Annotated in this window: 66 protein-coding genes and 1 pseudogene (1 of these 67 cut by a window edge); 43 read left to right on the forward strand and 24 right to left on the reverse strand. The window is 70.5% G+C overall.

Annotation, left to right across the window (positions count from 1 at the left end; translation table 11 throughout):
* The 5 genes from IEX31_RS11845 to IEX31_RS11865 form a co-directional block, all read left to right on the forward strand.
* Nucleotides 1-546, forward strand: the end of a protein-coding gene (locus IEX31_RS11845; protein ID WP_188743638.1) for a serine hydrolase domain-containing protein. 765 nt of this gene lie to the left of the window's left edge; 546 of the gene's 1,311 nt are visible here — the last part of the coding sequence; the start codon falls outside the window, past its left edge; it ends in the stop codon at nt 544-546.
* Nucleotides 547-581: 35 nt separating this feature from the next.
* The gene (locus tag IEX31_RS11850) at nt 582-1,148 is read left to right on the forward strand and encodes a dihydrofolate reductase family protein (RefSeq protein WP_188743639.1); all 567 of its coding nucleotides are present in this window, start codon (nt 582-584) and stop codon (nt 1,146-1,148) included.
* A complete protein-coding gene (locus IEX31_RS11855; RefSeq protein WP_188743640.1) occupies nt 1,097-1,933 on the forward strand; it encodes a class II glutamine amidotransferase in 837 nt (278 codons plus the stop codon). The genes IEX31_RS11850 and IEX31_RS11855 overlap by 52 nt, the downstream gene beginning before the upstream one ends.
* A gap of 36 nt (nt 1,934-1,969) precedes the next feature.
* A complete protein-coding gene (locus IEX31_RS11860) occupies nt 1,970-3,400 on the forward strand; it encodes a DUF2252 domain-containing protein (RefSeq protein ID WP_188743641.1) in 1,431 nt (476 codons plus the stop codon).
* 335 nt (nt 3,401-3,735) lie between these two features.
* Nucleotides 3,736-5,022 (forward strand): APC family permease, encoded by a 1,287-nt coding sequence (locus tag IEX31_RS11865; RefSeq protein ID WP_229662301.1) that lies wholly within the window; start codon nt 3,736-3,738, stop codon nt 5,020-5,022.
* A 54-nt stretch (nt 5,023-5,076) separates the two neighbouring features.
* On the opposite strand, the gene IEX31_RS11870 is transcribed toward IEX31_RS11865, so the two are convergent.
* The 3 genes from IEX31_RS11870 to gadC are packed head-to-tail and all read right to left on the reverse strand — an operon-like array spanning nt 5,077 to nt 8,353.
* Entirely contained in the window at nt 5,077-6,423 is a 1,347-nt protein-coding gene (locus IEX31_RS11870) for a dipeptidase (RefSeq protein ID WP_188743643.1), read from the reverse strand.
* Nucleotides 6,424-6,425: 2 nt separating this feature from the next.
* Nucleotides 6,426-6,875 carry a hypothetical protein gene (locus IEX31_RS11875; RefSeq protein ID WP_188743644.1) on the reverse strand — a complete coding sequence of 150 codons (450 nt, stop codon included), beginning with the start codon at nt 6,873-6,875 and terminating at the stop codon, nt 6,426-6,428.
* On the reverse strand, nt 6,872-8,353 hold the full coding sequence (gene gadC, locus IEX31_RS11880; RefSeq protein WP_188743645.1) for a glutamate/gamma-aminobutyrate antiporter GadC: 1,482 nt from the start codon (nt 8,351-8,353) through the stop codon (nt 6,872-6,874). Before gadC ends, IEX31_RS11875 begins: the two co-directional genes overlap by 4 nt.
* A 329-nt stretch (nt 8,354-8,682) precedes the next feature.
* On the opposite strand from gadC, the gene IEX31_RS11885 reads away from it, so the two are divergent.
* The 4 genes from IEX31_RS11885 to IEX31_RS11900 are packed head-to-tail and all read left to right on the forward strand — an operon-like array spanning nt 8,683 to nt 10,825.
* Nucleotides 8,683-9,471, forward strand: a complete 789-nt coding sequence (locus IEX31_RS11885; protein WP_188743646.1) for a phosphatase PAP2 family protein — start codon at nt 8,683-8,685, stop codon at nt 9,469-9,471.
* Nucleotides 9,461-10,207 (forward strand): phosphatase PAP2 family protein, encoded by a 747-nt coding sequence (locus tag IEX31_RS11890; protein WP_188743647.1) that lies wholly within the window; start codon nt 9,461-9,463, stop codon nt 10,205-10,207. The genes IEX31_RS11885 and IEX31_RS11890 overlap by 11 nt, the downstream gene beginning before the upstream one ends.
* Nucleotides 10,208-10,225: 18 nt before the next feature.
* Complete coding sequence (locus tag IEX31_RS11895) at nt 10,226-10,429, forward strand: hypothetical protein (RefSeq protein WP_188743648.1); 204 nt, start codon at nt 10,226-10,228, stop codon at nt 10,427-10,429.
* A gap of 51 nt (nt 10,430-10,480) precedes the next feature.
* The gene (locus IEX31_RS11900) at nt 10,481-10,825 is read left to right on the forward strand and encodes a hypothetical protein (protein ID WP_188743649.1); all 345 of its coding nucleotides are present in this window, start codon (nt 10,481-10,483) and stop codon (nt 10,823-10,825) included.
* Here IEX31_RS11900 and IEX31_RS11905 read toward each other — a convergent pair.
* The 3 genes from IEX31_RS11905 to IEX31_RS11915 all read right to left on the reverse strand — a co-directional run bounded on the left by IEX31_RS11905 (nt 10,812) and on the right by IEX31_RS11915 (nt 12,509).
* The gene (locus IEX31_RS11905; RefSeq protein ID WP_188743650.1) at nt 10,812-11,387 is read right to left on the reverse strand and encodes a hypothetical protein; all 576 of its coding nucleotides are present in this window, start codon (nt 11,385-11,387) and stop codon (nt 10,812-10,814) included. The genes IEX31_RS11900 and IEX31_RS11905 overlap by 14 nt on opposite strands.
* Complete coding sequence (locus IEX31_RS11910) at nt 11,384-11,755, reverse strand: rhodanese-like domain-containing protein (RefSeq protein WP_188743651.1); 372 nt, start codon at nt 11,753-11,755, stop codon at nt 11,384-11,386. The genes IEX31_RS11905 and IEX31_RS11910 overlap by 4 nt, the downstream gene beginning before the upstream one ends.
* Before the next feature lie 199 nt (nt 11,756-11,954).
* Nucleotides 11,955-12,509, reverse strand: coding sequence for an SLAC1 family transporter (locus IEX31_RS11915; protein ID WP_188743702.1), 555 nt, complete (start codon nt 12,507-12,509; stop codon nt 11,955-11,957).
* A gap of 538 nt (nt 12,510-13,047) precedes the next feature.
* Here IEX31_RS11915 and IEX31_RS11920 point away from each other — a divergent pair.
* Nucleotides 13,048-13,482, forward strand: coding sequence for an AMIN-like domain-containing (lipo)protein (locus IEX31_RS11920; RefSeq protein WP_188743652.1), 435 nt, complete (start codon nt 13,048-13,050; stop codon nt 13,480-13,482).
* A 99-nt stretch (nt 13,483-13,581) separates the two neighbouring features.
* Complete coding sequence (locus IEX31_RS11925; protein WP_188743653.1) at nt 13,582-14,016, forward strand: NUDIX hydrolase; 435 nt, start codon at nt 13,582-13,584, stop codon at nt 14,014-14,016.
* Nucleotides 14,017-14,050: 34 nt separating this feature from the next.
* Here IEX31_RS11925 and IEX31_RS11930 read toward each other — a convergent pair whose 3' ends face one another.
* Nucleotides 14,051-14,242 (reverse strand): hypothetical protein, encoded by a 192-nt coding sequence (locus tag IEX31_RS11930; RefSeq protein WP_188743654.1) that lies wholly within the window; start codon nt 14,240-14,242, stop codon nt 14,051-14,053.
* A gap of 2 nt (nt 14,243-14,244) precedes the next feature.
* Nucleotides 14,245-14,916, reverse strand: coding sequence for a class I SAM-dependent methyltransferase (locus IEX31_RS11935; RefSeq protein ID WP_188743655.1), 672 nt, complete (start codon nt 14,914-14,916; stop codon nt 14,245-14,247).
* Nucleotides 14,917-15,010: 94 nt separating this feature from the next.
* On the opposite strand from IEX31_RS11935, the gene trxA reads away from it, so the two are divergent.
* The 13 genes from trxA (at nt 15,011) to IEX31_RS11980 (ending at nt 21,700) form a co-directional block, all read left to right on the forward strand.
* Complete coding sequence (trxA, locus tag IEX31_RS11940) at nt 15,011-15,385, forward strand: thioredoxin (protein WP_188743656.1); 375 nt, start codon at nt 15,011-15,013, stop codon at nt 15,383-15,385.
* Nucleotides 15,386-15,493: 108 nt separating this feature from the next.
* Nucleotides 15,494-17,227, forward strand: coding sequence for a SulP family inorganic anion transporter (locus IEX31_RS11945; protein WP_188743657.1), 1,734 nt, complete (start codon nt 15,494-15,496; stop codon nt 17,225-17,227).
* Between the two features lie 66 nt (nt 17,228-17,293).
* Nucleotides 17,294-17,485 (forward strand): hypothetical protein, encoded by a 192-nt coding sequence (locus IEX31_RS11950; protein WP_188743658.1) that lies wholly within the window; start codon nt 17,294-17,296, stop codon nt 17,483-17,485.
* A 52-nt stretch (nt 17,486-17,537) separates the two neighbouring features.
* Nucleotides 17,538-17,666 carry a hypothetical protein gene (locus IEX31_RS19295; RefSeq protein WP_268236984.1) on the forward strand — a complete coding sequence of 43 codons (129 nt, stop codon included), beginning with the start codon at nt 17,538-17,540 and terminating at the stop codon, nt 17,664-17,666.
* A gap of 34 nt (nt 17,667-17,700) precedes the next feature.
* The gene (locus IEX31_RS18925; protein WP_229662303.1) at nt 17,701-18,096 is read left to right on the forward strand and encodes a multicopper oxidase domain-containing protein; all 396 of its coding nucleotides are present in this window, start codon (nt 17,701-17,703) and stop codon (nt 18,094-18,096) included.
* Between the two features lie 97 nt (nt 18,097-18,193).
* Nucleotides 18,194-18,328: a multicopper oxidase domain-containing protein gene (locus tag IEX31_RS18930; RefSeq protein ID WP_229662304.1), complete on the forward strand. Its 135-nt coding sequence runs from the start codon at nt 18,194-18,196 to the stop codon at nt 18,326-18,328.
* A 341-nt stretch (nt 18,329-18,669) separates the two neighbouring features.
* Nucleotides 18,670-18,795 carry a DUF8730 family Cys-rich protein gene (locus tag IEX31_RS19300; protein WP_268236985.1) on the forward strand — a complete coding sequence of 42 codons (126 nt, stop codon included), beginning with the start codon at nt 18,670-18,672 and terminating at the stop codon, nt 18,793-18,795.
* Nucleotides 18,796-18,851: 56 nt separating this feature from the next.
* Nucleotides 18,852-19,007, forward strand: coding sequence for a DUF8730 family Cys-rich protein (locus IEX31_RS19765; protein WP_142138180.1), 156 nt, complete (start codon nt 18,852-18,854; stop codon nt 19,005-19,007).
* 11 nt (nt 19,008-19,018) lie between these two features.
* Entirely contained in the window at nt 19,019-19,609 is a 591-nt protein-coding gene (locus tag IEX31_RS11960) for a DUF4395 domain-containing protein (protein ID WP_188743659.1), read from the forward strand.
* A gap of 39 nt (nt 19,610-19,648) precedes the next feature.
* Nucleotides 19,649-20,266 carry a DUF2202 domain-containing protein gene (locus IEX31_RS11965; protein WP_188743660.1) on the forward strand — a complete coding sequence of 206 codons (618 nt, stop codon included), beginning with the start codon at nt 19,649-19,651 and terminating at the stop codon, nt 20,264-20,266.
* Nucleotides 20,263-20,490, forward strand: a complete 228-nt coding sequence (locus IEX31_RS11970; protein ID WP_188743661.1) for a hypothetical protein — start codon at nt 20,263-20,265, stop codon at nt 20,488-20,490. The genes IEX31_RS11965 and IEX31_RS11970 overlap by 4 nt, the downstream gene beginning before the upstream one ends.
* 4 nt (nt 20,491-20,494) lie before the next feature.
* Nucleotides 20,495-20,980: a hypothetical protein gene (locus tag IEX31_RS11975; protein WP_188743662.1), complete on the forward strand. Its 486-nt coding sequence runs from the start codon at nt 20,495-20,497 to the stop codon at nt 20,978-20,980.
* A gap of 87 nt (nt 20,981-21,067) precedes the next feature.
* On the forward strand, nt 21,068-21,700 hold the full coding sequence (locus IEX31_RS11980; protein ID WP_229662305.1) for a DUF305 domain-containing protein: 633 nt from the start codon (nt 21,068-21,070) through the stop codon (nt 21,698-21,700).
* A 350-nt stretch (nt 21,701-22,050) separates the two neighbouring features.
* Here the strand turns inward: IEX31_RS11980 and IEX31_RS11985 are convergent, their stop codons facing one another.
* Together IEX31_RS11985 and IEX31_RS11990 are read right to left on the reverse strand one after the other, a co-directional pair.
* Nucleotides 22,051-22,404 (reverse strand): hypothetical protein, encoded by a 354-nt coding sequence (locus IEX31_RS11985; RefSeq protein ID WP_229662306.1) that lies wholly within the window; start codon nt 22,402-22,404, stop codon nt 22,051-22,053.
* Nucleotides 22,404-22,700 carry a hypothetical protein gene (locus IEX31_RS11990; RefSeq protein WP_188743663.1) on the reverse strand — a complete coding sequence of 99 codons (297 nt, stop codon included), beginning with the start codon at nt 22,698-22,700 and terminating at the stop codon, nt 22,404-22,406. The genes IEX31_RS11985 and IEX31_RS11990 overlap by 1 nt, the downstream gene beginning before the upstream one ends.
* 90 nt (nt 22,701-22,790) lie before the next feature.
* On the opposite strand from IEX31_RS11990, the pseudogene IEX31_RS11995 reads away from it, so the two are divergent.
* A pseudogene (locus tag IEX31_RS11995) lies at nt 22,791-23,021 on the forward strand (IS701 family transposase); the annotation flags it as partial.
* A gap of 102 nt (nt 23,022-23,123) precedes the next feature.
* On the opposite strand, the gene IEX31_RS12000 reads toward IEX31_RS11995, so the two are convergent.
* Genes IEX31_RS12000 through IEX31_RS12015 form a run of 4 tightly spaced genes read right to left on the reverse strand, consistent with a single transcriptional unit; the run spans nt 23,124 to nt 26,253 of the window.
* Complete coding sequence (locus IEX31_RS12000; protein WP_188743664.1) at nt 23,124-24,641, reverse strand: 2Fe-2S iron-sulfur cluster-binding protein; 1,518 nt, start codon at nt 24,639-24,641, stop codon at nt 23,124-23,126.
* A complete protein-coding gene (locus IEX31_RS12005) occupies nt 24,638-25,603 on the reverse strand; it encodes an FAD:protein FMN transferase (RefSeq protein ID WP_229662307.1) in 966 nt (321 codons plus the stop codon). Before IEX31_RS12005 ends, IEX31_RS12000 begins: the two co-directional genes overlap by 4 nt.
* Nucleotide 25,604: 1 nt before the next feature.
* Nucleotides 25,605-25,943, reverse strand: coding sequence for a hypothetical protein (locus IEX31_RS12010; protein WP_188743665.1), 339 nt, complete (start codon nt 25,941-25,943; stop codon nt 25,605-25,607).
* Entirely contained in the window at nt 25,900-26,253 is a 354-nt protein-coding gene (locus tag IEX31_RS12015; RefSeq protein WP_188743666.1) for a hypothetical protein, read from the reverse strand. Before IEX31_RS12015 ends, IEX31_RS12010 begins: the two co-directional genes overlap by 44 nt.
* Before the next feature lie 111 nt (nt 26,254-26,364).
* Between IEX31_RS12015 and IEX31_RS12020 the strand changes: the two genes are divergently transcribed.
* Together IEX31_RS12020 and IEX31_RS12025 are read left to right on the forward strand one after the other, a co-directional pair.
* Entirely contained in the window at nt 26,365-27,042 is a 678-nt protein-coding gene (locus IEX31_RS12020; protein WP_188743667.1) for a response regulator transcription factor, read from the forward strand.
* A gap of 25 nt (nt 27,043-27,067) precedes the next feature.
* Complete coding sequence (locus IEX31_RS12025) at nt 27,068-28,456, forward strand: sensor histidine kinase (protein ID WP_229662308.1); 1,389 nt, start codon at nt 27,068-27,070, stop codon at nt 28,454-28,456.
* A 3-nt stretch (nt 28,457-28,459) separates the two neighbouring features.
* On the opposite strand, the gene IEX31_RS12030 is transcribed toward IEX31_RS12025, so the two are convergent.
* Together IEX31_RS12030 and IEX31_RS12035 are read right to left on the reverse strand one after the other, a co-directional pair.
* Nucleotides 28,460-28,606 carry a hypothetical protein gene (locus tag IEX31_RS12030; RefSeq protein WP_188743668.1) on the reverse strand — a complete coding sequence of 49 codons (147 nt, stop codon included), beginning with the start codon at nt 28,604-28,606 and terminating at the stop codon, nt 28,460-28,462.
* On the reverse strand, nt 28,603-29,268 hold the full coding sequence (locus IEX31_RS12035; protein WP_229662309.1) for a dienelactone hydrolase family protein: 666 nt from the start codon (nt 29,266-29,268) through the stop codon (nt 28,603-28,605). The genes IEX31_RS12030 and IEX31_RS12035 overlap by 4 nt, the downstream gene beginning before the upstream one ends.
* A 165-nt stretch (nt 29,269-29,433) precedes the next feature.
* Between IEX31_RS12035 and IEX31_RS12040 the strand changes: the two genes are divergently transcribed.
* A complete protein-coding gene (locus tag IEX31_RS12040; protein WP_229662310.1) occupies nt 29,434-30,231 on the forward strand; it encodes an MTAP family purine nucleoside phosphorylase in 798 nt (265 codons plus the stop codon).
* Entirely contained in the window at nt 30,228-31,301 is a 1,074-nt protein-coding gene (locus IEX31_RS12045; protein WP_188743670.1) for an NAD-dependent epimerase/dehydratase family protein, read from the forward strand. Before IEX31_RS12040 ends, IEX31_RS12045 begins: the two co-directional genes overlap by 4 nt.
* Here IEX31_RS12045 and IEX31_RS12050 read toward each other — a convergent pair.
* A complete protein-coding gene (locus tag IEX31_RS12050; protein ID WP_188743671.1) occupies nt 31,291-32,436 on the reverse strand; it encodes a sensor histidine kinase in 1,146 nt (381 codons plus the stop codon). The two genes, IEX31_RS12045 and IEX31_RS12050, sit on opposite strands and share 11 nt — an antisense overlap.
* The gene (locus IEX31_RS12055; protein WP_188743672.1) at nt 32,423-33,166 is read right to left on the reverse strand and encodes a response regulator transcription factor; all 744 of its coding nucleotides are present in this window, start codon (nt 33,164-33,166) and stop codon (nt 32,423-32,425) included. The genes IEX31_RS12050 and IEX31_RS12055 overlap by 14 nt, the downstream gene beginning before the upstream one ends.
* A 112-nt stretch (nt 33,167-33,278) precedes the next feature.
* On the opposite strand from IEX31_RS12055, the gene IEX31_RS12060 reads away from it, so the two are divergent.
* Genes IEX31_RS12060 through IEX31_RS12070 form a run of 3 tightly spaced genes read left to right on the forward strand, consistent with a single transcriptional unit; the run spans nt 33,279 to nt 35,280 of the window.
* Nucleotides 33,279-33,947, forward strand: coding sequence for a glycosyltransferase family 2 protein (locus IEX31_RS12060; protein WP_188743673.1), 669 nt, complete (start codon nt 33,279-33,281; stop codon nt 33,945-33,947).
* The gene (locus IEX31_RS12065; RefSeq protein ID WP_188743674.1) at nt 33,944-34,585 is read left to right on the forward strand and encodes a TIGR04282 family arsenosugar biosynthesis glycosyltransferase; all 642 of its coding nucleotides are present in this window, start codon (nt 33,944-33,946) and stop codon (nt 34,583-34,585) included. Before IEX31_RS12060 ends, IEX31_RS12065 begins: the two co-directional genes overlap by 4 nt.
* Nucleotides 34,582-35,280, forward strand: a complete 699-nt coding sequence (locus tag IEX31_RS12070) for a class I SAM-dependent methyltransferase (RefSeq protein ID WP_229662311.1) — start codon at nt 34,582-34,584, stop codon at nt 35,278-35,280. Before IEX31_RS12065 ends, IEX31_RS12070 begins: the two co-directional genes overlap by 4 nt.
* Here the strand turns inward: IEX31_RS12070 and IEX31_RS12075 are convergent.
* From IEX31_RS12075 to IEX31_RS12085, 3 genes are all read right to left on the reverse strand, one after another.
* Nucleotides 35,250-35,705 (reverse strand): hypothetical protein, encoded by a 456-nt coding sequence (locus tag IEX31_RS12075; protein ID WP_188743675.1) that lies wholly within the window; start codon nt 35,703-35,705, stop codon nt 35,250-35,252. The two genes, IEX31_RS12070 and IEX31_RS12075, sit on opposite strands and share 31 nt — an antisense overlap.
* A complete protein-coding gene (locus IEX31_RS12080; protein WP_188743676.1) occupies nt 35,702-36,886 on the reverse strand; it encodes a molybdopterin-dependent oxidoreductase in 1,185 nt (394 codons plus the stop codon). The genes IEX31_RS12075 and IEX31_RS12080 overlap by 4 nt, the downstream gene beginning before the upstream one ends.
* 240 nt (nt 36,887-37,126) lie before the next feature.
* Complete coding sequence (locus IEX31_RS12085; protein WP_229662312.1) at nt 37,127-38,104, reverse strand: calcium/sodium antiporter; 978 nt, start codon at nt 38,102-38,104, stop codon at nt 37,127-37,129.
* A 100-nt stretch (nt 38,105-38,204) separates the two neighbouring features.
* Here IEX31_RS12085 and IEX31_RS12090 point away from each other — a divergent pair, with 100 nt between their 5' ends.
* From IEX31_RS12090 to IEX31_RS12105, 5 genes are all read left to right on the forward strand, one after another.
* Complete coding sequence (locus IEX31_RS12090; RefSeq protein WP_188743678.1) at nt 38,205-38,858, forward strand: RNA polymerase sigma factor; 654 nt, start codon at nt 38,205-38,207, stop codon at nt 38,856-38,858.
* A gap of 1 nt (nt 38,859) precedes the next feature.
* Nucleotides 38,860-39,600 (forward strand): hypothetical protein, encoded by a 741-nt coding sequence (locus IEX31_RS12095; protein WP_188743679.1) that lies wholly within the window; start codon nt 38,860-38,862, stop codon nt 39,598-39,600.
* Nucleotides 39,601-39,736: 136 nt separating this feature from the next.
* On the forward strand, nt 39,737-40,027 hold the full coding sequence (locus IEX31_RS18935; RefSeq protein ID WP_229662313.1) for a hypothetical protein: 291 nt from the start codon (nt 39,737-39,739) through the stop codon (nt 40,025-40,027).
* Nucleotides 40,024-42,600 carry a cation-translocating P-type ATPase gene (locus tag IEX31_RS12100; protein WP_229662314.1) on the forward strand — a complete coding sequence of 859 codons (2,577 nt, stop codon included), beginning with the start codon at nt 40,024-40,026 and terminating at the stop codon, nt 42,598-42,600. The genes IEX31_RS18935 and IEX31_RS12100 overlap by 4 nt, the downstream gene beginning before the upstream one ends.
* 50 nt (nt 42,601-42,650) lie before the next feature.
* The gene (locus IEX31_RS12105) at nt 42,651-44,324 is read left to right on the forward strand and encodes an ABC1 kinase family protein (protein WP_188743681.1); all 1,674 of its coding nucleotides are present in this window, start codon (nt 42,651-42,653) and stop codon (nt 44,322-44,324) included.
* A 3-nt stretch (nt 44,325-44,327) separates the two neighbouring features.
* Here the strand turns inward: IEX31_RS12105 and IEX31_RS12110 are convergent, their stop codons facing one another.
* Complete coding sequence (locus IEX31_RS12110; protein ID WP_229662315.1) at nt 44,328-45,059, reverse strand: LOG family protein; 732 nt, start codon at nt 45,057-45,059, stop codon at nt 44,328-44,330.
* A gap of 95 nt (nt 45,060-45,154) precedes the next feature.
* Between IEX31_RS12110 and IEX31_RS12115 the strand changes: the two genes are divergently transcribed.
* The 6 genes from IEX31_RS12115 (at nt 45,155) to IEX31_RS12140 (ending at nt 51,376) form a co-directional block, all read left to right on the forward strand.
* On the forward strand, nt 45,155-46,162 hold the full coding sequence (locus tag IEX31_RS12115; RefSeq protein ID WP_188743682.1) for a heparan-alpha-glucosaminide N-acetyltransferase domain-containing protein: 1,008 nt from the start codon (nt 45,155-45,157) through the stop codon (nt 46,160-46,162).
* 179 nt (nt 46,163-46,341) lie between these two features.
* Nucleotides 46,342-46,734, forward strand: a complete 393-nt coding sequence (locus IEX31_RS12120; RefSeq protein WP_188743683.1) for a group I truncated hemoglobin — start codon at nt 46,342-46,344, stop codon at nt 46,732-46,734.
* Nucleotides 46,735-46,795: 61 nt separating this feature from the next.
* Nucleotides 46,796-47,947: a globin domain-containing protein gene (locus tag IEX31_RS12125; RefSeq protein WP_229662321.1), complete on the forward strand. Its 1,152-nt coding sequence runs from the start codon at nt 46,796-46,798 to the stop codon at nt 47,945-47,947.
* A gap of 35 nt (nt 47,948-47,982) precedes the next feature.
* On the forward strand, nt 47,983-48,729 hold the full coding sequence (locus IEX31_RS12130; protein WP_188743685.1) for a hypothetical protein: 747 nt from the start codon (nt 47,983-47,985) through the stop codon (nt 48,727-48,729).
* A 292-nt stretch (nt 48,730-49,021) separates the two neighbouring features.
* Entirely contained in the window at nt 49,022-49,678 is a 657-nt protein-coding gene (locus IEX31_RS12135) for a DUF305 domain-containing protein (protein ID WP_188743686.1), read from the forward strand.
* A gap of 843 nt (nt 49,679-50,521) precedes the next feature.
* Nucleotides 50,522-51,376: a mycofactocin-coupled SDR family oxidoreductase gene (locus IEX31_RS12140; RefSeq protein ID WP_188743687.1), complete on the forward strand. Its 855-nt coding sequence runs from the start codon at nt 50,522-50,524 to the stop codon at nt 51,374-51,376.
* A 61-nt stretch (nt 51,377-51,437) separates the two neighbouring features.
* On the opposite strand, the gene IEX31_RS12145 is transcribed toward IEX31_RS12140, so the two are convergent.
* Together IEX31_RS12145 and IEX31_RS12150 are read right to left on the reverse strand one after the other, a co-directional pair.
* On the reverse strand, nt 51,438-52,289 hold the full coding sequence (locus tag IEX31_RS12145) for a DODA-type extradiol aromatic ring-opening family dioxygenase (protein ID WP_188743688.1): 852 nt from the start codon (nt 52,287-52,289) through the stop codon (nt 51,438-51,440).
* 696 nt (nt 52,290-52,985) lie between these two features.
* On the reverse strand, nt 52,986-53,768 hold the full coding sequence (locus tag IEX31_RS12150) for a hypothetical protein (RefSeq protein ID WP_188743689.1): 783 nt from the start codon (nt 53,766-53,768) through the stop codon (nt 52,986-52,988).
* Nucleotides 53,769-53,778: the final 10 nt, after the last annotated feature.

A 53,778-nucleotide genomic window follows, 5' to 3' on the forward strand; every position in this document is an offset into this window, starting at 1 on the left:
GCCCGCATCGGGCAGGACGGCGCCGTCGACTGCGCCGTGCTCGTCGACGACTCCGCGCAGTCGAGCTCGATGGGCGGAGCCGCCGCCGGCGCCGTGTCGAACCTCGAGGACGCACGCCGCTTCGCACAGGCCTTCGCCACCGGCGCGCTCCTCGACGAATCGACGATGCGCGAGCAGTGGACGACGCTCCCACTCGGCGGGTCGGTGCCCGCGTGGTACGAGGCGGGCATCGGCGGATTCCAGTACGGGCCGTTGCGCGGCGCGGCCGGTGAGAGCCCAGGTGCGCTCACCGCCGCGTTCACCGACCCCGGCAGCGGTCTCACGGTCGTGGTGGCGCTCAACAACTCCACCTCGGGCGCCGACTTCGTGCGGGAGGTGGCATTCGGTGTCGCCTCGATCGCCTCGAAGGCCGAGGCCGCCCCCGAACACGAGCGTCCGATGATCGAACTCCCGTGGTCGATCGACCAGGTTTCTGCGAGGATGCAGGAACTGGCGAAGTGCCCGAGCACGCCGGAGGCGACGCCCGAGCTCGTTCCGTCGGGCTGAGTTGCTTTCCATCAAGACCCGCAGAGGAGGACGACGTGGGCAGGTTGATGTCCAGCGGCCTGACGTCCGTCGACGGGTACATCGCCGATGAGCGCGGCGACTTCGGCTGGGGAGCACCGGATGCCGCGGTGCTCGCGTTCGTGGACCACCTCGGGCGATCGATCCGCACCTACCTCTACGGCCGCCGCATGTTCGAGGTGATGCGCTACTGGGAGCGCGCCCACGAGGAGCCCGACCGCACCGACGTCGAGCGCGACTACACGTCGGCGTGGCAGGCGGCCGACAAGGTCGTGTTCTCGACGACGTTCGATGCGGACGGCACCAAGCGCACCCGGCTCGAGCGGAGCTCGGACGTCGACGCGGTGCGCGACCAAGTGCAGAACTCCACCTGGGACGTGTCGATCTCGGGCCTCGCCGCGCACGCCTTCCGGGCGGGCCCCGTCGACGAGGTGCGCCCGTTCCTGCATCCCGTCGTGGTGGGCGGCGGCACGCGGTGTGGTGTTCTTGCGATATCGGGTCAGGTGATCCGCAGAAGAAGGGGGAAGAGTCCATGTGCAGGTGGCTGGCGTATCTGGGGGAGCCGTTGCGCCCCTCGACCATAGTGCTCGACGCGAACAACTCGATCGTGGCGCAATCGCTCGACTCGTCGCTCGGCGCGGAGACGGTGAACGGCGACGGCTTCGGGTTCGGCTGGTATCCGACCGACGCGCCGGCGGGAACGGAGCCGGCACTCTTCCACAGTACGGAGCCGGCCTGGAACGACCAGAACCTCCGTGAGCTCACGCGGGCGATCCTGTCGCCGCTCTTCTTCACGCACGTGCGCGCCGCCGCCGCGCCGCCGATCCAGCAGACGAACTGTCACCCGTTCCGCTACGAGAACTGGATGTTCATGCACAACGGCGCCATCGGGGGCTGGCACAAGGTCAAGCGCGACCTCACGCTCGCGATCGACCCGTCGCTGTATCCCAACGTCCTGGGCACGACCGACTCGGAGGTGCTCTTCCACCTCGCGCTGACGCTCGGCCTGGCCGACGATCCGGTTGCGGCCGTCGGGCGCGCGATCCGCACCGTCGAGTCCGTCGGGCACGAACACGACGTGCAGTTCCCGTGGCAGGGCACGATCGCGGTGTCCGACGGCCAGCGGGTGTGGGCGTTCCGGTATTCGTCGCAGGGGCGCACGCGTTCGCTCTTCCATTCCGCCGACGTCCCGACGCTGCGGGAGATGTATCCCGATGCCGAGCGACTGCGGCTGTTCGGCGATGAGGCGCATCTGGTGGTCTCCGAGCCGCTCTCCGAGATGCCGGGGGTGTGGGTCGAGGTGCCGGAGTCGACGGCGGCGATCCTCGAACCCGGCGGGTACCGTCACGAGCCCTTCCTGGCGGACTGACGAGGCGTCGGCCGGCCGGCCGGAGAGGACCGCGACATGATCGACGAGCTCGGCACCGCCCCGCCGCCGACGGACTTCGCCGCGCGCGCGGAATGGGGCAGGGCGGCGCGACGCCGTGTTCCCCGGTCGTCCCATGCAGGATGGCACCCGCCGGAAGGCCGTCCGGATCCGGTCGCGCTGCTGGAGGAGCAGTCGCTGGGGCGGGTGCCCGAGCTCGTGCCGATTCGGCACGCCCGGATGCTCGTGTCGCCGTTCACCTTCTACCGGGGTGCGGCCGTGCTCATGGCATCCGACCTCGCGACGACGCCGGACTCCGGCATCACCGTGCAACTCTGCGGCGACGCCCACCTCTCGAACTTCGGGCTCTTCGGCACTCCGGAACGCCGGCTGCTCTTCGACATGAACGACTTCGACGAGACTTTGCCTGGACCCTGGGAGTGGGACCTCAAGCGCCTCGTGGCGAGCTTCGAGGTGGCGGGCCGTCATCGCGGCTTCGACGATGCCGAGCGCGACGCGATCAATCGCACCGTCGTGCGGGGATATCGCGAACGGATGTCGCGCGCCGCCGAGTCCCGGGTGCTCGACGCGTGGTACGACCGGCTCGACGCCGACCAGGTGGCCGCGTGGGTGCGAGTCGAGCGCGACGCGCGCCACGCGGGCGACCGTCAGGTGAAGCGCACCGACGAGATGATCGCGAAGGCTCGGACGCGCGACAGCATGCGTGCCTTCTCGAAGCTGGTGCAGAACGTCGACGGGCGCCTGCAGATCGTCGCCGACCCGCCGCTCGTCGTCCCCCTCGAGGACCTGCGCCCCGCCGGTCGCACGCACGAGGAGGACATCGAGGCGATTCGTCGCATCCTCCGCGACTATCAGGCGACCCTTCCGGGATCGAGGCACCCCATTGCCGAGTTCACCTACATGCACATGGCCCGGAAGGTCGTGGGCGTCGGCAGTGTCGGCACCCGTGCATGGGTCGTGCTGTTGCGCGGCCGCGCCGACGACGACCCGCTGCTGCTCCAGGCGAAGCAGGCCGAGGCATCGGTGCTCGAACGGTACCTGGCGCCGAGCGAGTACGCGCACCACTGCGAGCGGGTCGTGCGCGGGCAGCGACTCATGCAAGGGGCGAGCGACCTGTTCCTCGGCTGGCAGCGGGTGGAGGGGCACGACGGCGTCGCGCGCGACTTCTACCTCCGGCAGATGTACGACTGGAAGGGCGCGCTCGACCCCGAGGGCATGGTGCCCGCGGGCACGAAGCTCTATGCGCAGGTATGCGGTGAGACCCTCGCGCGGGCGCATGGCCGCTCGGGCGACCGAGTGGCGATCGCGGCCTACGTCGGGTCGAGCGACCGGTTGGATCGTGCGCTCGCCGAGTTCGCGTCCGACTATGCCGACCAGAACGAACGCGACTATGCGGCGTTCGCCGAGGCGGTGGCATCCGGTCGACTGCCGGCGTCAGAGCTCGGGTAGCCTCGGCGGGTGCCGGGCGCCTCGAGCACTGCGTCCTCGTACTCGATGCGTGGCCTGCCGGTGCGCGTGCGCCAGTTGACGAGCCGAACCCCCGTCGAGCGGGCGTGATTCGCGGCGAGCTACGCGTGCCAGGCCTCACGGGTCTCGGCGTGCACATGCTCGGCATCCGCTCGCCGCGTCATGCCGTCAGGGTACCGAGGGCCGCCGACGGGCCGAAAGGCCCGACCCCCTCCCCGGCCCGACGCGTAGCCTGACCGCGGGCCTCAGGCCGCAGGTACGCGTCGGCTCCATGAAGCTGGGGGGACAACATGTCGGCAACCGAAGAGAAGAAGCGGATGACAGTCGCCCAGGCGACGTTCATCGGCGTGGGATCGATGGTCGGGGCGGGCATCTTCGCCCTGCTCGGCGCCGCGGGGGCAGTGGCCGGGTCGGCCGTCTGGCTGTCGTTCCTGATCGCCGGCGCCATCGCCGGGCTGCAGGGGTACTCGTTCGCCAAGCTCGGGGCGACGTTCCCGTCAGGTGGCGGGCTGCTCGCCTTCCTCGCCCACGGGTTCGGAGAGGGGCACTTCGCCGGAGTCGTGTCCTGGCTCTTCTACGTCACCGGTGCGATCGTCGCCGCGATGGTCGCCTCGTCGTTCGGCGGATACGCGAGCTCGGTGTTCGCCGGTGACGACCCGTTCTGGGTGACGGCGTTCGCGGTCGCCCTCGTCCTCGTGATGACCGCGCTCAACGCGGTCGGATCGAACGCGGTGGCGCGGGTGCAGTCGGTGATCGTGAGGATCGTGCTCGGCATCCTCACCGTGTTCGCCGTGGTCACCATCGCCAACTGGGACCCGGCGCTCCTCGACCCCGCGGGCTACCCGGGCGTGCGCGAGATCATCGCGAGCGTCGCGCTCACGTTCTTCGCGTTCCTCGGCTTCGGCGTCATCACCTTCACCGCGAAGGACCTGTCGAATCCGAAGCGCCAACTGCCGCGCGCGGTGTACATCGCGCTCGCGATCGCCACCACGATCTACGTCGCCGTCGCGCTGGGCGTCTTCGGCACGCTCTCGGCCGAGCAGGTCGTCGACTATGGCACCACGGCCCTCGCTGAGGCCGCGCGCCCGGTGCTCGGAGACTGGGGTTACGTGCTCATGGTGATCACGGCGCTGTTCTCGACGGCCGGCGCCGTGAACGCGAGCCTCTACCCGTCGGTGGGCATGACGCAGCATCTGGCCAAGGTCGGCCAGTTCCCGCCCGTCTTCGGCCGTTCGCTCGGCCGGGCGCCGGTCGGCCTGCTGGGCATGGCCGCGCTCGCGATCCTCTTCGTGACCCTCTTCGACCTCAACAAGATCGCATCGATCGGCAGCGCCGTGGCACTCCTGGTGTTCTCGGCCGTGACGATCTCGCACTTCCGGCTCTACCGGCAGACCGGAGCGAGCCTCATCGTGCTCATCATCGCGCTCGTGGCCACCCTCGGCACCTTCGTCGTGTTCGTCACGACGACGCTCGTGAACGAGCCGGCCACTGCGGTCGCGCTCGTCGCCATCCTCGTGCTGGCGATCGTGATCGACCTCGTCTGGAAGCGGGTCCGCGCACGCCGCGAGCACGACGCACCCACGGTCACCGATCACGACGGGTGAGCGGATGCCGCGCGCGATCCGCGGGGGGATGCCGCGACATCGCCCGGACCGCCGTCAGTCGCGCGAAGCCGCGTACCCCTGCAGGAACAGCGCCTCGCTGAGGGCGAGCCGTTCGATCTCGGTGGGATCGACGCTCTCGTTCGGCGCGTGGATGAGGGCGAGCGGCTCTTCGACGCCCATCAGGATGATCTCCGCGTCGGGGTAGGTGTCGGTGAAGACGTTGCAGAGCGGGATCGACCCGCCCTGGCCGAGCTTCGTCATCGGCGTGCCGTAGGCCTCCTGCATGGCCGCGGCCATCGCCCGGTAGGCCGGCCCGTCGACCTGCGCCTCGAAGGGCGATCCCTCCGCCTCGAGCTCGACATCGACGTGCACTCCCCACGGCGCGGCGGCGCGCAGGTGCGCGTCGAGTGCGGCGTGGGCCTCGTCCGGTGCCGTGCCGGGAGGGATCCGAAGGTTGAGCCGTGCGGCGGCGTGTGGCACGATCGCGGCCGTCGACCCCACCACGGGCGGACAGTCGATGCCGAGCACCGTGACGGCCGGCCGGGCCCAGAGCATGTCGGAGACGCTGCCGTCGCCGAGCAGCGCGACGCCCTCGAGGAGGCCGGCGTCGGAGCGGAACTGCTCGGGCGGATACGGCGCGCCGTCCCAACGCCGGGAGGCGTCGAGTCCGGTGATCGTCGTATTGCCGGCCGCGTCGCGCATCGACGCGAGGATCGCGATGAGCGCGGCGAGCGCGTCGGGTGCGGGGCCGCCGAACATGCCGGAGTGCACCTCGGAGGCGAGCGCACGCACCGTCACCACCACGTTCACCATGCCGCGCAGGGTCACGGTCGCGGCCGGCTGCCCGACCTCGGCGTTGCCCGTGTCGCACACGAGGATGGCGTCGGCGCGCAGGAGATCGGGGTTCGCGGCCACGAACGCCTCGAGCCCGCCCGTGCCCTGCTCCTCGGAACCCTCGATGACGAGCTTCAGGTGGACCGGCACGTCGTCGCCGAGCGCCCGCAGCGCGAGCAGGTGCATGAGGATGTTGCCCTTGCAGTCGGCGGCGCCGCGACCATACCAGCGGCCATCGACGTCGGTGAGCTCGAATGGCGGCGTGCGCCACGCCGACTCGTCGAGCGGTGGCTGCACGTCGTAATGGGCGTACAGGAGCACGGTCGCCGCATCGGGATCGGATGCGGGCCGCAATCCGACGACGGCCCTGCTGCCATCGGGTGTCGGCTCGAGCCTGGCGTCGGCGAACCCGAGTTCCGCGAACCGGTCGCGCACCCAGAGCGCCGCCTTCTCGCACTCCTCGGGCGGGAACTGGCGGGGGTCGGCGACGGACCTGATGGCCACGAGCTCGGCCAGCTCCTGCCGGGCCGACGACATCAGGTCGCCGACCCGTGAACGCAGGTCCACGATCACCCGCCGCTTCCGTCGACGGTCTCGAGGCCGTCGATGAACTCCTGGAACTCCTCGAGCTCGTCAGGGCAGTAGACCTCGACGATCAGCAGCACACCCTGCACCGAACGGCTCTCGGCGATCACGGGCCGGATGCCGGGACCGCCCGCGCCGTTCGAGAGCAGGCTGAGGAGCGCCGCGCGGTTCAGCGCGCCGTTCGGATCGGCGCAGACGATGTCGCCGTCGTCGCCGAGGACGCGGGAGATCATCTCGACCGAGGGCGTCGTCTCCGCCCCGGCGTCTTCGAGCGCCTGGATCAGCTCCTGGGCCTTCTCCTCGGCTTGGGCGGTCTGCCTGGCGGACCGGAACATGATGAGGGCGATCACGGCGAGGATCACCAGTACGACGACCACCACGATGTAGAGGACCGAGCGTTCGCGCCTCGTCGACGTCTCCGTCTGCGTGCTCATGATTCCTTCACCTCCGACTGCTCAGCAAGACCGGGCTCCTGCGGGAGCTTCCATGACGGCTTGCGGAACCTGTAGAACAACCACGGCACGAGCAGGCCGAGCCCGAGCGCTCCGCCCGCGACGATCACGAAATAGATCCACGGGTTGCCGCCGCCGAACTGCGACGGCGGGATGAACCCGACGAGCAGTGCCGCGAGCGAGGCGGCGAATCCGACTCCGCACAGGCCGATGAGCATCGGGGCCCGATAGCCACGCGGGTGATCGGGGTGACTGCGGCGCAGCCGTATGGCGGCGACGAACATGAGCAGGTACATGATCAGGTACACCTGCGTCGTGATCACCGAGAAGATCCAGTACGCGCTCGAGACATCCGGGATCAGGGCGTAGCCGAGTGCGATCACCGTGGTGACGAGGCCCTGCGTGACGAGCAGGTTCTGCTGCACGCCGTGCTTGTTCAGCCGCTGCAGGAAGGGAGGCAGATAGCCCTCCTCCCGTGAGATCAGCAGCAGACCCTTCGACGGCCCGGCGAGCCAGGTCAACATGCCGCCGAGGGAGGCCGCCACCAGGGCGATGCCGATGATCGGGGTGAGCCACTGCCAGTCGAAGACCGCGAGCACTGCGTCGAACGCCTGCATGACGCCGGCGGTGAGCGAGAGCTCCTCGGCCGGGACGACCCAGCTGATGGCCAGTGCCGGGAGGATGAAGATCAGGAGCACGAGCCCCATCGCGAGGAACATCGACTTCGGGTATTCCTTGCCCGGATTGCGCAGGGACGACACGTGTACCGCGTTCATCTCCATGCCGCTGTACGACAGGAAGTTGTTCACGATGAGCACGAGGCTCGCAAGACCCGCCCACTGCGGCAGCAGGTTCTCCGCGGTCATCGGCGCGGCCGACGGGTTGCCCTGGCCGAGGAACGCGGCGCCAAGCAGGATCAGCAGCGCGCCCGGGATGAGCGTGCCGATGATCAGGCCGCCGCTGGCGAGGCCGGCGACGCCCTTCGTGCCGCGCGACGAGATGAACACGCCCGACCAGTAGCAGACCATGATCACGAGTGCCGTCCAGACGCCGTTGCTGGCGAGGTCGGGATTGATCACGTAGGCGAGGGTGGCTGCCACGAACCCCAGCAGGCTCGGATAGTAGAAGATCGTCATCGCGAACTGGCACCATACGGCGAGGAAGCCCATCGGCTTCGAGATACCGGTCGACACCCACTTGTAGATGCCGCCCTCCCAGCCCGAGGCGAGCTCCGCCGAGACGAGCGACGTCGGCAGCAGGAACACGACGGCCGGCACGAGATAGAGGAAGATCGCCGCGAGGCCGTAGATGGCCATGGTCGGCGCCGGTCGCAGGCTCGCGACGGAGGCGGTGGTCATGAGGGCAAGCGCCACCCAGGAGATGTTGACGAGCGCGGGCGCCTTCGCGCGGGACATCCCCGCAGCCTTGGGCAGGTCGGCCGACGCGTCTGCGGCGCTCATGAGAGACGCACCCGATCGCCGTCGGGCGGCGTCGCGTCGCGTGCGCATATGGACATCGACGTCAGTGCCATGATTATCCCCTCAGAACAGCCTCACAAACTGGACGAGTGGAAGATAGCGCTCGCGGACCGGCGAGCTTCGGGACTAAAGACCATCGGCGTTCGAGCGTCGTCGAGCGGCCGCGATCGGCGGGATCCTCGCGCGCTCCGCGCCGCCTGCACCGACCGCGCACTCGACCGCAACCCCCTCCGGACGAGGGGGTCCGCGTGTCATCATGGGCCATCCCCGGCGGACCATCCTGGCCGTCCGCCGGAGGAGGAGGGTGCACGGTGACCGAGACGGCGAAATGGGCGGGGTGCGTGCGCCGGTTCCACGAGCAGTTCATCGTCGAGGAGCGCGTGGTCGTCGGCTCCGGCAAGCGGAACCTCTACCTCATCGCGGGCGTGCTGATCACGATCGGCTTCACGGGCTTCTTCGTCGTGCTCGACTCGATCCTCGAGGCCGACGACCTGTCGTTCATCGACGCTCCCGTCGAGGCGTGGCTCGAGTCGGGCCGCGACGAGCGGATCACGACGTTCATGATCGTGCTCGCGATCGTGTTCGGCCCCATCGTGATGCCCATCGCCATCCTCGTGACCACGGTCGCCTGGGGCATCTTCGCGAAGCACGCGTGGCGGCCTATCCTGCTCGCCGGCGGCATGATCCTCGGCGTCATCGTGGTGCAGGCGCTCGCGCCCATCATCGCGCGCGACCGCCCGCCAGCCGAGGAGATGATGATCGGCTACGACCCGTCGTCGTCGTTCCCCTCCGGCCACGTCATGGGCGTCGCCGACTTCCTGTTCATCGGCACGTACCTCGTGTTCTCCCGCCACCGCCGTCCGGTGATCACGGTGCTCGCATTCCTCGCCGCAGCCGTGATCGTGCTGGTCACCGCCGCCTGCCGCATCTACCTCGGGTACCACTACGCGACCGACGCGGTCGGGTCGATCTTCCTCTCGCTCGTCGTGCTCGGCATCGTGATCGCCGTCGACACCTGGCGCACGGTCCGGGTGGGTTCGTCCGAGCAGGCCCACGAGTCCGACGCCCGTCCCGAGGCGTGGGGGCGCGATGAGCACTGAGGAGTCGCAGCCCCGCCAGGACCCGCGCGTGGAGCACGCCGCGGACCATGTGCCCGCGCCGGTGCGGGTCAGCCGCCGACCGTGGGCGTGGACGGGCGTGATCGCGCTCGCCGTGGTCGTCGCGGTCGGCGTGGTGATCGTCATCAACAGGGCGCGCGAGCCGTTCGAGTTCGAATCGGCGCTGATGAGCGCGGTCGCCGACAGCCGCACCCCGGTCGTCACCTCCGCGGCGCTCGCCCTCAACTGGCTCGGCAGCGGCCTCGTCTCGAGCGTCATCGTGCCCGCGATCATCGTGGTCGGGCTGCTGCTCTGGCGCCGGCCGTGGGCGGCGGGCTTCTTCGTCGCCGCGATCGCGGCGAGCGGGCTCGTCACGCGGGTCCTCAAGGTGCTCGTCGGCCGGGTGCGTCCCGAGGACATCCTCGTCAGCCCCGACTTCGGCTCGTTCCCGTCGGGCCACGCGTCGAATGCGGCGGTGATCGCGACGGCGCTCGGCCTGATCCTCCTCCGCACCTGGGTGTGGGTCGCCGGCGCGGCGTACACGCTCCTGATGATGGCGAGCCGCATGTACCTCGGCGCGCACTGGGTCTCCGACGTCGTCGGCGGCATGCTCGTCGGCGCGGGCGCCGCGCTGATCGTGTGGGCACCGTTCGCCGAGAAGCTCTATCGCGAGAACCGCCTCCCGCATCCGCCGATCTGGCAGGAGATCGAGCACAACCCGCGAGCGCACGACTCCTGACGCCCCGAACCGGGGTGGGTGAGCCACGCAGATCGCGGTCGTAATCTGGCCAGGTCGCACATTGTCGCCGAGAGCACCGGGTACACGGGTGGCCTGCTGCCCTTCGCGGTGGTCCCCGGCAGCCGACTCGTGGCGCTGCCCGGCCGCGACCACATCCTGCAGCCCGACGATCCGGCGGTCGCCATGTTCGTCGAGGAGGTCGAGCGCTTCCTGGTCGAGTGAGGGCGTGATGGAATGGGCGGGCGGGGAACGGCGCGCAGGCGGGGGTGATCGATGGGCGATCCGGTGGTCGACCGGGCGACGGTGAAGCGCCGTCGCCTCGAGGCGGCCGAGGAGTTGTCGATGCTCCTCGGCGACACGACGGCCTGCGCCATCGCCAAGGATGGCCGTTCCTACCCTGCGGGCAAGTTCCACGAGGGCCGCATCGCCGCCCTGGGCGATCTCATGCGTCGGATCGACGCCGATTCGACGGCGGAGCGGATCGCGGATGCCGCGGTCGAGCTGCGTGCGGAATGGGAGCACCGTGTCGTGCCGGGCGGCGGCGAGAGCCGCGACTGGGAGAGCTACCGGGCCGGCGGCGTGCAGGCGCTGGGGGAGTTCGCGCTCAGAGGTGCGTGAGGTCGTCGCCGGGCGTCGTCGTCGTGGCCGCCGCTGCGCTACGACGCGCCGGGAACAGCGGTCGGCACGTGGTGCAGGTGAGGCCCTCGATGGATTCGCCGCCCGCCTCGAGGCGACGGCGCTCGGCGATCATGCGCCGCTCGCGGGACATCCGATCGATGAGACCGTGGACGAGCAGAGCGAGCGCGGCGAGGGCGAACGCGGGTCGCACGAGCGGATCGATCATGGGCACGGCGCTGACCTGCTCGGTCGCGAGCGAGAGCCCGACGAAGCCGAGGACGGGCCAGCGCAGGTCGCAGACGACGGGCTCGGCACCCGCCGGAGCGCCGCGGAAGGTGGCGACGACGAGCCCGAACAGCAGCGCGCCCGCCGCGATGACGGGCCACGCCCACCACGGTGCGGACGACGCCGATGTGACGAGGCCCCCGGTCGTGACGAGCAGTGCGGCTGCGCCGGCCGCCGCGCCGGCCACGATCCAGCCGCGCGACCGGGGCCAGGAACGTAGCTCGGCGAGCGAGTGGGTCGCCCGTTCGGCGAGGCGCGCCGCTGACGGACGAGTCACTTCGTGATCGCGAGCCCGGTGGCGTTCGAGGCGGCGTCGACCCCGCCGGCGTTCACGAGCGACGTGAAGCCGAGTGCCTCCATGCGGTCGATCGCCGCGGCGGAGCGGTTGCCCGAGCGGCAGTAGACGACGTACTCGCCGTCGGCCGGCAGCTCGGAGACGAGCGCGTCGAACTCGGGCGACTGCACGTCGACGTTGATCGCGCCCTCGAGGTGCCCCTCGGCGTACTCGGCGGGCGTGCGCACGTCGATGACGACGGTGTCGGATGCCACCTCGATGGGCTCTGCGGTCGGTGCGCAGGCGGCGACGCCGAGGACCACGGCGGTCGCGACGGCGAGGGGGGCGAGCAGGCGGGAGAGGAGCTTCATGGCGGGAGGTTCCTTGGGTCGGTGGTCGATGGCGACCCTGTCATGATACCAGAAATACCCCCGGGGTATTGACCGGACGAGATCACGGCGGTGGGGGGCTGGTCCTGGCGACGGCGGCTCGGACTCCGGTGCGCCGCCGCCGAGCTCGCGCCGCCGAGCTCGGGTCGCCGCGAGCCTCGGGACGTACCCCGGGGCACCGCTACCGCCCGAAGACCGCGCCCGAGCGCATCCGCACGAGCGTGGCCTCGAGATGATCCCGAGCGCGCCCGTGCCGATCGGCGCGAGCCAGATCCACCACGTCGGCGCGGCATGCGGCGGCGGGGGGCGAGGCGATGAGCAGGCGGCCGCCGATGATGGCGGTGAGGAGCAGGAACAGCCCGAAGCCGATGCCCCAGGTGGCCACCGCGGCGAACGCGAGCGAGGCCGAATCGATCGGCCCGCCGAGCACCTCGGTGCGCGTCAGGATGCTCGGCACAAGCACGAGCGGCACGACGGGCACGAACCAGTTGCCCGAGACCGCCTGCAGCGGCACGTCGGTCGAGCCGATCACGCGCGTGTAGAAGGCGACGCCCACGATGAGGATGCCCGCGAGGCCCGGCACGAGGAACACGAGCGCGACCCAGAGCGCTGTCATGTCGTCGACGAGTTCGATCACGCCGGCCTGCAGCACGGCGAGTGCGGCGATGAACAGTGACGCGGGCGATGAAGACGACGGATGTCGCGGCGGCGATGACGAGGGCGACGCCGCTGGCAGTCATCGGGGAGACGAGATGTTCGGCACAGCCACGACTGGGTCGCGCGAGCCGCTCGTGCCACCGCTCGTGGTGCTGAAAGGCCGTCACCGGAAACGGCTTCGCCTCACGTCCGTGCCGACCGTGCCGGTTCCGACCAGGGTATCAACGGATGCCCCAGCCGACTCGCTCGGTCCGATGCCTACCGGACGTCGGTGCGGTCTGCGCTCGACGCCGCGAACGTCTCGGCGCTGGTGTCCTCCGAACGGAGGGCTATGTTGAACTCGGGACGAAGGGAACACCCCGACGGTCCGCTCAGCCGGAGGAGGAACGACCATGAGAACCGCATCTCGGCACATCCGCACCCGCTCTCTCGGCAGGGTCGCTGCCACGGCCGCGCTCGTCGCCGCAGCCGCCATGTCGCTGTCGGCGTGCACGCTCGCGGGGCCCGAACCGACACCCACCTCAACGGCGCCTCCCGAGTCGCCGCCCCCTGGGACGCCATCCCCGAGAACCACCCCGCCGCAGTCGGAACCTGCGGAGTGTCCCGACCCCGGTGATGTGGGCGCGGTCGAAGACGGCTTCCCCGAGCGCCTGTCGAGCCTCGTCGGCATCGACATCCGCACTGGCAGCCATGCGCCCTGCTTCGAGCGCGTCGTGATCGAGTTCGCGGGGTCCGGCGCCCTGCCCGGGTATCGCGTGGAGTACCGGCAGGACCCGATCATTGATTCGCCCAGGGGCGAGCCGGTCGACGTGGCGGGCGATGCGACGCTCGTGGTGTCGGCCGGCGCGTGGATGCCGAACCCCGACGGCGACGGCTACGACGGCCCTCGCGAGATCGTGCCGGTCAACGTGGAGACGATCCTCGAGCTGGAGCAGATCGAGAATTTCGAAGGGATGACGATGTGGGCGATAGGGCTCGATCGGGAGCGGCGGTTCACCGTCGAGACGCTCGAGAACCCGTCGCGCCTCGTCGTCGATATCGCGCTCGACTGATGTGCGGCGGGTGACCGATGACCTCCGGATCGGGATTCTGACCCGGTTCGGCGACGGCGCGCTCGCCGCGGACGCGCGCTGCTTGGATCGGATCGTTCGGTGAGCGGGAGCACGTCGGCGCAGCAGGGTGGGTCGCGGGGTGCGCGCCGCGTCGCGGCCGTGAGCGCAGTCGTGACGGATGCCGCGGGCCGGTACCTCCTCGTGCAGCGCTCGGTCTCCCCCGAGGCGGGCCGGTGGACCCTCCCCGGCGGGCGAGCGGAACCGGGAGAACCGCTGCCGGATGCCGCCGCACGCGAAGTCCTCGAGGAGACCGGGCTCCGCGTTCGCGTCGGCGGGGAGCTCGGCACGCTCGAGCGTGCGGCTCCCGACGGCGGCGTGTTCGAGATCCACTGTTTCGCCGCCGAGTACCGGGGCGGCGCGCCGATCGCGAGCAGCGACGCCGCCGCCGTGCGCTGGGCCGCGGCCGATGAGCTCCCCGCCCTCGAGCTCACGCGCGGCCTGCGCGAGCTCCTCGTGCGATGGCGGCTGGGCTGAGCGGGCGCGCGCCGGGCGATGCCCGCGGGCGCGCTCAGTCGTGCTTGCGGGCGAGCCGGAAGGTCCTCCACGAGAGTGCGACGAACCGCACGAACTGGATGATCGGATGGCTTCGCCGATGGCGCTCGCGCTCGCTGGGAAGCGGCGCCGCCTGGATGCGCTCGTCGATGATGGCCATGGTCTCTCCTCCGGCGACGCCGACGCCGAGGATGACGATGCGAGCCATGATCAGCGCGCCTCCTTCGGCGTGGGGGTTCGGACACCCGGAACCTGGCGGATCGCAACGAGTACCGTGTCGATCGCCTCGGTGGCGTGATCGGCCGGATGCTCCGGATCAGCGACGGTGTCACGTCGGAAGCGCTCCGCCGCGACGACGTGAAGGCCCTCGACCGCCCCGCCGAGCAACTCCGGGGTGTGCAGTACCGCGGGATTCCTCGGGCCGGGAGCGCCTGCGGCGAGGTTCTCGACGTCGTGGCTGATCACGAGGAGCGTGCCGCCGGGCGCGAGCCACGCCGAGGCTCGAGCCAGCACCGACCGCATCGTCGGTGCCGGCAGCTGGAGGTAGGTGATGGTGATGAGGTCGTACTCGCCGTCGGGACGCCAGGCCGCGACATCCGCGTGCACCCATTCGACGCCCTCCGGCGCGTGCGAACGCGCGAGCTCGAGGGCCTCGGCGGAGAAGTCGACGGCCGTCACCGACCAGCCGCGGCGCGACAGCCAGGCGGCGTTGCGCCCGTCGCCGCACGCGAGGTCGAGTGCGCGACCCGGGGTGAGTGCGTCGGCGACGCGGCGAAGTTCCCCGTGGGGCTCGGCCGCCCACTCGCGTCGACCCGCCTCGGCGGCGTTCCGGTAGCGCGAATCCCATGCGGCGGCATCCGTGATCGGAGTCGTGGGCACCATCGGCGCTCCTGTCTGGGAATAGATACCCCTAGGGTATTGTCTATACTACTACGCGGGTCGAACGCCGACCCACCGAACCACCAAGAGGAATCCAATGGCTACCACCAACCTGACGGTCGAGTCCTTCGGCAAGACGATCGCGGGGAACGACATCGTCTTCGTGGACTTCTGGGCCGCATGGTGCGGTCCGTGTCGCATGTTCGCGCCCGTCTTCGAGGCCGCCTCCCAGAAGTACCCCGACATCGTCTTCGGCAAGGTCGACACCGAGGTCGAGCAGCAGCTCGCCGCGGCCGCGAACATCACCTCCATCCCGACGCTCATGGCCTTCCGCGACCAGATCCTCGTCTTCTCGCAGCCCGGCGCGCTCGGCGGGGCGCAGTTCGAGCAGCTCATCACCGCGGTGAAGGGCCTCGACATGGACGAGGTGCGCGAGAGCCTCGACGCCCAGGACGCCGCCGCAACCGCGTAGCACCCCGCCGCCGCGCGGCGGCGGCAGCACTACGCTGCCGGAGCGCAGCCGCCCTCCCGCCTGCGCGGCGGCTCCTCGATCCGCGATGATGGAGCGCGAGGAGTCGAAATGGCCGCGAAGGGGATGGGGCGGTGGCTGCCACCCGGCGTCGACACGGCGCTGCACTACCGTCGTGAGTGGCTCTGGCCCGACCTGCGCGCCGGAGTCGTCGTCACGGCGCTGCTCATCCCCGCCGGCATGGGGTACGCGCAGGTCGCCGGCCTGCCGCCCGAGACCGGCCTCTACGCCACCATCGTGCCGTTGCTGGCGTACGCCGTGTTCGGTCCGAGCCGTATCCTCGTGCTCGGCCCGGACTCGGCACTCGCGCCGATCATCGCGGCGGCGGTCCTCCCGCTCGCGCTCGGCGATGACGATCGCGTCGTCGCGCTCGCCGGACTCCTCGCGATCATGGTGGGCGCCATCCTCCTGCTCGGCGGAATCCTGCGCCTGGGGTTCGTGACCGACCTCATCTCGAAGCCGATCCGGGTGGGCTACCTCAACGCCGTCGCGGTGCTCGTGATCATCTCGCAGGTGCCGAAGCTCCTGGGGTTCTCGATCGAGTCCGCCTCGCCGATCGGCGACGTCGTGTCGATCGTCGAGGGGATCGCGTCGGGCGGCGTGCAGCCGAACGCCCTCGCGTTCGGGCTCGGGTCGCTCGCCGTGATCCTGGTGCTCACCTGGCTGAGGTCGCCGGTGCCCGGGGTGCTCGTCGCCGTCGTGGGGGCGAGCGCGCTCACGGCGATCCTCGGCCCCTCCGGCGTGCTGCCCGTGGTCGGCGCCCTGCCGCAGGGGCTTCCGGCACCGGCGCTCGGCGGTCTCGAGTGGGCGGATGTCGCGGCGCTCGCCCTGCCCGCGGCCGGCATCGCCCTCGTCGCCTTCACCGACACCGCCGTGCTCTCGCGCACGTTCGCGGCACGACGCGGCGAGACCGTGAGCGGCAGCGCCGAGATGGCGGCGATCGGCGTGGCGAACGTCGCGGGCGGCCTGTTCGGCGGGTTCCCCATCTCGGCGTCGTCGTCGCGCACACCCGTGGCCGAGCAGGCCGGCTCCCGCTCGCAGCTGACCGGGGTCGTCGGGGCGCTGCTCATCATCGCGTTCATGCTGCTGGTGCCGGGCCTCACCGAGTTCCTGCCCGCTGCGACCCTCGCGGCCGTGGTGATCGCCGCCGCCTCGCGGCTCATCGATGTGCGCGGCGTCGCCCGGCTCGTACGCATGGACAGGGCCGACGCCCTGCTGTCGGCGTCGGCGTTCCTCGGCGTGCTGGTGTTCGGCGTGCTCGAGGGGATCGCCGTGACCATCGCGCTGTCGCTGCTCGCCTTCGTGAACCAGTCGTGGCGGCCCTACCGCGCCGAGCTCGGTCGGGTGACCGGTCTACGCGGTTACCATGACCTCTCCCGGTATCCCGAAGGCGAACGCATCCCCGGCGTCCTGATCCTGCGGTTCGACGCTCCGCTGTTCTTCGCCAACGGCGGCATCTTCGAGGACTTCGTGCGCTCGAGGGTCCGCGCAGCCGGCCCCGGCATCCACACCGTGGTCCTCGCCGCGGAGCCGATCACCGACATCGACACCACCGCCATCGATGAACTCGTGGAACTCGACGACTACCTGCGCTCGCACGACATCACGCTCGTGCTCGCCGAGATGAAGGACCCCGTGGTCGACCTGCTCCGGGCATACGGGCTGTCGGACCGGTTCCCGCCCGAGCGGATCGCCCCCACCGTCGGTGCTGCGGTCGACGAGGTCACGGGAACGCTCCGCGGCGATCTGGGCGGCACCGAGTGGGACCCCGACGCGAAGGGGTAGCAGGGGGCCGAAGGTCCCGGCCACGTGCCATCAGCGGCCGTAACTTTGCCGTCGGGAGGTGCCGACATGGCCGACAGGAACTCGAATGCGGGATGCTTCGCGGGCGGCGGGGCGATCTATGGCCTCGGCATCATCGGTGCCTGGGTGTTCTTCTTCCAGCGGGCGGACGCCTTCTGGGAATTCATCTGGGCGTTCTTCCAGGGCATGTTCTGGCCGGCGTTCATGGTCTACGAGGTGTTCCGGACGCTCGCCGGCTGACGGGTGATCCGTGGAACCCCTCACTCGTCGGAACGCCATCATCCTGGGCGGCGTGAGCGCGGCAGCCCTCATCGGAGGCGGCGCGCTCCTGTGGAGCGAGGCGCAGCGGGCGGAGCCGGAGCCGTCGGTGACGCCCGCCCCGGAGCCGGCGGCGTCGCCCACCGGAACGCCGCCCCCCTGAGGACGCCGACACCGGCACGCTCGCCGAGCCCGAGGTGCTCGAGAGTTCCGGTGGACGCCTCGACCTGACCCTCACCGCGGCCCTGACCGACGTCGCGGTCGCCGGCCGGCAGGTGCGAGCGCTGACCTTCAATGGAACGCTCCCCGGCCCCACCCTCCGGATCCGCCCGAGCGACCGGATCGCGCTCGCGTTCCGCAGCGAACTGAATGCGCCGACGAACCTGCACACGCACGGTCTCGTCGTCTCGCCCGAGGGCAACAGCGACAACGTGTTCGTCTTGATCGAACCCGGCGCAGGGTTCGACTACGCGTACGAGCTCGGCGACGACCATCCGCCCGGGGTGTTCTGGTACCACCCGCACCACCACGGCAATTCCGCCGAGCAGCTCTTCGACGCGACGCTGCTCGCGAGCCCGGGGGAACGGGAATGATGGCGCATCATCAACGCCTGCAGCTCGCGCTACCTGCGGCTGCGCCTCGACGGTCAGCGTCGCCGGGCAGCCCGTCGACCACGTCGACTGGCGCGACGTGGTGCCGGTCCCGGCCCGGAGCCGCACGGTCGTGCGCATCGCGTTCGAGGGGCTCACCGGCAAGACGGTCTACCACTGCCACATCCTCGACCACGAGGACAACGGCATGATGGGGACGATCCGCACGGCCTGACCGTGCTTCCTCGCATACCCTGAGGGTATTTTGACAATACCCCCGGGGTATCCGTACGATGGTCGCATGACCCAGCAGCGCTACCTCATCATCGGCGGAGTCGCCGGTGGGATGTCCGCCGCCACTCGCTTGCGCCGGCTCGACGAGGCCACTGCGAGGTCGGCCGGCGCGGTCACACCGCAGCGCGGCTGCTCGCCCAGCTCGGTCGTGACGCCGTCAACCTCGACGGCGGCCACCGGACCTGGAACGCCGGCATCCAGGCGTGTTCCGCGGTCCCCGAACTCATCGCCTGATCGTACCCACCACCACACCCAACCCAACACACCTGAGGAGAACCAACCATGTGCAGCCCCGTCTCGTGCACCTGCGGAAAGACCACCTGGGCCGGTTGCGGCCAGCACGTCGACTCCGTGAAGCAGTACGTCCCCGCCGACGAGTGGTGCGACGGCAACCACGACGAGCGCTGAGCGTCGTCGACATCCTGACCCCCCGACCCTGAACCCAGACCCGAGGAGAACCAACCATGTGCAGTGCCGTCACCTGTCGGAAGTGCGGAAAGACGACGTGGGCCGGCTGCGGCCAGCACGTCGACCAGGTCATGCGCGGAGTCCCGCGCAGCCAGCGTTGCGAAGGGCACGCGAAGGAGCCGGGCTTCTTCTCGCGCCTGTTCTCCCGGTGAGGTGAGGACGCATGACGAGGCCGGCGAAGTCCGACGCTGACGTTCCCATCCCCGTCCCCGTCCCCGTCCCCGTCATCGGCGAGTTCGTCGACGGCATCGACATCCCGGTCGTGAACGAACGTGCCGTACGTGCGTCGGCAGGGCTGCTCTTCCTCTTCGGGATCGTCGCCGTCATGACGGCGGCGCTGACCGGCGAGTCGCAGCTCCTCCGGGCGTTCGGCATGACGTTCCTGCTCGACATGTCGATGCGGCTGTTCGTCGGCACCCGGTACACGCCGAGCCTGGTCATCGGGTCGCTCATCGTGCGACGCCAGCGCCCCGAATGGGTCGGCGCGCAGCAGAAGAAGCTCGCATGGATCATCGGCCTCGTGCTGGGATTCGTCTCCTGCACCGCCATGGGCTTCCTCGGCGTCAGCACCGAGATCCAGCTCGCGCTCTGCAGCATCTGCCTGGGCCTGCTCTTCATCGAGAGCGCGTTCGGCATCTGCGTCGGCTGCGAGTTGCAGCGCCTGTTCAGCAGGGAGAAGCCGCAGTTCTGCGCGGGCGATGCCTGCACCTACGTGCCGCCCAAGCGCGGCGAGCGCCATTCGGTGCTGCAATGACCGGCGACTTCCGCCGGTGAGGACGAGGAAGGCACGGCCATGAAGAAGCAGACCATCATCACGACGAGCATCGTCGCGGGCGCCGTGGTGCTCGCGGGCGTCGGTGTCGCCAGCACCCTCGCGAACGCCCCGAGCGAGGTTCCGGATGCCGCGCCCGCGGCAGTCGCGACGACGCCCGCCGAGGCGCCCCCGACCGCGGACACGCTCGAAACCCCCGAGCCCGAGGCCGCGCCGGCGTACGACACCACGACGGCGCTGCTCTTCCTCATCGAGGAGGAGAAGCTGGCCCACGACGTGTACGTCACGCTCGGCGAGCTGTGGGACTCCAACACCTTCACGAACATCGTTGAGAGCGAGGCCACCCACCAGGAGCTCGTCGCGCCCCTCCTCGCGGACCGCGCCATCACCGATCCGCGCTCGACGGAGGTCGGCGTCTTCACCGACCCCGACCTCCAAGCCCTCTACGACGAGCTGATCGCGCGCGGCTCGACGAGTCTCGCCGAGGCGATCCAGGTCGGCATCCTCATCGAGGAGAAGGACATCACCGACCTCAGCGTCGCCATCGCCGCCGAGGACGAGGCCGACGTGGTGAGCGTGCTCGAGCGGCTGCTCGCCGGATCCGAGAACCACCTGGAGGCGTTCGAGCGACGGGCGTGAGCGCGGACGCGGTGCCGTACCCGGTCACGGACGAAGTCATCGCCGCCCAGTGGCCGGGCGATTACCTCTGGGTGTACCCGGCGATGGTGCTCATGCTGCTCTTCGTCGCGATCGGCATCGTGTGGCTGACCGTGATCGCCGCCGGCGTGCTGTTGGCGCTCGCCTTCCGGCGCGCCGACCGCAGCCGACTCCCAGCCCGCACCGAGACTCCTGACGCATCCTGATTCCATGGGCCTGCCGATGCGGATGCCCACGGCCATCGCGTGGGTCGTGGTGGCGCTCATGGTCGCCTGGGCGCCTCTCTTCCATGTCATCTGCATCGCCCCCGCCGAGTCCGCCTCGGCGACGCACGTGATGGCCGACGGCACGGTGATGACGGCGGCGGTGTCGACGGATGACGCCGATCACGGCGGTCACGGCGGTCACGCCGCAGGGGTCGTCGACCAGATCGCGACCGTCGCGGCCGCGCAGGACGCGCCCACGAGCGCGGGGCCTGCCACCGCGCTGCTCGATGCGGCCGGGGTCATCGGCGTGGTCGTGGTCTTCGCGGGCATGGCCGCGCTGACGATCGCCGTGTTCGTCCGCCGGTGCCGGGTATTGCCGTCACGGGGCGATCCGCCCAGACGGCGGTCGACCGCGCCACCGCGGCGCAGCATCCGTGACCGTCTCTTGACCGACGTCGACCTGCATCGCCTGGGAATCCTGCGGACGTGATGCGCGCCCGGCGGGCGGGCGATGCCATGCGCCCGTTCGCAGACGTGCCACCGAGAGATTCTTCGAACGACGTAAGGAAGCACCACCATGTTCACACGCAGGCACCGCGCTGCCGGAATGGCCGCGCTCGCGCTCTCCGCCGCCCTCGCCCTGACGGGCTGCACGATCAACCTCCCCGCCCCGGCGAACGACGGGAATCGGGGCATGGACGACCACGGCCCGGGCCAGGGTCCGATGGGCGGCGGGGGCTCGGACTCCGATGAGTTCAGCCCCAGCGACATCATGTTCGCCCAGATGATGATCCCCCACCACCAGCAGGCGGTCGACATGTCCGACCTCGCTCTCGAGCGGTCGACCGACCCCGACGTGCTCGAGCTCGCCCAGCAGATCCGTGACGCCCAGGCGCCCGAGATCGAGCAGATGGAGGGCTGGCTCGACGACGCAGGGGCCGGCACGTCGATGGGTCACGACCCGTCCGACATGGGCATGGGCATGGGCGGGATGCTCAGCGACGAGGACATGGCCGCACTCGAGAACGCGACCGGGGCCGAGTTCGACCGGCTCTACCTCGAGGGCATGATCGAGCACCATGAGGGCGCCATCCAGATGACCCGGATGATCCGGGACTCGAGCAACGACGAGGTGCGGGCGCTCGCCGAGGCGATCGTCGAGAGCCAGACTGCCGAGATCGAGCGAATGGAGGAGATGCTCGCCGGCTAGGAGCGTGACCGGGGTGCCCGCCGACTCGAGCGGGCAACCCCGGTGCGTCGGCGCCGAGCGCCTAGCTAGGCGGGATCGATGGCTCGCGTGATCTTCGTCCCGTGCCCGACCTGTCGCCGCAAACTCGGCCCGTTCTCGCGTGTCGCTCCTGGGCTTGCCCGGTGTGCTCACTGCGGTGCTGTGTTCAGGGCGCGGTAGCGAAGAATGTTACGTCGGGGGCGTACTGCGCCCCCGACGGCGTGGCAGAGCGAGAGGCCGATGTCATCGAGCTGCGCTGCGCTTGAGCCGGCCTGTCGCGATGACGCGCGAGCCCTCGCGAGACGAAGGGAGCGCGCGAAAGCCGCCAGCGTTCAAGGAACCTCGCCGCCGCGGCCGAGGTTCTCCGCCGCGCGCAGGTAGGCGTCGAGGTTCTCACGACGGCCGACCGCCACAGCCTCGATCGCGACCGCCTGGACCTCGTCCGGCGTGTACCTGTACACCAGCCGAAACCGCGGCTTGCCCGACCCGTCAGGGTCAAAGTACAGCTTGTAACAGTCCCCAAGATCGGCCGTAGCCACCCGGGCATCAAGCTTCACACCCGTCCGCTTGCCATCTCTGACGAGCACCAACTGGTCGAGCACCATCTTGCGCGTCTGAAGGTCGGGCAGGGCGTCGATGTCCTGCTGGAAGCCGGGCAACGCCCTCAGCTCGAGCCGGCGCGCCACTACCGGAACGACTCGGGGTCCAGGCCGGCCGCGGCCGCGATCTCGGACAGCGGCACCGACTCACCAGCGGCCGCACGCTCACGCACCAGGTGCGCGATCTCGAGGTCCTCAATCACCGGAAGAAGCTCCGCGTACAGCTCGAACGGGATCACGACCGCCTCAGGCTTCCGATGCGCCCCGAACACCACCGGCTCCGCAGCCGCCCCGCGCTCACGGAACCGCGCAAGCGCACCCGACATCGCCGCGCGCGCTTCACGACTCGGCAGAACTGGAAGCGGAAGCTGGTACATCGACATGTGACCAATGTACCACAAAAGCGAACCGAAACGAGTACACGTTCACGTGCGCAAAGATGCGCTCATAATGGTTGTTATGTCTGGAAGCAAATCCACAACCTGCAGGATTTGCACGATTCCAAGCGCTCCCCCCGCAGTGCGATCGGGGCTCGACGGATCGAGCACGACTACCGCGAACTCAAACACGGCCTGGGCCTGGGCCACTTCGAAGGCCGCACCTGGCACGGGTGGCACCACCACACCACCCTCGTCACCGCCGCACACCCGTTCATCACCGGATTACGGCTGGCCGCCGACCCAAAAGCCCCCGGGGCAGCCTGAGCTTCTACAAGACCCTGGACTACTTCCAGACCGCGGTCATCAGAATCCTCGGCCACTGCCCCTACTGCCACCAACGAGCAGGACCAACCTAACCAAGTACTACTAGACGTCGAGCGACAGCTGCGGGCTCAGCGCGCGCGAGACGCACGGGTACATCACGCCCGCGGCGTCCTTCTCGGTGTCGGCGGTCACCGAATCCAGATGCAGCGGCATGCCATCGAGCACCCGAAGCTCGCAGGTGCCGCAGATGCCCTTCCGGCAGGACCCCGTGACGGGTGCACCGGCATCCTCGAGCACTTCGAGGATGCTGCGATCCGCCGGGACCCGGAACGACCCGAGCCCCGGCATCCGGACGTGCACCGGCTGCGCCACGATGCCGGCCGTGCGATCCGCTGGGACGAACCGCTCGAGGTGCAGCCGCTCGGAGGGCACGGCCGCCGTCAGCTCGTCCAGCAGTCCGGCCGGTCCGCAGGCGTAGACCTGGGCCCGGCTGAGTGCGGCCTCGGCGGCGGCCGGGTATCGTCCGCCCCGCTCGTCGGTCGCGTGCACCCTGACCCGGCCCGGATACCGGGACTCGAGCAGGTCCACGAACGGCATGGTGCGTCGCGAGCGCCCCAGGTAGACGAGCGACCAGTGGCGGGATGCCGGGAGGGAGGCGAACATCGAGGTGAGCGCGGTGATGCCGATGCCGCCCGCGATGAAGAGGTAGTCCGTCGCGGGCTCGAGCTCGAAGCGATTGTGCGGCGGCCCGATCTCGACGACCTCGCCGGCGCGCAGGGATTCGTGGATGTACCGGCTCCCGCCTGCCGACCGCTCCGAAAGGTGTACCGCGATGTCGAAGCTGCGGCGGTCGGCCGGGTCTCCGCACAACGAGTACTGGCGCTCGAGGCCGTTCGCGAGGTGCAGGGTGAGGTGCGACCCGGGAGTCCAGACCGGCACGAGCCCGCCGACCTCCGGCACGAGACGCAGGCCCACGACGCCCTCGGCGAGCGGCACCCGTTCGGCGACGATCATGCGAGACCGCTCGCTCCGCTGCGGCATCTGTCGTGCCCGCGCCGCCGCTCGCTGCCGCTGCGCGGCGACCGAGCCCACGATCTGCCGAACCACCACCGCGAGCGTCGTGGCCACGATGAGGGCGGTCGACACCATGATGTACCACCAGGTGCCCGTGTCCGATCCGGCGAATGCCGCGTGGAATGCGACGAGCGCCACGACGACGTAGCTCAGGTAGTGTAGGCCCTTCCACACCCGCAGCGGGATCCGATGCATCGCGAGCGACGAGAGGCCGATGCCCGCCATGAGGTAGAGCGCGACGATGCCGAGGGCAAGGGGCAGGGGCTTGAACTCGGACGCGAACGGCACGAACGCCTCGATCACGCCGAAGCCGGCCTGGGCGCGCAGGTAGGGGTCGAGCAGCAGGGATCCCACGTGCACGAGGGTCATCACGATGGCCGTGCCGCTCAGGTAGCGGTGCAGGTCCTTCAGCCACGCCGGATTGTCGGCCGCCCGGAGTACGCGGGTCGACAGCAGTACGCCCCAGAGCACGGTGGCGGTGAGGAGCGACCAGGCCACGATTGCGCTCGCCCGGGAGACGTACCACCAGAAGTGCGGATCGTTCATCGATACCGGCTCCAGTTCGCCGAGACGTGCTCGGCGCCATCGGTCGTGATCGCGAGGCCAGCCGCACCCTGGCTCGGCAGCCAGGCGAGGTACTCGTCGAGCGGCCGCAGGAAACCCGACTTCGTGAGCGACTCGGCCCGGGCCCCGGTCGCGGCGATGACGGTGACCGTCTGCACGTCGGACGAGATGCTCCGGATATCGCGGGGGTCGAGCAGGTGATGCGCCTCGGTGCCGTCGGCGGCGACCCAGCGCTGCTTGCGCTGGCTCGACGTGGCGACGGCACCGCGGGCGAGGCGGATGATCGCGAGATGGCGGTCGGGATCGAACGGATCCTCGACGCCGATGCGCCAGGCGATGCCGTCGGGTGCGACGCCGCCGACGACCACGTCGCCGCCGAACTCCGCCATCGCCCCGAGCGACCCGTCGGCGAGGGCCTGCTCGACCGCGAGGTCGGCGGCGAGCCCCTTGCCGATGCCGCCCGGATCGAGGGTGGTGCCGCGCCCGAGCGTGATGCGGTCGCCGTCGATGCGTATCGTGTCGATGCGGCCGGGCGCCACCGCCGAGGGCGGCAGCATGGTCGTGCGCCGGGGATCGACCCGCGACCTCGCATACCCGGCCGCGACGAGTGCGGGCAACAGCGTGGGGTCGAAGTCGCCGTCGGTGCGGCGGTGCGCGTCGACCATCTCGCGGACCAGTCGCACCGTGTGAGGGTGCACCCGCCGGGGTGCGCCCTCGGCGAGGTTCAGGGCGGTGATGTCGCTGTCGGCAAGGAAGCGGCTCCATCGTGACTCGAGCCGGCCGGCCAGCGTCAGGCCCGCCCGGGCGCTGCGGGGTGCGGCGCCGACGACCGTCATCGCGAAGCGGCTGCCCATGCGGTGCGCGCGGGCGGTGGCAGTCGCCGGCCGGCCACCGCCCGCGGCGACGGCTGCCAGCACGGCGTCCTGTGCGATCGAGGTGGGCATGTCAACCTCCGGAGCCGCCGGTCGTGGCGTCGACGGGTGCGCTCGGCGGCGAGACTTCCGGTGCCGGCGCTGGTACGGCGGCCGGCTCGGCCGGCACCTCGACGGGCTCGGCGGGTACCGCCGCCTCGGTCGCGGGCTGCGCGGGCGCTGGAGTGGAGAGCGTGGAGGCCGCCTGCTGGGGTTCCGCCGGCGCTTCCGGCGGCGGGATCAGGAGGAATCCGGCGAGCATTCCGCCGAAGGCCGCGCCCGAGACCGCCCCCACGGCCGCCCGTGCGACGCGGGCGGGGTGCCGCCGATCAGTCGTCGTCGTCTTCGTACCCGTGGTCGTCGACCTCGTCATCGTGGGACTCGTCCTCGTACTCGTCGTCGTATTGGTCGTCGTCGTACTCGTCGCCGTCGCTGTAGGACGAGGAGCCCCCGGTGGTGCCGTCGACCGGGAAGCCGGACGCGGGTGCCGTCGAAGCGGGCGGCGCCGTCGGGGTGGGAACCGAGCCGAGCGGCGCCTCGTCGCCCGTGACGCTGACGACGCTCGTGGTCGTATCGTCCTGCGGGCCGAACACACCGAGCGTCTGGGCGTTCGCGGCCATCGCGGCCGAGGCGGCGCCGACGACTCCCAGCACGGAGAGGGTGGTGATGAGTGCGGTTTTCATGTCTTCGACGGTACGGGCGGGACGGTGAGCGGCGGCCCCTGGGACGTCCAAGGTTCATCCAATTTCCGCGGCATCCGCTCGTGCGATGCATCACGCACTCAGAATGGTGGAATGCGGGTGCTCCTGATCGAAGACGACGCCGCCATCGCGGCGGGGATCCTCGACGCCCTGCGCCAGGCGGGATTCGAGGCCGCCCATGCGGCGACGGGAGCGGCGGGGCTCGAGGCGGTCGACGGCGGTGACGCCGATCTCGTGCTGCTCGACCTGGGCCTGCCCGACGTCGACGGCGTCGAGGTCTGCCGACGCATCTGCACAACCACCACGTTGCCCGTCATCGTCGTCAGCGCCCGCGGCGACGAGTTCGACCGGGTGCTGGCGCTCGAGATGGGCGCCGACGACTACCTCGTCAAGCCGTTCGGGTTCCGTGAGCTCGCCGCCCGCATCCGCGCCGTCACGCGTCGCGCCGCGCAGGGAGAGGCGGCTGCGAACGCGACGTCCGCCCGGACGATCGGTGCGCTCACACTCGATCCGCGGAGCCGAAGGGTCAGCCTCGACGGCGAGCCGGTGCACCTCACGGCGAAGGAGTTCGAGCTGCTCGAGTACCTGACCGGCGACCCGGGGGCGGTGATGCGTCGCAGCGACATCCTCCGCGACGTGTGGGGCACCAGCTGGTACGGCACCACCAAGACGCTCGACGCGCACGTGGCGGCCATCCGCAAGAAGCTCGGCGACCCGAGATGGATCGAGGCGGTCCGCGGCGTCGGCTTCCGGTTCGGGGAGCCGGGGTGAACGGGCGCGGCGGAGGCATGTCACCGTGAGGCTGCGTCTCGTGCTCGCCATGATGGGGTTCACGTTGCTCGTGCTGGCCGTGCAGAACGTGCCGTTCGCGTTCTACCTCGCGGAGGTGGAGCAGGAACGACTGGTGACGACCCTGGAGCGCGACGCGTTCGTGCTCGCCGGAAGGCTCGAAGACCAGCTCGAGGCGGGAACGGCGGCGACCGATCCGACGGCGGGCGAGCTCACGGCGGAGTACAGCGCGCAGAGCGGCGCCCGGGTCGTGGTCGTGGATGCCGACGGCGTCGTGGTCGCGACGAGCGACGCCGATCAGTCGCGTGTCGGCGTGTCGTACGCGTCGCGGCCCGAGCTGGAGGCCGCGCTCGAGGGTCGGATCGCGAGCGGGGAGCGGTTCTCCGAGACCCTGCAGGTGAGCCTGCTCTACGTCGCGGTTCCGGTGCAGAGCGGCGAGGGCGTGCTCGGCGCCGTGCGGCTCAGCTATCCCGCCCAGGTCGTGACGGATGCCGCCTCCCGCCAGGTCTGGGGCCTTGCCGCCGTCGCCGCCACCACGGTCCTCCTGGCCGGCCTCGTCGCGTTCGTCTTCGCCTCGGGCGTGACACGCCGCCTGCGGCTGCTCCAGGCGGCCACGGAGCAGCTCGCGAGGGGCGACCTCGCCGCCCGGGCCGACGAGGGCGCCGGCGTCCCCGAGGTGCGGTCGCTGGCGCATTCGTTCAACGTGATGGCCGAGCGGCTCGCGACCCTCATCGAGCTGCAGCGGGCGTTCGCATCCGATGCATCCCACCAGCTGCGCACGCCGCTCACGGCGCTGCGGCTCCGGCTCGACGCCGCGCGCGATCTCGTCGACTCCGATCCGGATGCCGCAGCAGAGCGACTCGCGGCCGCCGACGCCGAGCTGGATCGACTGGGTTCCCTCATCGACGGACTGCTCACGCTGAGCCGTGCGGAAGCGGAGTCCGCCGCGACCGGCGTCCACGACGCGGCCGCGATCGCCCGGGAGCGCGTCGAGCAGTGGCTGCCGCTCGCGCTGGAGGCCGGAGTGGACATCCGCTACGAGGGACCGTCGAGCGTCCCGGCCTTCGCGGTGGAGACGGCGATCGAGCAGATCATCGACAACTACCTCGACAACGCGCTCGGCGTCAGCCCGAGCGGCTCGGAGATCGTCGTGCGCGTCGAGGCCGGCGATCGGGTGACGATGCACGTGCTCGACGAGGGGCCCGGGCTCGCGCCGAAGCATCGCGAGCGCGCGTTCGACCGGTTCTGGCGCGGATCCTCGGACGGTGACGGGAGCGGCCTCGGCCTCGCGATCGTGGCGCAACTGGCTCGGGCGAGCGGCGGCTCCGCGCGGCTCGAAGCCCGCCCGGGCGGTGGGCTCGACGCATCCGTCACCCTGCCCGCACCGCCGCGCTGACGCTCAACGCGCCCCGTCCGCGGTCACGGCCGGCAACGGCTCGACGTGCACGGTGTTCAGCGCGATGGTCAGGATTGCCGCGCCGATCGAGAGGTACATGAAGCGATACAGCCCCGCCGGGTTGCGGGCTAGGTCGACGGAGCAGGTCACGCCGCGGATCCGAGGTGCCGCAGGAACCAGTCGCGCGCGAGCACGGCCACCTGCTCGAGCGTGCCGGGCTCCTCGAAGAGGTGGGTGGCGCCCGGCACGATCTCGAGCTCGGCGGGGCAGGTCAGCTGGGCGAGGGCGATGCGGTTCAGCTCGATCACCATCGTGTCGTCGCCGCCCACGATGAGCAGTGTCGGCGCGCGCACGTGGGCGAGCTTGGGCCCGGCGAGGTCGGGGCGACCTCCGCGCGAGACCACGGCGGCGACATCGGCCATCGGGTCGGCGGCCGCCCAGAGGGCGGCTCCGGCACCCGTGCTGGCGCCGAAGAACCCGATCGGGCGCCCCTCCGCTTCGGGGCGCTCGCCGAGCCACCGGATCGACGTGACGAGGCGGTCCGCGAGCAGCTCGATATCGAACACGTTCGCCCGGTCGGCCTCCTCCTGCACGGCGAGGAGGTCGACGAGGAGCGTGCCGAGGCCGGCCCGCTGGAGGGTCTCGGCGACGAAACGGTTGCGAGGGCTGTGCCGGCTGCTGCCGCTGCCGTGGGCGAACACGACGAATCCCAGCGGCTCGGGCAGAACTGCCATCGTCGCGGCGAACTCGACGCCGCGATCGGGGATCCGCACCTCGAGTTCGCGGATGCCGTCGTCTCCAGGGTTGCCCATCATGCCTCCCCTCAGTCGCGCGTCGACGATACGCCGCCAGGGGCTCCGCCTCCGAGTCGAAGGTCCCGCGGGATTCCGACGCGCGGTGGGTCTCTGAGCCGGCTCGTCACGGGATCGTAAGGAACTCGTCGTCGCCGAGCGGGTCGGGTGCGGCAGAGTGGACTGGTGGCGGACATCGTGGGCGTGATCGGCGGCACGGGCATGGGCGTGCTGGTCGACGAGGGCGCGGCACGCGACATCCGAACGCCGTTCGGCGCGGCGATCGTGACCATCGGCGACCTCGGTGGCAGGCCCGTCGCCTTCCTGCCTCGTCATGGTGCTGACCACACGATCCCGCCGCACCGCATCAACGCTCGCGCCAACCTGTGGGCGCTTGCGAGCCTTGGCGTGCGCGCGGTAGTCTCGACGGCCGCGGTCGGCTCGCTCAGCCGGGCCCTCCCGCCCGGCAAGTTCGCGCTCGCCGACCAGCTCGTCGACCGCACGTTCGGGCGCGCCGACACCTACTTCGACGCCGGGCTCGTGCGGCACCTCCCGTTCGCCGAGCCCTTCTGTCCCACGTTGCGATCGATCGCGATCGAGGCGCTTCCGGATGCCGCGCCACGGGCGACCGTCGCGGTGATCCAGGGCCCCAGGTTCTCCACGGCGGCCGAGTCGCGCATCCTCCGCGACTCGGGTGCGGACCTCGTGAACATGACCCTCTGTCCCGAGGTCGCGCTCGCCGCGGAGATCGGCATGGGCACGGTGACCATCTGCGTCGTGACCGACACCGACAGCGGCACGTCGGCCGACGACCCCGACGCGGTCACGGCCGAACTCGTGTTCCGACGGCTCGACGAGGCGAGGCCGCGCCTCGTGGCCGCCATCGGGCGGATCGTCGAGGCCATCCCCACCGACTACGCGCCGCGCCCGCTCATCGACGACGAGGCGGTCGCGGCCCTGCGCGCGCTGCCCGTGGTGCCGTGACCCTGCTAGTCACCGGTGGCGCCGGATTCATCGGTCGCGCGATCGCACGCCTTGCCGCGGCAGGCGGTCAGCACGTGCAGGTGCTCGACTCGCTGAGGCCCGACGTGCACCCCGCGTCTGCGGAGCCGCCCCCGATCGACGGGGTCGAGATCGTGCGCGGTGACATCCGCGATCCCGACGCGCTCGACCGGGCGCTGCGCGGCGTCGACGTCGTCTGCCACCAGGCCGCGAAGGTCGGCCTCGGGGTCGACCTTCAGGACGCGCCCGACTACGCCGCCTCGAACGTGACGGGAACCGCCGAGCTCATCGCCGCGATGGCGCGGGCAGGCGTGGGCAGGCTCGTGCTGGCCTCCTCGATGGTGGTCTACGGCGAAGGGGCGTACCTCGATGCGGCAGGTCGTCGTCGGCGGCCCGCCCCGCGCACGATCGCCGACCTCGACGCGGGCCGCTTCGAGCCGCGCGATCCCGAGACGGGCGAGCCGCTCGAGCGCGCACTCGTCGACGAGGACGACGCGCTCGACCCCCGCAACGTGTACGCGCTCACGAAGCTGGCCCAGGAGCACCTCGCGGCGAGCTGGGCCCGCTCGGCCGGCGGCACGGCGATCGCGCTGCGGTATCACAACGTCTACGGGCCGGGGATGCCACGCAACACCCCCTATGCCGGTGTCGCGGCGCTGTTCCGTTCCGCGATCGAGCGGGGCGAGGTGCCCCGTGTCTTCGAGGACGGTCGGCAGCGCCGGGACTTCGTGCACGTGACGGATGTCGCGCGCGCGAACCTCGCCGCCATCGACGCGTTGCCCGCACGGCCGACGGGCACCCTGCGCGCGTTCAACGTCGGGTCGGGCATGGTCACCACCATCGGCGAGATCGCCGAGCGACTCGCCCGCATCATGGGCGGTCGCGCTCCCGTGATCACGGGCGAGTACCGCCTCGGCGACGTGCGGCACATCACCGCATCGCCCGCACGGGCGCTGCGCGAGCTCGGCTGGCGCGCGTCCGTCCCGCTCGGGGAGGGGCTGCGCGAACTCGCTGCTGCCGTCGACCCCAGGGCCCCGGACGTCAGGCGCTGAGCGACGCGTCCCGCGGCAGCAGCAGGTCGAAGCGGCATCCGCCCGGCACGTTCCGCACCGCGACCTCGCCCCGGTGCGCGTTCATGATGCCCTTGACGATCGCGAGCCCGAGGCCCGCGCCGCCCGAGGAGCCGTCGAGCAGCGACGGCGTGCGGGCCTTCGAACCGCGCCACGCGGGCTCGAACACGCGCTCGAGGTCGGCCTCGTCGAGGCCGCCGCCCTCGTCGATGACCGACACCATGGCGAGATCGTCGACGAGGTCGACGGCCACCGTGATGGGCGACCCGTCGGGCGTGTGCTGGATGGCGTTCATGAGCAGGTTGCCGATCGCCCGCGAGAGCTCGCGCGGGTCGACCGTGACGACGACGTCCTCGGCGACCGGCGCCTCGATCCGGATGTCGCGACCGCGCGACGCGGGTCGCAGGTCTGCCACCGTATCGCTCACGACGTCGGAGAGCGACACCTCCTTCAGCGAGAGGTGCAGCGCGTCGGAGTCGATCTTCGACAGTTCGAACAGGTCGTCGACCATGCTCGACAGCTGATCGACCTGCATGCGCATCTGCCGGTGGTAGCGGGCGGGATCGGGCGCGATGCCGTCCTCGAGCGCCTCGGCCATCGCGCGGATACCCGCGAGCGGCGTGCGCAGGTCATGCGAGATCCACGCGACGAGTTCCCGGCGCGACGCGGCGATGCGCTCTTCGCGCTCCCGGGACTCGGCGAGCTTCGCGCTCGTCCTGACGAGTTCGTCGGCCAGGGCGTTCAGCTCGCTGTTCGAGTACCGGCCCGCCGAGTCGAGCCGCTCGCCCTCGGCGATGCGACGCGCGGCGTGCGACAGCGCGCGGGAGTTGCGGGCCACGAGCCAGCCGAGCACCGCCACGAGCCCGAGCGACACGACGCCCGAGATGGCCGCCACCGCCACCGCGACCGTGAGGTCGTGCTCGGAGAGGTACATCTGGTTGGCGACGCCCACCATGCTGGCGACGACCGACACGATGGCCGCGAGCACGAGCGCGCACACCTGCACGACGACCGAGGCACGTCGCAGCATGAGCAACGCGACCACGCCGAGCCCGCCGCAGATCGCCGTCGTGGCGAGCGCGATCCCGGCGATCGCAACGAGATCAGACCACGGCATCCTGGGCACCCCCGATCGTGAACCGGTATCCGACGCCCCACACGGTCGTGAGCAGCGCCGGCGAGCGCGGGTCGCGCTCGATCTTCTCCCGCAGTCGGCGCACGTGCACCGTGACCGTCGAGAGGTCGCCGTAGGTCCAGCCCCACACCGTGCGCAGCAGGTCATCACGGCTGAAGACCTGGTTCGGATGCTTCAGCAGGAACTCGAACAGGTCGAACTCGCGCACCGTCAGCTGCAACTCGACGCCGTCCCTCGTCGCGATCCGCGCCGACGGGTCGAGCCGGAACCCGCCGACCTCGAGGACGGACTCGGGCGTGAACTCGTCGATCGAACGACGCAGCACCGACCGCACCCGGAGCACGAGCTCGCGCGGAGAGAAGGGCTTGGCGAGGTAGTCGTCGGCGCCGGCTTCGAGGCCCGCGATGCGGTCGTCCTCCGAGCCGAGGGCCGTGAGCAGGATCACCGGGGTGGCGACGCGCTCGCGCAGCCGCCGGAACACCTCGAGCCCGTCGATGCCGGGCAGCATGCGGTCGAGCACGATGAGGTCGGGCGCGAACCGGTCGGCCGCGTGCAGCGCGGCGAAGCCGTCGGCCGCCTCCTCCACCACGAAGCCCGTGGCGCGCAGGTAGCTCGAGGCGACCTCGGCGACCGTGGGGTCGTCGTCGACGAGCAGCACGCGTCGACCCACGAGGTCGTCGTCGCCGATCGGCGAAGGGGTGGCGGCGGACACGCTCACAGACTACGTCCGTGGCAGCCGTGCGGTCGGGGATCCCGGGCATCCGTCCCGGTTCCGTAAGACTTGCCACGGGACTCGACCCGACGCCCGGGCCTAGCGTCGAACCATGCCGCCGGCACACATCGACCTCGTGCTTCCGTGCCTTGACGAGGAGGGCGCGCTGCCGTGGGTTCTCGGCCGGCTGCCCGACGGCGTGCGGGCGATCGTCGTCGACAACGGCTCCACCGACGACTCGGCCGCCGTCGCCCGCGACCTCGGCGCGCTCGTCGTCACCGAGCCGCGGCGGGGGTTCGGCGCGGCCGCCCACGCGGGCCTCGAGGCGGCGGATGCCCCGCTCGTCGCGTTCTGTGACGCCGACGCCTCGCTCGACCCGGCCGAGCTCCCGCGCCTCGCCGCGCCCCTCGACCGCGGCGAGGCCGAGCTCGTGCTCGGGCGCCGTCGCCCCACGACGTCGGGAGCGTGGCCCCTGCACGCGAGGCTGGCCAACCGGGTGCTCGCCTCCCGGGTGTCGCGGCGCATCGGCATCCGCCTGCGCGACCTCGGCCCCATGCGGGTGGCCGCCACGAGCTCGCTGCGGGCACTCGCGCTGCGCGACCGGCGCAGCGGGTACCCGCTCGAGATGGTGCTGCGGGCGGCCGCGGCCGGATGGCGGATCCGGGAGGTCGACGTGGCCTACGCGCCGCGCGTGGGCCGGTCGAAGGTCACCGGCACCGTCCGCGGCACGATCACGGCGATCGCCGACATGTCGCGGGTCTTCGCGGAGGCCTCGAAGTGACCGCGGTCGTGGTGATTGCGAAGGAGTGCCGTCCGGGGCGCGTGAAGACGCGACTGACGCCGCCGTTCACGCCGGCAGAGGCCGCTCGCCTCGCGGCCGCCAGCCTCGACGACACCCTGGAGACCGTCGCGGCCCTGCCCGTCGCCCGGCGGGTGCTGTACTTCGAGGGTCGCAACCCGCCGGCGACCGCGCATGGGTTCGACGTGATCCGGCAGGCGGGTGGTGAGCTCGACGAGCGTCTCGCCGTCGTGTTCGACGCGCTCGCCGAACCGATGCTCCTCGTCGGCATGGATACGCCGCAGTTCCGCCCCGATGACGTCCGCGAGGCGATCGCGGGCCTCGAATCGACCGGGGCGGACGCCCCCGACTGCTGGCTCGGGCCAGCCGCCGACGGCGGCTTCTGGGCCCTCGGCATGCGGATGCCGCGTGGCGACGTCATCCGCGGCGTGCCCATGTCGCGCGACGACACCGGCGCCGTGCAGCGTCGTCGGCTCGAAGAGGCCGGGCTCAGCGTGGGGCAGATGCCCGTGCTCGCCGACGTCGACACCGCAGCCGAGGCATCCGTCATCGCCGAGCTCGCCCCCGACTCCCGGTTCGCGCGCGAGTTCCGCCGGCTCACGGCTGGGCGGCCCGCGTGAGTGCGGGGACCCGCATCGATCGCGCGGGACGTGACGGCGCAGTGTTCGGCGCGGGCCACGCCGAGCCGTACGAGCGGATCCTCGCCGGCGCGCGTACCAGCCGGCTCGTGCTGCAGAGCGTCGACGGCACGCACCGTCCGCACTCGCTCGAAGTCGGCCGCTGGGTGCGTGCCGCGACGTCCGCCGACCTCACGGCGCTCGAGGGTGCGACGGGGCCGACGCTCGACGTGGGCTGCGGCCCGGGCCGCATGGTGCGCGCCGCCGCGGCGCGGTCGATCCCCGCACTCGGCATCGACGTCGCACCGCGCGCCGTCGCCCGCGCGAGGTTCGACGGGAGTCTCGCGCTCGTGCGTTCGGTGTTCCACCGGTTGCCGCTCGAGGGGCGCTGGCAGACGATCCTGCTCATGGACGGCAACGTCGGCATCGGCGGCGACCCCGAGGCGCTCCTCGCGAGGTGCCGCGACCTGCTCGCCCCTCTCGGCTCGATCGTCATCGAGGTCGACGCCGACCCGCACCTGGAGGTGCGCTCATGGTGCACGGTCGTCGACGACGACGGCAACGAGAGCGAGCCCTTTCCCTGGGCGCGCGTGGGTCGCGTTGCCATCGAGGCGGTCGCCGGCCGCGCCGGTCTCGCGGTGGCCGCGCGCTGGTCGGCGGCGGGACGTCACTTCGTGCGCGCGGTGCCCTCGCCGTGATCGCGTGCCGCCCGCTCGCGCTCCGCCGACCACCCGACCGCCACCGCGGCCACCGCCGCGAGCACGGCCCACGCGACCGCGAGCGAGACCCCGTATGACCCGAGCAGGATCGTCGGGTTCGCGTTGCCTCGTGCCTGCGAGATGATCGCGGGCAGCGCGATCGCGGTGAGGACTGCGCCGACGAGCAGTGCGGCCTGGGCCACGGCGACACCGGTACGACCGATGCGCTCCCGGACCCGCGCCGCCCCGAGACCCACGGCGACGGCGACGGGCGCGACGACACCGTCGTGCAGCACGATCGCCGAGCCCACCCAGACGGCGATGCCGAGCCAGCGCTCGGGCGGCACCTCGTCGAGCAGCACGAGGCCGCCGACGCCGACGAGCCCGAGTCCCGCCGCCACGAGCAGCACCCGCGCGATCCTCATGCGGTCACCTCGATCGACCGCAGCCACTTCGTCTGCATGACGCCGGGTCGTCCCGGGGCGATCACCCGCGCGGGGTAACCGTGGTCGACGTGCAGCGCCGACCCGTTCAGCTCGAGCGCGATGAGCGTCAGCGGATCCCGCGCGTACTCAGGCGGCATCTCGGTGCGGCCGAACGCCCCACGCGTCTGCAGGCTCGTGAACACCAGCGGTGCGGTCGGCTCGGCCCCCACCTCGGCGAGCAGGTCGACGAGCCGCACGCCGCGCCACGACGCCGACTGGCTCCAGCCCTCGACGCACGCGATCGGCAGCACGACGTCGGACTGGGGCATCCGTCGGAGGTCGTCGAGCGTGAGCGCGTGCATGCTGGCAGGGGTGAGGACCTCGAGCGACCAGTCGGGTGCGACCGCGGTCTCGGTCACGCCCGCCTGCGCCGCGGTGCGGTTCACGGGCAGTCCCTGCGGCCCGGTTCCCATGCGGCGAGCCGCGAACACGTTGAACGGCGCGAGCGCGTCGACCGATTGCCCGGCCGTCAGCAGCACGGCCGATGCGGTGGCGGCGGCGACCCCGCCGACGAACGCACGACGAGTGACGAACCGGCCCGCGGCATCCGGGGCATCGCCGACGGTCCGGCGCCAGACGCGCACGATGACGGGCAGCTTCACGCCGACGTGCACGACGAGGCTGCCGATCACGATCCACGCGAGCGCGAAGTGCGTCGCCCGGAACGAGAACGGGAACGGGTACCACTGCACGATGTTGAGCAGGCCGATCACGACCTCGACGAGCGACGCGCCTACGAGCACGGCGATCGAGGCGCGCTCGAGCAGGTGCGGGAGCGATCGCACGGGCGGCCAGGCGAACAGGTTGGGGAACACCGCCCAGAGCTTCGCCAGGAGCAGGGGCACGGCGGCGATGCCGGTGATCACGTGCAGGCCCTGCGTGAACCGGTAGAGCCCGGCCGGCCGGGTGGGCAGCGGGAGCCACGGCAGCGGATCCTGGAGGAGGTGGCTGTACAGACCCGTGGCGAAGCACACCAGGAAGGCCGCGCCGAGGAGCCGCCCGATCACGACGGCCGACCGCGATGACTTCACGGGATCCGACGCAGTCGCGTGCGCGCGGCGCGCGAGCGGCTCGAGCCGGGCGGCGAGCCGCGCCGATGCGCGTCCGGTCAGGTCTGCCATGCGACCCAGTCGAGCACCCCGGCCCACGCGCCGCAGCGGCGGGAGCTTACGGTTCACGAACGGCCGTTCGCGCGCCGGGCGAGCGGATACCGCGTCCGGGGCTCGGCATCGCGGTCGCGCTCATCGTGCTCGCCATGCTGGTGCCGTGCTGCTCGGGGGCTCGTGGGACAGCTCGACTTGGCGCTCGTCGTGAAGCACCTGCTGCACACCGGGTGGTGAGTCGGTCGCCCGGCGCCGCCCTCAGGTGCGGAGGAAGACCAGGGTGCCGAGGTACACGACGTACGCGGCCACGAACGCCGCGCCCTCCAGACGGCGCATGCGGTTGCCGGTGAGGAACACCGGGATGCAGGCGACGGTCGCGGCGACCATGACGGGCAGGTCGATCGCGATGATCTCGGGATCGACCCGGATGCCGTCCGACGGGATCAGGCTCGTCACGCCGAAGATGAAGACGATGTTGAAGACGCTGCTGCCGATCAGGTTGCCGACCGCGATGTCGCGTTCGCGGCGGATGGTCGCGACGATCGCGGTGACGAGCTCGGGCGCCGAGGTGCCGATCGCGACGACGGTGAGGCCGATGAACGCGTCGGAGACGCCGAAGCCGCGGGCGAGGTCGACGGCGCCGTTCACGAGCCAGTTGGCACCGACGACGATGACGCCGATGCCCGCGACGAGCCAGATGACGTCGCGCACCGTTCGTCTCTTCGCCGAGACGGCTCGGATGCGTGGCTCGCCGAACTCGCGTGCGAACTCGACCCGCGTCGCGACGGTCTCACGATGCGCGGCCCGCACGATCAGGACCGAATACAGCAGGCCGAGGGCGATGAGGGCGCCGCCGTCCAGACGCGTCACCACCCCGTCGAGGGCGACGAGGAAGAGCGCGGCCGCGGCCGCGACCATGATCGGGAGGTCCAGGCGGATCGCCTGGGAGCGCAGCGTGAGGGGTTGCACCACGGCCGCGAGCCCGAGGATGAGCAGCAGGTTCAGGGTGTTGGTGCCGGCGATGTTGCCGAGCGCGAGCGAGCTGCTGCCCTGCAGGGCGGCATCGATGCCGATGGCGAGTTCGGGCGTGCTCGTGCCGAGGGAGACGACGGTGACGCCGATCACCATGGGCGAGATGCCGAGCCGGGCGGCGAGCCGGGTGCCGCCGCGCACGAGCAGCTCGGCCCCGCCGATGGTGGCGAGGAGGCCGACGAGGAAGAGCCAGAACCCGGTCACCGTCCGCACGCTACAGCAGCGACCGCGTCCGCCACCGGGTCGCGGCCTGTGGATCATCCGGCCCGCGCTCGACGCACATCCTCTAGACTCTCTCCCCGACATGGCTGACCCCGAGAGCGCACTGTCTCGCGCGACCTCCCGCCGGAGGTCGGCGTCACGCTCGGCACCCTCCGACGCCGCCCCAGATGACGCGTTCCAGGCGGTGCTCCTCGCGGCGCAGTCGGGCGCGCAATGGGCGTGCACCAACCTCTGGGTCGACCACGCGCCGACGGTCGTGGCGTTCCTCCGCGCCCGTGGATCGCACGAGCCCGAAGACCTCACGAGCGAGGTCTTCCTCGCCGTCTTCGACGGGCTCGACCGCTTCCACGGCGACGCAGCGGCGTTTCGCACGTTCGTGTTCACCATCGCCTACCGACGCCTCGTCGACGAACTGCGCCGACGGTCCAAGCGCGGCCACGATGTCGAATGGAGTGTCGAGCTCGACGAGCGTCGCAGCCCGAGTGCCGAGCAGGCGGCGATACAGCAGATGTCGGATGCCTCGACGCGGGCGGTCCTTGATCAGTTGCCGCCCGACCAGCGCGACGTCATGGTCCTGCGCATCATCGGCGACCTCACCGTCGACCAGGTCGCCGAGGTGCTCGGCAAGCGCCAGGGGGCCGTGAAGGCCCTGCAACGGCGGGCGCTCGAGTCGTTGCGAAAGAAATTCGCCCGAGGCCGTACCCCTGGAGCGGCATCCGTCGATAGCAGGGAGTGAGATGAGATCACACCGGATCACCGACGACGACGCTGCGGTCGTGATGCGCGGGCAGGAACCCGAAGCTCGCGACGACCTCGCGGTCGTGGCACATGCCGTCGCGGTGTTCCGGCGTGACTCGCTCGAGCCCCCACCGCAGCCCTCGGCTGCGCTGGCGGCCCGCCTCGATCTCGAACGAGTGGCGAGGCTCACGCCTTCGGCAGACGAACTGTACGCAACGACTTCGGCGACGGCACCCGCGAACCGGGTGTCGACGCCGGGAACACGGAGAAGAAGAGTGGCACTGAGCGGATTCATGGGCCTCGGCCTCGCGGCGAAGATCGCCATCGGAGCGGGCGCGGCAGCGCTCGTCGGCGTGGCCGGCGCCGGCGCCGCGGGCGCGGCGGGCGTGCTGCCCGAGGACGTGCAGGTGGTCTTCAACGAGGTCACCGGGCACCCGGGCAACAACGTCAGCGAGACCGGTCTCGAGAACAGCGAGTTCGGCCAGCAGACCGCCGAAGACGCGCGCCAGAAGGGCGAGGAGAAGCGCGAGGCTGCGCTCGAGAACGCCGAGGAGAAGCGTCAGGCCGGCCTCGAGAACGCCGCCGAGCACGCCCAGACCGGTCAGGAGACGGCCGGCGAGAACGCCGGAGCCGGGCAGGAGACCGCCGAGGAGAAGAGCCAGGCCGGCCAGGAGGCCGCCGAGGGCGCCGGCGACATCGCCGACGAGAAGAGCCAGGGCAAGGACGCCGCAGGCGACTGACGCCCCGAAAGATCCCCCCGGGAATCGGACCCTCGCCACACGGCGGGGGTCCGATTCTCGTCCGCCCCTGCTCTGGTGCAGGTCGGGCCCGTCATGGCAACGTGGACACAGCAGACGGGAGGGGGCGAGGCCATCGATGACCGGGATCGCAGCAGCAGACGGCATCACGACCGCGCTCGAGTGCCGCGAACTGACGAAGGACTACGGCGGCGGCAACGGGCTCTTCGACGTCGACGTGCGCGTCGCACCGGACACGCCGATGCTCGGGTGGCCCGACTGGCTGAACCGGCCCTCGGTCTTCCACGCGTCCGGCAATCCCGGCCTCGGGTGGCCGACGCTCGCGCAAGCGACCGTGATCATCACGCTCGCCGGCCCAGGCCTCGTCCTGGCCTTCGTCCTCACCGCGCGGAGCAGGAAGGTCGCGTGAGCGGGCTCGAGGAGGCGACGCTCATCGAGCGGGGCCTCACCGCCGCCGAGGCGGAGCGCCGGCTCGTGGCCGAGGGTCCGAACGAGCTGCCCACCGCGAAGCCGCGCAACCTCCTGCAGCAGGCGTGGACCGTGGTGCGCCAGCCGATGATCCTGCTCCTCCTCGTCGCCGGCAGCATCAACTTCGCGTTGGCCGAGCCGCTCGACGGTGCCATCCTCATGTCGTTCGTGGTGGTGGTGATCGGCATCTCGGTCTATCAGGAGCACAAGACCGAGAACGCCCTCACGGCGCTGCGCGACCTGTCGTCTCCGCGTGCGCTCGTCATACGCGACGGACGGCAATTGCGCATCCCGGGCCGCGAGGTGGTGCCCGGCGACGTCGTGGTGCTCGCCGAGGGCGACCGGGTGCCGGCCGACGCGGTGCTCGCGGAGGCCGTGAACCTCTCGGTGGACGAGTCGGCGCTCACCGGCGAGTCGGTCCCCGTGCGCAAGACGCGGGTCTACGGCCCGCCCGAGGAGGCGACGATGGGGCGGCCCGGGGGTGACGCCACCCCGTGGCTGTTCTCGGGCACACTCGTGGTCAAGGGTCGCGGCATCGTGCTCGTCACGGGCACCGGGGCGAACACCGAGCTCGGCCGCATCGGCACGGCGCTGCGGTCCATCGAGGAGGGGCCGACGCCGCTGCAGCGCGAGATCGACCGCCTCGTGCGCGTCATCGCCGTGTTCGGCGTGCTCGCCGCCGTGGCGGTGGCCGTGATCTACGGCTTGACGCGCGGGGTGTGGCTCGAAGGCGTGCTCGCCGGCATCGCCACGGCGATGGCGATGCTCCCCGAGGAGTTCCCGGTCGTGCTCACGGTCTTCCTCGCGCTCGGGGCATGGCGGATGTCGCAGCGCCAGGTGCTGACGCGGCGCCCGCCCGTCATCGAGACGCTCGGATCGGCGACGGTCGTGTGCGTCGACAAGACCGGGACGCTCACCATGAACCGCATGACCGTGCGGGAGTTCGTGGTCGGCGCACGGACCCATGTGGTCGAGCCCGACGCCCCGTTGCCCGAGGAGTTCCACGAGGTCGCGGAGTACGCCGTGCTCGCCTCTCCCGTCGATCCGTTCGATCCCATGGATACGGCGTTCACGGCCCTCGGCGCTCGGGCGCTCGCGGGCACCGAGCACCTGCACCCCGGGTGGGAGCTGGTGCGCGAGTACCCGCTCTCGGAAGAGCTTCTGGCACTCGCGCATGTCTGGCGATCGCCCGACGGCGCCGACTACGTCATCGCGGCCAAAGGCGCACCCGAGGCGATCGCCGACCTGTGCCATTTCGATGCCGACCGCATGGCGGCGCTCCGCCGGGACGTCGACGTCGCGACCTCCGACGGCCTGCGCGTGCTCGCCGTCGCACGGGCGCGGTTCCGTCGCGCCGAGGCGCTGCCCGACCATCACCACGACTTCGACTTCGAGTTCGTTGGGCTCGCGGGCCTCGCCGACCCCGTGCGCCCCGGCGTCGGCGACGCCGTCGCCGAGCTCTCCCGAGCGGGTGTCCGCACCATCATGATCACGGGTGACTACCCCGGCACGGCGCTCGCGATCGCCCGCGAGATCGGTCTCGAGAGCACGGGCGGGGTGATCACCGGCCCCGAGCTGGCGGAAATGGGCGATGAGGACCTGGCCCGACGCATCCGCACCGTCAGCGTGTTCGCCCGCATGGTGCCCGATCAGAAGCTGCGGCTCGTCCGCGCGCTCAAGGCCGACGGCGAGGTCGTCGGCATGACAGGCGACGGGGTCAACGACGCCCCCGCGCTGCGGGCGGCCGACATCGGCATCGCGATGGGCGCGCGGGGCACGGATGTCGCGCGCGAATCGGCCGCGCTCGTCATCACGGATGACGATTTCTCGTCGATCGCGGGCGGAATCCGGCAGGGGCGCGGCATCTTCGACAAGCTGCGCAAGGCGATGTCGTACATCATCGCCGTGCACGTGCCCATCGTGGGGATGTCGCTCATCCCGGTGTTCGTGGCCGACTGGCCGCTCGTGCTGCTGCCGGCGCTGATCGCGTTCCTCGAACTCATCATCGACCCGGCGTGCTCCATCGTGTTCGAGGCGGAGGAGATCGACCCCGAGGTCATGGCGCAGCCTCCGCGCGGGCTCGGTGAACCGCTGTTCGGCGCGCGCGTGCTCACCATCGCCACGCTGCAGGGAGCATCGGCGCTCGCCGCCGTGTTCGCCGTCTACCTGTGGGCGGTGCTCGACGGACGGCCCGACGACGTCGTGCGGTCGGTGACCTTCGCGACGCTGGTGGTCGGCAACCTCGCGCTCATCCTCGTGAACCGGTCGTGGCGGTTGCCCATCTGGCGAACGTTCCGCGAACGGCGCAACCGCGCCTTGAATTGGATCCTGCTCGGCGCGAGCGCGCTCCTCGCCGCCCTGCTGCTCGTTCCCGCGTTCCGCGACGCGTTCAGCCTCGGGCCGATCGGCCCGCTCGACTGGGCCGTCGCGATCGCCGCGGGATTCGCGGGGGTCGCGTGGTTCGAGGTCTACAAGATGATCGCCGCCCGCCCGACCGCGCACCGGGTTCCGTGATCCAGCCCGGTGTACGTTGAAAGCGGCCTGAGACACGACGAGGGGTCACCATGAGCGCCGGCCGAGCCGACACGACGCACAACGCACGCTACCGCGAGATCGCCGCCGTCCTGCGACGGCACAGCCTCGGCTTCCTCGGCGGGCTCATCGGCCTCGACCGGCTCCTGCCGTTCCGGCACCGGGCGGCCGAGGCATCCGGCGCCGAGACCAACGAATCGCCCGCACACCTGCGCAGTGCGCTCGAGGAGCTGGGCCCGACGTTCATCAAGCTCGGCCAGGTGCTCTCCACGCGTCCCGATCTGCTTCCGCCGGCCTACATCGACGAACTGATCAAGTTGCAGGATGCCGCACCGCCCGTGCCGGTCGACCTGATCCGCGACGTGATCCGCCGCGAGCTCGGTGGCGAGCCCGAGGACCTCTTCGCCTCGTTCGAGAACGAGGCGCTCGCGTCGGCCTCGATCGGACAGGTGCACCTCGCGACCCTGAAAGACGGCACGCCGGTGGTGGTGAAGGTCCGTCGTCCGGGAGCCGTCGCCCAGGTGCAGCAGGACGTCGAGATCGTGCAGAACCTCGCGATGCGGGCGACCCGCACCTGGGAACTCGCCCGCGAGTACGACGCCGCCGGCTTGGCCGACGAGTTCGCCAAGACGATCCGTGACGAGCTCGACTACCTGCAGGAGGGCCGCAACGCCGAGCGCTTCGCGGAGAACTTCCAGGACGAGCCCGACGTCGTCATCCCGCGCGTGTTCTGGGAGTTCACCACCTCGCGCGTGCTGACCCTCGAGCGGATGCACGGCGCCAATGTGAGCGACGCGACGGTCCTCGACACCAGAGGGGTGGACCGCAAGGAGGTGGCCCGCCGCGGCGCGGACATGGTGCTGAAGATGACCTTCGAGGACCGGTTCTTCCACGCCGACCTGCACCCCGGCAACCTCTTCATCCACGACGACGGCACGATCGCGCTCATCGACTTCGGCATGGTCGGCGTGGTGGAGGAGGAGCTCCGCGATCACCTCAGCAACCTCTTCATCGCGTTGGCGCGCAGCGACCACAACCTGCTGGCGTCCGCGCTCGTGGGCGTGTCGGTCAGTGCGCCCTATGTCGACCGGGACGTCCTGAGCGAGGACCTGCGAGTCTTCCTGTCGCACTACCGGTTGCGCTCGTTGCGCGAGACCCCGTTCGCCCGCGTGGCGGGCGAGATGTTCGGGATCCTCCGCGACAGCCACCTGCGGCTGCCGCGCGAGATGGCGCTGTTGTTCAAGGCGCTGCTGCAGATCGAGGGGATCGCGGTGAAGCTCGACCCCGACTTCCGGCTCGCCGAGGCACTCGAACCCTACGCGCAGCGGCTGACCCGGGAGCGCACCAGCGCGCTGGTGTTCGCGAGGCGCCTCGCGCGCGCCTCCTTCGACATGGGCGAGCTCGCCCTCGACGTGCCCGGCGTGCTGCGGCGGGTGATCGACCAGGTCGACACGACGGGCATCCAGGTGCACCTGCGGGCGGCCGAGCTCGACCCCATCGTCGGCCGGGTCGAGCGCATCGGCAACCGCCTCGTCGCCGGCATGATCGGCGCGGCGTTCATCTCGGGCATCGGCAACGTGGTCTCGCGCGAGCGGAGGTGGCGCTCGTGGGAGGGCGCGATGGTCGGCACGGGGTTGGGCGTCCTCAGTGCGACGGGGGCGTACCTCGCATGGACGGCCAGGCGGCGGGGTCGTCGACGGCCCTGACCGTCAGACCGTGCCGTGCGTCGGCTCCGGCCCGTGCTGGCGCTCCCAGCCGGCCTGCACGAGCCTGACGATCTCGTCGGCATCGTCGGACACGGTCACGAGGTCGAGGTCGTCGGGCGCGAGGTAGCCGGATGCCGCGGGCCGTTCCCTGAGCCAGGCGATGAGCCCGCCCCAATAGTCGGATCCGGCGAGGATGACCGGGAAGTCGTGGATCTTCCCGGTCTGCACGAGCGTGAGCGCCTCGAACAGCTCGTCGAGCGTGCCGAATCCGCCCGGTAGCACGATGAACGCCGAGGCGTACCGGACGAACATCAGCTTGCGCGCGAAGAAGTAGCGGAAGTCGAGGGCGAGATCGAGGTACGCGTTGAGCCCCTGCTCATGAGCCAGTTCGATTCCGAGCCCGACCGAGGTTCCGCCCGCCTCGACGGCGCCGCGGTTCGCGGCCTCCATGACTCCCGGCCCGCCGCCGGTGATCACCGTGAAGCCGGCGTCGGCAAGACCCGATCCGATGCTGCGGGCGAGGCGGTAGTGCGGTTGGTCGGGGCGGGCGCGGGCGGAGCCGAAGAGCGACACCGCCTTCTCGGTGCCGCGGAGGAGGTCGAAGCCCTCCTCGATCTCGATCCGCATGCGCTCGACGCGCGCGACGTCGGCCGCCGCGTCGGCGATGACCCTGAGGAGTTCCTCGTCGGGACCGTGGTGCTCCCGCGCGGTGTCCTCCGTACGGCGGTCTCCCACGGGCGCCACCTCCTCGGCTCGGAACAGGTGCGCGCGGGGCGGTCCCCAGCGCGCTGTTCGCAGGCTACCCGTGCCGAGGGCGGTACGGTTGCCGCATGCAGCCCGCGGCGCACGACGAGCCCGTCGGTGCGGAGGAGGTGCCTCCCCGGGCCCCGGAGCCGAACGGGATCCCGCGGAACCTCGCCATCGACCGCTTCCGCGGCGCGCTCATCATCCTGATGGTGGGCGGCGACTACCTGAGCGGCGTACAGGCCGTGCCGGCGTTCCTGAAGCACGCGCCCGACATCGGGTACACCGTCGCCGACGCGGTCGCCCCGGCGTTCGTCTTCGTCATCGGCCTGAACTACGGCCCCTCCTTCGTGCGACGGATGCCCCGGGGCACGGCGAACGCGTACGTGCACGTGCTGCTGCGCTACCTGGCCCTGATCGGGATCGGCGCCATCCTCGCGGGCGGTGCGACCGCGACGGGCACACCCACCGATTGGGGCGTGCTGCAGGCCCTCGGCGTGGCGGGTCTCGTGTGCCTCGCGTTCATCCGCCTCCCGACCTCGGCGAGGTTCGCCATCGGGATCGTGATGCTCGCGGCCTACCAGGTCGTGCTCGACGCGTCGATGCTCCCGCTCGTGCTCGCATCCACGCAGGGCGGGCTATTCGGCGCCGTGTCGTGGGCGGCGCTGCTGGTGCTCTCCACGGCGGTGGCCGACGTGTGGCGCGTGGGCGTCCGTCCGTACGCGGTCTGCTGCGCCGCCCTTTCCGTCGCGGCCGCCCTCGCCGCAGTGCTCGTGCCGGTGAGCAAGCATCGGGTCTCGCTCAGCTACGTCCTCATCTCGCTGGCGATCGCCGCCGTGGTCTTCCTGGCGGTGGACCTCACCGCCAGGTTCGTGGCGGATCGCCCCGGATACCTCTGCTGGTGGGGCGAGAACCCGCTCGTGCTGTATCTCCTGCACCTCGTGATCCTGGCCGCCGTCGTGTTCCCGGATGCCGCGTGGTGGTACGCCGAGGCGCCGATCTGGCTCGCCGTGCTGCAACTCTCGGGTATCCTCGCGGTGCTCTCGTCGGTGGCGTGGTGGTTGCATCGGCGGCGGCTGGCGATCCGCCTGTGAAGCGCGGCCGCGGGACGAACCGCAGGGACGGACGGCGGGGACATCCCGCGGTCGACGCCGACGCGATCGTCGTGGATGCGACATCCGGACGTTCTGGCCTGTGGAATGCGAACCTTGTCAGACGTCCGACTCTGCTAAGAAGGGTAGGACTGTGCAGTGCCAGCGATTGGATGAACGTGATGAATCAGCCTGACCCCGAAGCTCCCAGCGACTACGCGGCGGTGGGCGGCGCACCGGCGATCACCGTCGTCGTGGACCGGTTCTACCAGCTGGTGCTTGGTGACGACCGACTCCGCGGGTACTTCGACGGGATCGAGATGGTCCGGCTCAAGCGTCACCAGGTGGCACTGGTGTCGCAGGTCATGGGCGGTCCCGTCGGCTACGAGGGGCGCGACCTGCGCGCGGCGCACGCGGGGATGAACATCTCGCCAGAGGATTTCGCCTCAGTCGCCGGGCACCTGGCGACAGCGTTGACGGATGCGGGGGTCGAGCGCCCCATCATCGATCGCGTGATGGCCACGATCGCCGGCACGGAGGGTGACATCGTCGAGGCTCGCCCGGCGGCCGGGTGAGGCGGTGGACACCGCCGCACTGAAGGAGACGTGGGCGCTGGCCGAAGGCCTCGGGGACGAGGTGCCGCTGTTCTTCTACTCGCACCTCTTCCTGTCCCACCCCGAGCTGCGGAGCATGTTCCCGGTCTCGATGGCCACGCAGCGGGATCGGCTCGTCGGTGCGCTCGGCCGAGTCGTGTCGAGCGTGGATCAAGTCGACGAAGTGGCCGAGTTCATCCAGCAGCTCGGCCGTGACCATCGGCGCTTCGAGGTCATCGCAGAACACTACAACGCGGTCGGCGCATCACTGCTCGCCACGCTGAAGCACTTCCTGGGCGAGCGGTGGACCGATGAGCTCGCAGCCGACTGGGCCGGGGCCTACGGGCTGATCGCCACGGTCATGGTCGAAGCGGCCGACGCGTCCGCACGGACCAGCCCGGCATGGTGGACGGCTCATGTGACCGCGGTGGAGCGACGGGGCCTGGACATTGCCGTCATCCAGGTTCGCCCCGATCCCGACCTGTCGTTCGTGCCGGGCCAGTCGGTGGCCGTGGAGGTGCCCTCCCGGCCACGGTTGTGGCGTTATCTCAGCCCGGCCAACTCACCCCGTTCCGACGGCAGCATCGAATTCCACGTCCAGCTGGTCCCCGGTGGTCAGGTCAGCAGCACCATCGTCCGCTCCCTCGAGGTCGGCGAGACCATCCGCCTCGGTGCCCCCGTGGGTCAGGAGTTGACCTTGGACGAGAGCGAGCGCGAGCGCGACCTGATCATGGTCGCCGGCGGCACCGGCTTGGCTCCGCTGCGAGCCCACCTGGAGCGGATCGACCTGGACTGGCAGTCGACCGGGGAGGCGCCTCGGGTGCATCTGTTCCACGGGGCGCGGCTTCCGGCGAGTCTCTACGAGAACCGATTGCTCCAGAACCTGGCCGGCCGGCCATGGTTCACCTACACGCCGGTGGTCTCGGACGACCCCACCTACCCCGGCCGGAAGGGCCTGGTCGGCGACGTCGCCGCCGACAGCGGCGAGTTGCAGGGGCGTCTCGCATTGGTGTGCGGATCGCCCGAGATGGTGCGGCACACGGTCTCCCGACTCCGTGCCGGCGGAATCGCGCACTCGGACGTCCGCTTCGAGCAGTTCGCAACCCTCGACGAAGACAGTCATGACATGCACCACCACACCCATGACCCGCAGCCGTCTCGGCTGCCGCAGAGCGAAGAGGGGGACCACGCATGACGCAGAACGGGACCGACCCCGATAGCCTTGCTGCCATGTCCGGCACCGAGCTCGAGCAGGCCTTGGCCGCAGCGGTGAGCCACCTGCCCGACGCCCAGCCCGTGGCCTTCACCATGAAGATGAGGGGCGGCGCGTACGACCGACTCGAAGTCGACACGTTCATGGCTCACCTCGCGCAGGCGACCGCCGAGGCGCGGGCAGCCATGACCAGCGCCCAACAGGAGCTCGCTGCACTACGGGCCGAGAACGCCGAACTCCGTGCGTCGGGTGCGTCCGGGGCATCCGGCTCGGACGCGGCATCCGGGTCGGACGCGGCATCCGGGTCGGACGCGGCATCCGGGTCAGACGCGGCATCCGGGTCAGATCTCGAAGACGAGATCACGGCCGGAGCGGTCGGGTTGCTCTCCCAGGCGCAACTGATCGCCGACAAGGCGGTCGCAGACGCCGAGCAGTATGCCCGCGACCTGGTGATCACCGCTCGCAACCAGTACCGGGAGATCCTGGAACGTGCCGAGCGCAGCGCCGGTCAGGCGACCGCGGCCCTCGCTCCGCACCAGGGTCCGGCCGTCCCCGAGATCGAGTACGTGCGCACCTACGCCCAGGTCGCGCAGATCCAGTTGCGTTCGGTTCTCGAGGCACTCACCGAGCAGGTCGACCGTCTTGGCAGCCTGCCCCAGCCCGCACCCGAAGCCGCGGCGCAGCCCGACCACGACGACGGCCCCGTGGGCGAACCCGAGTGGGAGCCCTCGACCTCGGGGCCGCCCGCCCCACCGTCGCACTGACGGGCGCCGAGTCCGAGGCGATGTCTTCGGAGATCGCGACGGTGTGACGTCAGTCACGTCATCGACATCGCGCCGACCCTCCTCGAGGTCGCGGGCCTGCCGGAGCCGACGTTCGTCAACCGCGTCCAGAAGAAGCCGTACGAGGGGTCGTCCTGCCGGCCTACGGCGTACGGTTCGAACGGGCTTCGCATACGCCTCCCCGGTACCAGACACCCCCGGCCCGGCGCAACGCCCTTGCCGCCGCCCCGCTCATCTGATCGCGTAGTAGACGGAAAGGGGAGGTTCGACCAGCATGTCCACGAATCGGAACGCAGCTGACCAGCACCGAGAACAGCAGACGCCCGCCGACGACAAGCACGACCACGCGAGCCCGTCGGAGTCCGAGCAGGGGAACGCGCACCGGTCGCACCGCACGCTGAAGACGTATCTGCGGTTCGCAGCGATGATCCTGACGTCGATGGTCGTCATGTACTGGGTGATGTTCGCCGGCTCGTGGGAGTGGAGCCATATCCGGTTCAGCCAGAGCCGCATCTTCATGTCGGTCACGATGGGCGGCACCATGGGGCTCGTCATGCTCGCGTGGATGCTTGGCATGTACAAGAGCGTGAAGGGCAACACCGCGGTGATTGCCGCGAGCGTGCTCCTCATCGGCGGCGGCATCGCCCTGGACCGCAGCCAGGTCACGGTGAACGACACTGCGTTCATGCACGCGATGATCCCGCACCATTCGCTTGCGATCACCCGTGCGGAGCGCTTCCAGAACGTGGATGTCCGGGTGTGCGAGCTCGCGGCCGAGATCAGCGAAGCGCAGCGTCGCGAGATCGACGAGATGGACTGGCTGATCGACGACATCGAGGAGAACGGCGTCGTGGCGACGGTCGAAGAGGCCGAGTCCCGGGCCGTCCCGGAGTTCCCGGCATCCGCTGACCGCGTGTGTCCTTCCGAGTGAGGCCGTGGCGACCAGCAACACCCGGTCGAGGCGCTGCAGCCCATGAGGCCCGGCGCGTGATGCGACGAAACAAGTCGAATCGACGTCCGTCGACATTGAGACGAAACAAGAGTCTGATCAAGTGATTTCTCGAAGATCCGATGATGGGATCGAACCCGCGCTGTCTGCTTGGGAAGCAGAAGATACCCCGTAGTGATTCACTCGACCTCACTCACGCTCCTGAGCCCCGCTTCGGCGTCGAGCGTTGGATCTGGACCCCTGGGCCGCCCCTTCGTTAGGTCCGGGCGGTCTGTGAGTCGTCGGTTTCCATTTGATGGGTGCATTCCCGAGCGTAGTCGGCTCGGCATAGTCACAGGCTGAGAGCAGCCTTGTTCGTTGGAGCGCCGTGCTCCCGTGAAGGAGGCGGCTTCACACCCGAGTTTTGACCGGAGCGGACGTCAACGCATTCCTGCTCCGCGAGTGCACTCGAATCTCGTCCTGGTCGGCGAAGAGTCGGGTGGGCGAGCTCCGGTCGGTGGCTGGCGTTTCGCTAGCCTGCCGCCCACTTTCAACGCCGCGGACGTCCAGTCTTGGACGCCTGCCGGTACGCAGTGCGCAGCTCGTTCGTGACATGCCTTCTCGCGGCCATCGGAATCTTGCCGTCCACATCGGCAAGCTTCGCGCTCAATACATGTGAGGGCGCCGAGCCATCCCACGCGCTCAAAGAAGCTGAGGCACGTCGCCGGGTGCCGAAAGGTGGAAGGATAGGGGTATCCCGAGGGGTCTCGACGACGAGCGCCTGCCCGCCGCGGGACGCCACCCATCACCCGCCCGCGCCGCGGGCGACAACAGGAAGGCACCAGCATGGGGCTGCTCGAAGGCAAGACCGTATTCATCACCGGCGGGGGGCGCGGTCAGGGCCGAGCGCACGCCGTCGCGTCGGCGCGGGAGGGTGCCGACATCCTCTTCGTCGACACGACGAAGCCGTTCGCGACCGTGCCTTACCCGCACACGACGGCGGAGGACATGGCCGAGACGGTGCGGCTGGTCGAAGAGCATGACCGTCGGGTGCTGTCCATCGAGGCGGACGTGCGCGACCAGGCGGCTCTCGATGACGCGGTCGCCCAGGGGATCGCGCAGTTCGGGAAGATCGACGTGCTGATCGCCAACGCCGGCGTCTGGACGCTGGCGCCGATCGCGGAAATGACCAAGGAGACCTGGCAGGAGATGATCGACATCAACCTGACCGGGGTGTTCCAGAGCGTCAAGAGCGTCGTCAACCACATGATCGAGCGTCAGACCGGTTCGATGGTGCTCACCTCGTCGATCAACGGCCTGGAGGGCGGTCCCGGCTACGCTCACTACGCGTCCGCGAAGTTCGGTGTCGTCGGCCTGATGAAGTCGCTCGCGCTCGACCTCGGCCCGCACGGCATCCGGGTCAACACGGTGAACCCGGGCGCCATCCTCACCGGCATGACCGACAACCAGATGGCGTGGGACATGTTCGCCGGCCATCCCGGCGGCACGCACGAGGACCTCGTGCGCGGCGGGTACTCGTTCGGAATCCTGAAGGGAGTCGGCATGCTCGACCCGATGGAGATCGCGAACGCCGCCGTCTGGCTCAACTCCGACATGGCCCGCACCGTGACCGGCATCACGCTCCCGGTCGACGCCGGTCACCTTGGAATCGCAGGGGTCAACATGAACCCTCAGATGTGACACGCACGAACGGTGCCCGGGCGGAACGATCCGTTCGGGCGCCGTTCGCGCGGCCGGGGCCTCAGCGGAATTCGATGCTGCGGATCGAGTTGCCGAGGTTGACGCCGGTGAAAGCGGTGCGCCCGGACGCGGGGTCGGTGGAGGCCCCGATCGCAACCAGGAGCGGAACGTAGTGGTCGCTCGTGCGGTGGGCGCCAAGGTTGCCCGGACCCTTCGCGCGGAAGTCGACGAGTTCGTCGACGGCGCCGGCCGCGAGGGTGCCGGCGAGCCACTCGTCGAAGTCCCGGTTGTAGCCGGGCAGTTCGTTCCAGGTGGACGGGTCGCGCTGGAACGTCGACATGTCGTGCGTGGCGAACCCGGACCCGATCACGAGGTAGCCCTGCTCGCGCAGCGGGCGCAGCTCCTCGCCGAGCTTCAGGTTCGCTTCGGGTGAGAGGTCGGGCATCGACACCTGCAGCACCGGCACGTCGGCGAGCGGGTACATCGCCATGAGCGGGATGAAGGCGCCGTGGTCGAGGCGCCGATCGGCGTACTGATGGATGCTGCCGACGGGTCCCGCCAGGATCGGCGCCACCTCGTGCGCGAGCGGGAGGCTGTCGGGCGTCCAGTATTCGGCCTCGTAGTACCGCCGGTGGAACCCGCCGAAGTCGTAGTACAGCGGCACCTGAGGGTCGGTCGCGCCGATCGCGACCGGGGCGTTCTCCCAGTGCGCGGACACGATCACGATGCCGCGCGGCTTGGGGATGGTGAGACTCCACTCCAGCAGCGCCTTCAGCCACTGCGGCGAATCCAGCAGAGGCGGCGCACCGTGCGAGAGGAACAGGGTCGGCAGCGGGCCGTCGGACGGCTCCCAGCGGCGTGCTGCGCGGGAGCGCTCCATCGCGCGAGGCAGGAACGCGTCGTACGCGCCCATGGGCAGGTCGGGACGAATGGATTTGAACGAATCGTCTCGGACGACTATGTCGGACACACTGATGTCAACCCGGTACCCACATCCGGTATTCCCGCATCGGCCCGCCGAGTGTAGATGACTGGAGGGGCGGGATTCGGAGCGGGCGATGCGCGTGGTCCGCGCCGAGATCCGCTGTCACCTCCACGACCCTGGCCGTCAGCTGTTCGATGATCGCCTGGTACGCGTCGATGATTGCGAGGCGCTGCCGCCGCATCGCGCGGAGACAGCGATGCTGGTGTCGGCTATTGGTCGGTGTCGTCTGGTTGCATCGACGACTTCCTGCGCTCGAGCCGCCAATGGATCTCGTGTGTCGTGGGATGGCGCCATTCCCGCACCCGGTATTCGAATCCGGGGGAGCAGCACGATCGGGATCGGGCCAGGCGACGCCGACGCGACCACCCCCACGACGATCTTCGCGTCCGTGGAATGACGGCGATTGCGCGGGGATCGGTTCGGTGACTATCTCGACGGGACCTCAATAAGGGCGCGGCACACGACGATCGTACCGGCATCCACCATTTCAATGGGATGACTCTCGGATAGGGAAACCATACAGCAGTGATGCACGGTGTTCTCCCGCGGCGGATCCGCGGTGGACAAGAGAGGGAGGGCCCACCGATGGGGTGGGCCCTCCCTCACCTCGGGTTGTTGCGTTGGTCAGGAGGTCGCGATGGTGACGTCGTCGATCAGCATGCCGTCGCCGTCGACGAGCTGCGGCTGTGCGGCGCCGCTGAGGCGGAACAGCAGCGTGTCGGTCTGGTAGGTCTCCTCGCCGGTGGCGTCGTAGTAGGCCTCGAACGTGGTGTTCTTGACCGGCTTGCCATCTACGTGGACCGAGAAGACGTCGTTGTTCGTCGACTTCTTCGTGTCAGGCTTCTTGATGAGCTTGAGCTTCACGGTGTGCGCCTCGCTCGCGTCGAGCCCGGTGGCCACCGTCTTGACGTCCCACTGGAGCTCGCCCGCCTCGTCGAAGTACGACCCCTGGCTGACCAGGTCGATGCCGTCGGCGGTGTGTTCGATCGCGAGGAAGCCGCCCCGGCCGCCCTGGCCGTTGTCGGGGCTGACGGTCACCCGCAGGCCCGGCTGAAGCTCGACCGGCTCGAGCACGAAGGACGCGGTGAACGTGTGCGCCGGTCCGGTCTCGGTGGCCGGGACCTCGAGGGTGGGGCTGAACAGCTGGTCGCCGAAGCTGCCGGATGTCACCACGTTGCTGATCCGCAGCGCCGGGTCGTCGCCAGCGGTGATCATGGCGTCGAACGGGCCGGTCATCCGCCAGTCACTGTTGCTCGCTGCGGCGGTCGTGTCGATGGTCACGCCGGTGAAGTCGGTGACGTATGGGCTGGCGACGGCTGCCATGGCGGGCGTCGCGGCCAGTACGAGGGCGGAGGAGAGCGCCGCGACTGCGGTGGCGCGGGACTTCTTGATGTTCAACTTGATCACTCCATGATCT

It is taken from the genome of Agromyces bauzanensis (assembly GCF_014645655.1).
Lineage (GTDB): Bacteria > Actinomycetota > Actinomycetes > Actinomycetales > Microbacteriaceae > Agromyces > Agromyces bauzanensis.

Coding starts and splice junctions, on each gene's coding strand:
- IEX31_RS12115 (WP_188743682.1), top strand. CDS start 45,155: ATGCAGCCCGCGGCGCACGACGAGCCCGTCGGTGCGGAGGAGGTGCCT.
- IEX31_RS11890 (WP_188743647.1), top strand. CDS start 9,461: ATGAGCACTGAGGAGTCGCAGCCCCGCCAGGACCCGCGCGTGGAGCAC.
- IEX31_RS12140 (WP_188743687.1), top strand. CDS start 50,522: ATGGGGCTGCTCGAAGGCAAGACCGTATTCATCACCGGCGGGGGGCGC.
- IEX31_RS19300 (WP_268236985.1), top strand. CDS start 18,670: ATGTGCAGCCCCGTCTCGTGCACCTGCGGAAAGACCACCTGGGCCGGT.
- IEX31_RS12020 (WP_188743667.1), top strand. CDS start 26,365: ATGCGGGTGCTCCTGATCGAAGACGACGCCGCCATCGCGGCGGGGATC.
- IEX31_RS12005 (WP_229662307.1), bottom strand. CDS start 25,603: ATGCCCACCTCGATCGCACAGGACGCCGTGCTGGCAGCCGTCGCCGCG.
- IEX31_RS12075 (WP_188743675.1), bottom strand. CDS start 35,705: ATGAGGATCGCGCGGGTGCTGCTCGTGGCGGCGGGACTCGGGCTCGTC.
- IEX31_RS12105 (WP_188743681.1), top strand. CDS start 42,651: ATGAGCGCCGGCCGAGCCGACACGACGCACAACGCACGCTACCGCGAG.
- IEX31_RS12120 (WP_188743683.1), top strand. CDS start 46,342: ATGAATCAGCCTGACCCCGAAGCTCCCAGCGACTACGCGGCGGTGGGC.
- gadC (WP_188743645.1), bottom strand. CDS start 8,353: ATGAGCGCCGCAGACGCGTCGGCCGACCTGCCCAAGGCTGCGGGGATG.
- IEX31_RS11930 (WP_188743654.1), bottom strand. CDS start 14,242: ATGGCTCGCATCGTCATCCTCGGCGTCGGCGTCGCCGGAGGAGAGACC.
- trxA (WP_188743656.1), top strand. CDS start 15,011: ATGGCTACCACCAACCTGACGGTCGAGTCCTTCGGCAAGACGATCGCG.
- IEX31_RS12010 (WP_188743665.1), bottom strand. CDS start 25,943: ATGACGAGGTCGACGACCACGGGTACGAAGACGACGACGACTGATCGG.
- IEX31_RS11910 (WP_188743651.1), bottom strand. CDS start 11,755: ATGAAGCTCCTCTCCCGCCTGCTCGCCCCCCTCGCCGTCGCGACCGCC.
- IEX31_RS12000 (WP_188743664.1), bottom strand. CDS start 24,641: ATGAACGATCCGCACTTCTGGTGGTACGTCTCCCGGGCGAGCGCAATC.
- IEX31_RS11965 (WP_188743660.1), top strand. CDS start 19,649: ATGAAGAAGCAGACCATCATCACGACGAGCATCGTCGCGGGCGCCGTG.
- IEX31_RS12135 (WP_188743686.1), top strand. CDS start 49,022: ATGTCCACGAATCGGAACGCAGCTGACCAGCACCGAGAACAGCAGACG.
- IEX31_RS11975 (WP_188743662.1), top strand. CDS start 20,495: ATGGGCCTGCCGATGCGGATGCCCACGGCCATCGCGTGGGTCGTGGTG.
- IEX31_RS11855 (WP_188743640.1), top strand. CDS start 1,097: ATGTGCAGGTGGCTGGCGTATCTGGGGGAGCCGTTGCGCCCCTCGACC.
- IEX31_RS11860 (WP_188743641.1), top strand. CDS start 1,970: ATGATCGACGAGCTCGGCACCGCCCCGCCGCCGACGGACTTCGCCGCG.
- IEX31_RS12090 (WP_188743678.1), top strand. CDS start 38,205: ATGGCTGACCCCGAGAGCGCACTGTCTCGCGCGACCTCCCGCCGGAGG.
- IEX31_RS18935 (WP_229662313.1), top strand. CDS start 39,737: ATGACCGGGATCGCAGCAGCAGACGGCATCACGACCGCGCTCGAGTGC.
- IEX31_RS11950 (WP_188743658.1), top strand. CDS start 17,294: ATGGCCGACAGGAACTCGAATGCGGGATGCTTCGCGGGCGGCGGGGCG.
- IEX31_RS12080 (WP_188743676.1), bottom strand. CDS start 36,886: ATGGCAGACCTGACCGGACGCGCATCGGCGCGGCTCGCCGCCCGGCTC.
- IEX31_RS12035 (WP_229662309.1), bottom strand. CDS start 29,268: ATGGGCAACCCTGGAGACGACGGCATCCGCGAACTCGAGGTGCGGATC.
- IEX31_RS11935 (WP_188743655.1), bottom strand. CDS start 14,916: ATGGTGCCCACGACTCCGATCACGGATGCCGCCGCATGGGATTCGCGC.
- IEX31_RS12050 (WP_188743671.1), bottom strand. CDS start 32,436: ATGCCGTGGTCTGATCTCGTTGCGATCGCCGGGATCGCGCTCGCCACG.
- IEX31_RS12095 (WP_188743679.1), top strand. CDS start 38,860: ATGAGATCACACCGGATCACCGACGACGACGCTGCGGTCGTGATGCGC.
- IEX31_RS19765 (WP_142138180.1), top strand. CDS start 18,852: ATGTGCAGTGCCGTCACCTGTCGGAAGTGCGGAAAGACGACGTGGGCC.
- IEX31_RS11865 (WP_229662301.1), top strand. CDS start 3,736: ATGACAGTCGCCCAGGCGACGTTCATCGGCGTGGGATCGATGGTCGGG.
- IEX31_RS11875 (WP_188743644.1), bottom strand. CDS start 6,875: ATGAGCACGCAGACGGAGACGTCGACGAGGCGCGAACGCTCGGTCCTC.
- IEX31_RS11945 (WP_188743657.1), top strand. CDS start 15,494: ATGGCCGCGAAGGGGATGGGGCGGTGGCTGCCACCCGGCGTCGACACG.
- IEX31_RS12015 (WP_188743666.1), bottom strand. CDS start 26,253: ATGAAAACCGCACTCATCACCACCCTCTCCGTGCTGGGAGTCGTCGGC.
- IEX31_RS12130 (WP_188743685.1), top strand. CDS start 47,983: ATGTCCGGCACCGAGCTCGAGCAGGCCTTGGCCGCAGCGGTGAGCCAC.
- IEX31_RS12145 (WP_188743688.1), bottom strand. CDS start 52,289: ATGGGCGCGTACGACGCGTTCCTGCCTCGCGCGATGGAGCGCTCCCGC.
- IEX31_RS11900 (WP_188743649.1), top strand. CDS start 10,481: ATGGGCGATCCGGTGGTCGACCGGGCGACGGTGAAGCGCCGTCGCCTC.
- IEX31_RS11960 (WP_188743659.1), top strand. CDS start 19,019: ATGACGAGGCCGGCGAAGTCCGACGCTGACGTTCCCATCCCCGTCCCC.
- IEX31_RS11980 (WP_229662305.1), top strand. CDS start 21,068: ATGTTCACACGCAGGCACCGCGCTGCCGGAATGGCCGCGCTCGCGCTC.
- IEX31_RS12060 (WP_188743673.1), top strand. CDS start 33,279: ATGCCGCCGGCACACATCGACCTCGTGCTTCCGTGCCTTGACGAGGAG.
- IEX31_RS11990 (WP_188743663.1), bottom strand. CDS start 22,700: ATGTCGATGTACCAGCTTCCGCTTCCAGTTCTGCCGAGTCGTGAAGCG.